Source organism: Erwinia sp. 198 (assembly GCF_003937915.1).
In the GTDB taxonomy this organism is placed as follows: Bacteria; Pseudomonadota; Gammaproteobacteria; order Enterobacterales; family Enterobacteriaceae; genus Erwinia; species Erwinia aeris.
Window position 1 is genome coordinate 1 of the sequence record NZ_RHUM01000017.1, and the last position, 57,671, is coordinate 57,671.

49 protein-coding genes (1 of these 49 running past the window's edge) are annotated in these 57,671 nt (G+C 56.4%); 10 read left to right on the plus strand and 39 right to left on the minus strand.

Translation table 11 applies throughout. The features are described 5' to 3' along the window. From EGK14_RS19490 to EGK14_RS19505, 4 genes are all read right to left on the minus strand, one after another. On the minus strand, positions 1-8,759 hold an 8,759-nt coding region (locus EGK14_RS19490; RefSeq protein ID WP_125290752.1), incomplete at its 3' end, for a hemagglutinin repeat-containing protein. A gap of 36 nt (positions 8,760-8,795) precedes the next feature. Then, a complete protein-coding gene (locus EGK14_RS19495) occupies positions 8,796-10,499 on the minus strand; it encodes a ShlB/FhaC/HecB family hemolysin secretion/activation protein (protein WP_125290753.1) in 1,704 nt (567 codons plus the stop codon). Between the two features lie 773 nt (positions 10,500-11,272). Further along, positions 11,273-11,818, minus strand: a complete 546-nt coding sequence (locus EGK14_RS19500; RefSeq protein WP_125290754.1) for a glycine zipper 2TM domain-containing protein — start codon at positions 11,816-11,818, stop codon at positions 11,273-11,275. A gap of 255 nt (positions 11,819-12,073) precedes the next feature. Further along, positions 12,074-13,378 (minus strand): NAD(P)/FAD-dependent oxidoreductase, encoded by a 1,305-nt coding sequence (locus EGK14_RS19505; protein ID WP_125290755.1) that lies wholly within the window; start codon positions 13,376-13,378, stop codon positions 12,074-12,076. A 541-nt stretch (positions 13,379-13,919) separates the two neighbouring features. Here EGK14_RS19505 and EGK14_RS19510 point away from each other — a divergent pair. Next, on the plus strand, positions 13,920-14,522 hold the full coding sequence (locus EGK14_RS19510) for a carbonic anhydrase (RefSeq protein WP_125290756.1): 603 nt from the start codon (positions 13,920-13,922) through the stop codon (positions 14,520-14,522). Between the two features lie 11 nt (positions 14,523-14,533). Continuing rightward, complete coding sequence (locus EGK14_RS19515) at positions 14,534-15,985, plus strand: SulP family inorganic anion transporter (protein WP_125290757.1); 1,452 nt, start codon at positions 14,534-14,536, stop codon at positions 15,983-15,985. Between the two features lie 47 nt (positions 15,986-16,032). Here EGK14_RS19515 and ycfP read toward each other — a convergent pair whose 3' ends face one another. The 6 genes from ycfP to hinT are packed head-to-tail and all read right to left on the minus strand — an operon-like array spanning position 16,033 to position 19,797. Beyond that, a complete protein-coding gene (gene ycfP, locus EGK14_RS21435) occupies positions 16,033-16,575 on the minus strand; it encodes an alpha/beta hydrolase YcfP (protein WP_199746489.1) in 543 nt (180 codons plus the stop codon). Positions 16,576-16,599: 24 nt separating this feature from the next. Beyond that, a complete protein-coding gene (gene nagZ / locus EGK14_RS21440; protein WP_199746491.1) occupies positions 16,600-17,619 on the minus strand; it encodes a beta-N-acetylhexosaminidase in 1,020 nt (339 codons plus the stop codon). Positions 17,620-17,629: 10 nt separating this feature from the next. Then, positions 17,630-18,472, minus strand: coding sequence for a thiamine kinase (gene thiK / locus EGK14_RS19525; protein WP_125290758.1), 843 nt, complete (start codon positions 18,470-18,472; stop codon positions 17,630-17,632). After that, positions 18,456-19,019, minus strand: coding sequence for a penicillin-binding protein activator LpoB (gene lpoB / locus EGK14_RS19530; protein ID WP_125290810.1), 564 nt, complete (start codon positions 19,017-19,019; stop codon positions 18,456-18,458). Before lpoB ends, thiK begins: the two co-directional genes overlap by 17 nt. 44 nt (positions 19,020-19,063) lie before the next feature. After that, positions 19,064-19,429 carry a YcfL family protein gene (locus EGK14_RS19535; protein WP_125290811.1) on the minus strand — a complete coding sequence of 122 codons (366 nt, stop codon included), beginning with the start codon at positions 19,427-19,429 and terminating at the stop codon, positions 19,064-19,066. Positions 19,430-19,446: 17 nt separating this feature from the next. Next, positions 19,447-19,797, minus strand: coding sequence for a purine nucleoside phosphoramidase (hinT, locus tag EGK14_RS19540; RefSeq protein ID WP_125290759.1), 351 nt, complete (start codon positions 19,795-19,797; stop codon positions 19,447-19,449). Between the two features lie 626 nt (positions 19,798-20,423). Here hinT and EGK14_RS19545 point away from each other — a divergent pair. After that, positions 20,424-22,046 (plus strand): hypothetical protein, encoded by a 1,623-nt coding sequence (locus tag EGK14_RS19545; protein ID WP_125290760.1) that lies wholly within the window; start codon positions 20,424-20,426, stop codon positions 22,044-22,046. 245 nt (positions 22,047-22,291) lie between these two features. Next, entirely contained in the window at positions 22,292-22,957 is a 666-nt protein-coding gene (locus tag EGK14_RS19550) for a hypothetical protein (RefSeq protein ID WP_125290761.1), read from the plus strand. A 65-nt stretch (positions 22,958-23,022) separates the two neighbouring features. Here the strand turns inward: EGK14_RS19550 and ptsG are convergent, their stop codons facing one another. From ptsG to yceD, 16 genes are all read right to left on the minus strand, one after another. Beyond that, the gene (gene ptsG / locus EGK14_RS19555; protein WP_125290762.1) at positions 23,023-24,456 is read right to left on the minus strand and encodes a PTS glucose transporter subunit IIBC; all 1,434 of its coding nucleotides are present in this window, start codon (positions 24,454-24,456) and stop codon (positions 23,023-23,025) included. 291 nt (positions 24,457-24,747) lie between these two features. Continuing rightward, the gene (locus EGK14_RS19560) at positions 24,748-25,539 is read right to left on the minus strand and encodes a metal-dependent hydrolase (RefSeq protein ID WP_125290763.1); all 792 of its coding nucleotides are present in this window, start codon (positions 25,537-25,539) and stop codon (positions 24,748-24,750) included. 17 nt (positions 25,540-25,556) lie between these two features. Then, complete coding sequence (holB, locus tag EGK14_RS19565) at positions 25,557-26,543, minus strand: DNA polymerase III subunit delta' (RefSeq protein ID WP_125290764.1); 987 nt, start codon at positions 26,541-26,543, stop codon at positions 25,557-25,559. Beyond that, positions 26,540-27,172: a dTMP kinase gene (gene tmk, locus EGK14_RS19570; protein WP_125290765.1), complete on the minus strand. Its 633-nt coding sequence runs from the start codon at positions 27,170-27,172 to the stop codon at positions 26,540-26,542. The genes holB and tmk overlap by 4 nt, the downstream gene beginning before the upstream one ends. Continuing rightward, a complete protein-coding gene (gene mltG, locus EGK14_RS19575) occupies positions 27,162-28,181 on the minus strand; it encodes an endolytic transglycosylase MltG (RefSeq protein WP_125290766.1) in 1,020 nt (339 codons plus the stop codon). The genes tmk and mltG overlap by 11 nt, the downstream gene beginning before the upstream one ends. Then, a complete protein-coding gene (gene pabC / locus EGK14_RS19580) occupies positions 28,178-28,990 on the minus strand; it encodes an aminodeoxychorismate lyase (RefSeq protein WP_125290767.1) in 813 nt (270 codons plus the stop codon). The genes mltG and pabC overlap by 4 nt, the downstream gene beginning before the upstream one ends. Before the next feature lie 208 nt (positions 28,991-29,198). Then, positions 29,199-29,624, minus strand: a complete 426-nt coding sequence (locus EGK14_RS19585) for a hypothetical protein (protein WP_125290768.1) — start codon at positions 29,622-29,624, stop codon at positions 29,199-29,201. Continuing rightward, positions 29,617-30,318 (minus strand): hypothetical protein, encoded by a 702-nt coding sequence (locus EGK14_RS19590; RefSeq protein WP_125290769.1) that lies wholly within the window; start codon positions 30,316-30,318, stop codon positions 29,617-29,619. The genes EGK14_RS19585 and EGK14_RS19590 overlap by 8 nt, the downstream gene beginning before the upstream one ends. A gap of 505 nt (positions 30,319-30,823) precedes the next feature. Next, positions 30,824-32,065, minus strand: a complete 1,242-nt coding sequence (gene fabF, locus EGK14_RS19595; RefSeq protein WP_125290770.1) for a beta-ketoacyl-ACP synthase II — start codon at positions 32,063-32,065, stop codon at positions 30,824-30,826. Positions 32,066-32,153: 88 nt separating this feature from the next. Beyond that, positions 32,154-32,390 carry an acyl carrier protein gene (gene acpP, locus EGK14_RS19600; RefSeq protein ID WP_004157115.1) on the minus strand — a complete coding sequence of 79 codons (237 nt, stop codon included), beginning with the start codon at positions 32,388-32,390 and terminating at the stop codon, positions 32,154-32,156. Positions 32,391-32,544: 154 nt separating this feature from the next. Continuing rightward, positions 32,545-33,279, minus strand: a complete 735-nt coding sequence (gene fabG, locus EGK14_RS19605; protein WP_125290771.1) for a 3-oxoacyl-ACP reductase FabG — start codon at positions 33,277-33,279, stop codon at positions 32,545-32,547. Positions 33,280-33,292: 13 nt separating this feature from the next. Next, complete coding sequence (gene fabD, locus EGK14_RS19610; protein ID WP_125290772.1) at positions 33,293-34,222, minus strand: ACP S-malonyltransferase; 930 nt, start codon at positions 34,220-34,222, stop codon at positions 33,293-33,295. Positions 34,223-34,238: 16 nt separating this feature from the next. After that, entirely contained in the window at positions 34,239-35,192 is a 954-nt protein-coding gene (locus EGK14_RS19615; protein WP_125290773.1) for a beta-ketoacyl-ACP synthase III, read from the minus strand. Between the two features lie 6 nt (positions 35,193-35,198). Next, the gene (gene plsX, locus EGK14_RS19620) at positions 35,199-36,230 is read right to left on the minus strand and encodes a phosphate acyltransferase PlsX (RefSeq protein ID WP_125290774.1); all 1,032 of its coding nucleotides are present in this window, start codon (positions 36,228-36,230) and stop codon (positions 35,199-35,201) included. 23 nt (positions 36,231-36,253) lie between these two features. Continuing rightward, positions 36,254-36,424, minus strand: coding sequence for a 50S ribosomal protein L32 (gene rpmF, locus EGK14_RS19625; RefSeq protein WP_013025362.1), 171 nt, complete (start codon positions 36,422-36,424; stop codon positions 36,254-36,256). Positions 36,425-36,438: 14 nt separating this feature from the next. Next, positions 36,439-36,960 (minus strand): 23S rRNA accumulation protein YceD, encoded by a 522-nt coding sequence (gene yceD, locus EGK14_RS19630; protein WP_125290775.1) that lies wholly within the window; start codon positions 36,958-36,960, stop codon positions 36,439-36,441. A gap of 142 nt (positions 36,961-37,102) precedes the next feature. Between yceD and EGK14_RS19635 the strand changes: the two genes are divergently transcribed. Next, the gene (locus EGK14_RS19635; protein ID WP_125290776.1) at positions 37,103-37,687 is read left to right on the plus strand and encodes a nucleoside triphosphate pyrophosphatase; all 585 of its coding nucleotides are present in this window, start codon (positions 37,103-37,105) and stop codon (positions 37,685-37,687) included. Between the two features lie 438 nt (positions 37,688-38,125). On the opposite strand, the gene rluC is transcribed toward EGK14_RS19635, so the two are convergent. After that, positions 38,126-39,088, minus strand: coding sequence for a 23S rRNA pseudouridine(955/2504/2580) synthase RluC (rluC, locus tag EGK14_RS19640; protein WP_125290812.1), 963 nt, complete (start codon positions 39,086-39,088; stop codon positions 38,126-38,128). Between the two features lie 569 nt (positions 39,089-39,657). On the opposite strand from rluC, the gene rne reads away from it, so the two are divergent. Further along, entirely contained in the window at positions 39,658-43,443 is a 3,786-nt protein-coding gene (gene rne / locus EGK14_RS19650) for a ribonuclease E (RefSeq protein ID WP_125290777.1), read from the plus strand. Positions 43,444-43,986: 543 nt separating this feature from the next. Next, positions 43,987-44,559 (plus strand): flavin reductase family protein, encoded by a 573-nt coding sequence (locus EGK14_RS19655; protein ID WP_125290778.1) that lies wholly within the window; start codon positions 43,987-43,989, stop codon positions 44,557-44,559. 97 nt (positions 44,560-44,656) lie between these two features. Here EGK14_RS19655 and flgL read toward each other — a convergent pair whose 3' ends face one another. The 11 genes from flgL to flgB form a co-directional block, all read right to left on the minus strand. Continuing rightward, positions 44,657-45,622, minus strand: a complete 966-nt coding sequence (flgL, locus tag EGK14_RS19660; protein WP_125290779.1) for a flagellar hook-associated protein FlgL — start codon at positions 45,620-45,622, stop codon at positions 44,657-44,659. 20 nt (positions 45,623-45,642) lie between these two features. Next, positions 45,643-47,295 carry a flagellar hook-associated protein FlgK gene (gene flgK, locus EGK14_RS19665; RefSeq protein WP_125290780.1) on the minus strand — a complete coding sequence of 551 codons (1,653 nt, stop codon included), beginning with the start codon at positions 47,293-47,295 and terminating at the stop codon, positions 45,643-45,645. Positions 47,296-47,411: 116 nt separating this feature from the next. Next, entirely contained in the window at positions 47,412-48,371 is a 960-nt protein-coding gene (gene flgJ / locus EGK14_RS19670; protein ID WP_125290781.1) for a flagellar assembly peptidoglycan hydrolase FlgJ, read from the minus strand. Next, complete coding sequence (locus tag EGK14_RS19675; protein ID WP_125290782.1) at positions 48,371-49,468, minus strand: flagellar basal body P-ring protein FlgI; 1,098 nt, start codon at positions 49,466-49,468, stop codon at positions 48,371-48,373. The genes flgJ and EGK14_RS19675 overlap by 1 nt, the downstream gene beginning before the upstream one ends. 9 nt (positions 49,469-49,477) lie before the next feature. Further along, complete coding sequence (locus tag EGK14_RS19680; protein ID WP_125290783.1) at positions 49,478-50,179, minus strand: flagellar basal body L-ring protein FlgH; 702 nt, start codon at positions 50,177-50,179, stop codon at positions 49,478-49,480. 66 nt (positions 50,180-50,245) lie between these two features. Next, the gene (gene flgG, locus EGK14_RS19685) at positions 50,246-51,028 is read right to left on the minus strand and encodes a flagellar basal-body rod protein FlgG (protein WP_125290784.1); all 783 of its coding nucleotides are present in this window, start codon (positions 51,026-51,028) and stop codon (positions 50,246-50,248) included. A 16-nt stretch (positions 51,029-51,044) separates the two neighbouring features. After that, on the minus strand, positions 51,045-51,785 hold the full coding sequence (locus tag EGK14_RS19690; protein ID WP_125290785.1) for a flagellar basal body rod protein FlgF: 741 nt from the start codon (positions 51,783-51,785) through the stop codon (positions 51,045-51,047). Positions 51,786-51,806: 21 nt separating this feature from the next. Further along, entirely contained in the window at positions 51,807-53,015 is a 1,209-nt protein-coding gene (flgE, locus tag EGK14_RS19695) for a flagellar hook protein FlgE (protein WP_125290786.1), read from the minus strand. A 26-nt stretch (positions 53,016-53,041) separates the two neighbouring features. After that, positions 53,042-53,713, minus strand: a complete 672-nt coding sequence (gene flgD / locus EGK14_RS19700) for a flagellar hook assembly protein FlgD (RefSeq protein WP_125290787.1) — start codon at positions 53,711-53,713, stop codon at positions 53,042-53,044. A gap of 11 nt (positions 53,714-53,724) precedes the next feature. Beyond that, a complete protein-coding gene (flgC, locus tag EGK14_RS19705) occupies positions 53,725-54,129 on the minus strand; it encodes a flagellar basal body rod protein FlgC (RefSeq protein ID WP_125290788.1) in 405 nt (134 codons plus the stop codon). A gap of 3 nt (positions 54,130-54,132) precedes the next feature. Next, on the minus strand, positions 54,133-54,546 hold the full coding sequence (flgB, locus tag EGK14_RS19710) for a flagellar basal body rod protein FlgB (RefSeq protein WP_125290789.1): 414 nt from the start codon (positions 54,544-54,546) through the stop codon (positions 54,133-54,135). A gap of 155 nt (positions 54,547-54,701) precedes the next feature. Between flgB and flgA the strand changes: the two genes are divergently transcribed. The 3 genes from flgA (at position 54,702) to flgN (ending at position 56,203) form a co-directional block, all read left to right on the plus strand. After that, positions 54,702-55,367 (plus strand): flagellar basal body P-ring formation chaperone FlgA, encoded by a 666-nt coding sequence (flgA, locus tag EGK14_RS19715; RefSeq protein ID WP_125290790.1) that lies wholly within the window; start codon positions 54,702-54,704, stop codon positions 55,365-55,367. Positions 55,368-55,469: 102 nt separating this feature from the next. Continuing rightward, positions 55,470-55,763 carry a flagellar biosynthesis anti-sigma factor FlgM gene (gene flgM, locus EGK14_RS19720; protein ID WP_125290791.1) on the plus strand — a complete coding sequence of 98 codons (294 nt, stop codon included), beginning with the start codon at positions 55,470-55,472 and terminating at the stop codon, positions 55,761-55,763. An 8-nt stretch (positions 55,764-55,771) separates the two neighbouring features. Next, positions 55,772-56,203: a flagellar export chaperone FlgN gene (gene flgN, locus EGK14_RS19725; RefSeq protein WP_125290792.1), complete on the plus strand. Its 432-nt coding sequence runs from the start codon at positions 55,772-55,774 to the stop codon at positions 56,201-56,203. A gap of 281 nt (positions 56,204-56,484) precedes the next feature. Here the strand turns inward: flgN and murJ are convergent, their stop codons facing one another. Beyond that, positions 56,485-57,671 carry the 3' portion of a murein biosynthesis integral membrane protein MurJ gene (gene murJ / locus EGK14_RS19730; protein ID WP_125290793.1) on the minus strand. 352 nt of this gene lie beyond the right edge of the window, so the window shows 1,187 of its 1,539 coding nt (coding positions 353-1,539); the start codon falls outside the window, past its right edge; its stop codon occupies positions 56,485-56,487.

Sequence of the window (57,671 nt, forward strand, 5' to 3'; positions counted from 1 at the left end):
ACCAGGTTGTCGAGCATCTGGCTGCCAATAGGGCCGCCGCTGCTCATGCCCACGCTCTGGTGTTCGACCTTATAGTCCGCGTGGTTTTCAATACTGCTGAAGCCCAGCGTGCCCGTATCCAGCCGGTTTTTGTCCGCCGTCGCCGTTGAGCCGATAACCGCGCCGTTCAGCTGCGTGTGGTCGCCCACCGTCACGTCAAAGCCGCCCTTGCCCGCAAAGATGCCGGTTTGTTCGGCCACGCTCTGCCAGTTGCTGTGCATCCTGTCCCGGCTCAGGTTCACGCTGGCCGAGCCACCGCCGCCGCCGAAGGTATAGCTGGCTCCGGCGCTGGCGCTCTGCTGCCTGCTGTCGTAGCGGTCGCTGTCCTGCTCCGAGGTCAGCGTCAGGTTGCGTCCGGTGTCCACCTTCACGCTGTTCCCGCTGACCTGCGCCCCCTGCAGCAGCGTGTCGCGTCCGGCGTTCAGGCTCAGGCCGTTGCCCGCGTTCAGCGTCGTCTCGCTGTGCGTCAGGCCGTTGCCGTTCGCGCGCCCTTTTGCCGCGTTGACGCTGGCCGAGACGTTGAGGCCGGTGCCGCCGGAACCGGCGGTCAGCCCCACGCCGACGCTGCCGCCCTTGCTGCTGTTGCTGCTGTCGGTTCGCTCGCTGTTCTGCGCGGAAAACAGACTGATATCGTTCTTCGCCGCCAGCGTCATGTCGCCGCCCGCCTGCAGCTGGCTGCCCTGCACGGTGATATCGCCCCGGCTGCCCGGTTGCGCGCCGGTGGCGGTTACCTGCACGTTGCCGCCCGCGCCCAGCGAGCTGCCCTGCGCCTGGTGGCTCTCCGTGCGGGTTTCGCTTTTAGACGACTGGCTGCCGTAAGAGAGGTTAACGCCTACGGTGTTGGTCGCGCCTTCCTGATAGCCCTCATCGCCCGGCTTCAGGCCCAGCGCATCATTATGTGCGGTTGCCGCAGCGGTCTGCGCGCCATCCAGTTCATACGCCTGCTCCGCCTGGGCGACGCTCAGCGCCGCTTTGGTGTTCTGCAACGCTTTCAGGCGGCCGTCGCCGGTATCCTGTGCCGTCTGCGCCACGCTGACTGCCGTGTTCAGCGCAGCGCCCACGGTGCCGGAAAGCGCCAGCGTCAGGCCGCTCTGCTTCTGCTCGGTTCTGGTCAGTGCGGTATGGCTGTTCTCCGCTGCCGTAATCGCCACGTCGCTGCCGCTGAGCGTCAGATCTTTACCGGCAATGACGTCACTGCCGTGGATGTTAAGCTGGTTACCGGCGCTGAGCGTCACGTTGCCGTTGCTGCTGCCAATCGTGCTGCCCTTATTGAGCGCGCCGTCCGCGTCAGTGGTGCTTTTCTGCATCGCCTGGCCGACGGTAAAGCCGATGCCGCCCGTGCCCATAAGGCCCGATTTTTTCTCTTCGCGCTGGTGATTTTCCTGGTGGGATTCAGCCGCAGTGGTGACTTTCAGATCCTGTCCTGCGCTCAGCGTCACATCCTGCGTGCCCGCCACGTTGCTGCCGGTGACGGTAAGATCGCGGCCTGCCTGAAGCTGTACGCTGTCGCCGCTGAACGTGGTGCTAATCCCCTGAAGATCGTGCACCTCGTCGTGCGTTTCCAGGCTGCTGGCGGACAGCAGCCCTTTGCTGCTCTGCTTGCTATGCTCGACCAGATCGGTGCTGCTGTTGCCGGTGCCTAAAGTGATATCGCGCCCGGCGCTGGCCGTCAGCGCACCGCCAGCCGTCACTTCTGCGGCGCGGGAATGAATATCCTGCCCCGCGCTGAGCTGCAAATCGCCTGCGGTAGTAATTCGTGTGCCGACATCGTTCTGCTGCGAAAGACGACGATAATTATCGCTGCCCCAGCTGTCGTTTTCACTGTGCTGCGTGGAGACGGTGCCCAGCGTCAGATCGTTGCCCGCGCGGATCTGCGTGGTGCCGTTTTCACCCGCATTAGCGATATCGCTACCCGCCAGCGTGATGTTATGCAGAGCGCTCAGCGACAGCTTGCCGTCGGAACCCTGCACGTAGATGCCCGCAGGCCGATCCACCCATCTGTCCGTGCCGTCGCCCCGCAGCGTCGCCTGGCTGGTAATATCGCGTCCCGCCAGCAGCGAAACAGATTTATCACCGCTGATGGTGCCGCCAGGGTTGGCGATATCCTGGCGAGCGCTGAGGCTGACCTGATTACCGTCGATATACCCGCTGTTGGTCAGCGTCTGCGCCGTCAGCTGCGTCACTTCACGCCCGTGGATAGTGCCGCTATTGGTAATATCCTTTTGAGCATTCAGCGCCACGCTACCGCCACCGAGCAACGCGCCGTCGCCGGTAAGATCGCCTTCTTTTACCTTCGCATAGACCTGCGGCACCAGCACCGTCTGCTGCGTCCCGTCCGGCAGCGTGACCGTCTGGTTAACCAGCCAGACGATATCGCTGGTCAACAGCGCCATCTGCGCGGGCGTCAGCGCCACGCCGAGCGTCAGTTGGTATGTTTTACCAAAAGCCACGCCATTATTCATCAATCCGCGGAACTGATCTTCATCATTGCTGTAGCCCGCGGTATAGCGACTGCCGGTCAGTTGCGTAATCTGATCGCGTACCAGGCGCTGTTCATAATAGCCGTCGCCCAGTCGCTTGAGGGTCTGGCTGCCGTCTGTCGACAGCGCGTTCTGCATATAGTCGCTGCCCAGCCACTGCTTCTGATTAACGAAGCGTGGATCGGTTTCCACCAGATAGTGGCTGTCGCTGGCAGGCTGAAGCGAAAACAGGCTGTTGTCCGGCAGACGCGTATCCGCCGAAACGGCGCGGATAACGGGCGTAATGCTTTGTCCGTTAACCACCGTGGCGGGCAGCGTCAGTGAGAATTGCTGCCCGGCTGGCAACAGCAGCGGACGATCCTTCTGCCCGGCCAGCTTGTCCAGCGTCAGGGTACTGTCGTAACGCGGTGCGATAACGGGTTGCGAAGCCGTATCGCCAGACGGCGTCAGCGCGACCGCCGTCGCCGCCTGCTGGCCGTTAATCGCGCCGACCGGCCCCGCCTGAATACTTACCGATTGCTGCTGTCGGTTGCCGGTCTGATAGCCGCTGCCCTGTGGCGCCGCGTTCGCCTGCCAGGCAAAGGTTTTCAGGTCGATGGTTTCCGTTACGGCAGCCGGACGATAGTTGCTGCTGCTTTTACCTTGAGAAGTCTTGGTGCCGCCCAGTTTCTTTTTCTTTTTCTTGGCGTACCAGCGCACCACTTTGCCGTTATCCGTCGTGACGCGCGTTCCCTTCGTGGCCTGGTTATCCAGATCGCCAATCTGCCCACCCAGCGTGGCGCCAGCCACAATCTGGCTGTCATGATTGAACAGGCGATCGGCGGTAAAGGTCATGTTGCCGCCGGACAGGATTTTGCCCGGATCGCTCGATTTGATCTGCGTTTCCTTTACCACCCGCTGATAGGTGTACTCATAAAACTCGCTGCCGCTGGTACCGTCCGGCATGCGCGCGCTGTGCACCTTATATTTATTTTTATGGCTGGTATCCACCTCGCTCCAGTCGAAGCGATCGGTATGGCCTTTCAGCACCGCATCATGATGCTGAGCGTTTTCCGTGGTGACCGTTTTGGTGGTGAGGTTACGGTTGGTATTGTTGACCTCGGCCATGGCGATCGCCGCATCCCGTCCGGCTTCAATAGTCGCCCCGTCGTTATTGAGCTGCCGCCCCTGCCCGATGGCCTGATAGTTGCTGTCCAGCTGGCGACCGATATGCATATCGCCAACGCTGTAGATCAGGGCATGATCGCGGTTGTTCACCGTATCCGCAGCCAGATCGAGGCGATCCCGTGCGGCAATCACAGCCGCTTTGCCGCCGTCGCTGAGGTTATTCAGCACCGTAGCGGCAATGGCTATACGATCGCCAAAAATGCGACCGGTGCCGGTATTGTTCAGCACGTTGGCTACAAGATGCGTCAGCGTGCCGTCTATCAGGCCGGTGTTATTTAGCGTATCCGCAGCGGTGACGTGCGTTTCCTGCGCGCTGATTTCCCCTTTTTTGCCGTTAGTAACGTTGCGGGCAGAGAGCCAGAGCGCCTGCTGCGCGCTGATGGTGCCGTCATTGGTGAGGCTGCCGCCCGTAGCCAGCCGCAGCGTGCCGTTGGCTTTAACCTGGGAAGCATTATGGAAGTCGCCCGCCAGCGTAATGCCCAAATCACCCTGTGACAGCACCTGCCCGTCGCCGCTCAGCGAGGCGGCACCGATCTGGGCCTGCTTATCGGCAATCAGCGTGCCCTTACGGTTATTAATACTCAGCGCCTGTCCCTGAGCGGCATCCTGAACAACCAGCGTACCGGCGGAGGAGATCAGCCCGTTGAGGTTTTCCAACGCCTGCCGCACGGTCAGCGAAAGCATGGCCGTTGCCTTCAGCGCGCCTTTGCTGTTGTCCAGCGTGTCTGCCTGTACCGTCAGCGTTCCGGCCTCAATGCCCTTACCACTCTTCTGCGTGTTTTGATTGAGCAGGCGTGGCGTGGTGATGGTCAACTCCTGCCCGCCCTGGAGCAGGCCGTCGCTATTATCAAGCTGCTGAGAAAGCGTTAACCGTCCGGCGTCCACACTTTGTAGCTGGCCGGACTGATTGGCAAGCTGCCCCGCGGTCAGCGTCAGCGTTCCGGCGGAAAACAGTTTGCCGCTCTGATTTTGTAGCGCATTCTGGCCCAGCGCCAGCGTCAGATCTTTTCCGCCCTGGATCTGTCCCTGCTGATTTTCCAGCGCGCCGCTGTCGATACGGGTCGCGCCAGAACCGGCAATCAGGCCGCGCTGATTGATCAGCGTCTGCCCTGTGGTATCAATCGCGATATCGCCCGCAGATTGCAGTTTGCCGTCGGTGTTATTCAGGGCTCCGCCGCTAAAGGTCAACCCGCCGTTGCCGGCCAGCTGCCCCTGAACGTTGTTCAAATCAGCGGCCTGCAGCGATGCCAGATTGCCCGCCGCGATAAAACCGGTCTGGTTGTTAACCCCGCCGCTGCGCAGATCCAGATTACCCAGGGCGACAATACCGTGCTGGTTGCCGCTGTCGGTATTGATCAGCGCCTGCCCCTGGGTGTCCAGCGTCAGATCGCTGCCTGCCTGTAACAGGCCGCCCTGGTTCTGTATTTCTCCTGCGGTCAGGGTCAGCTCCCCCTTACCGCCGCTCAGCGTACCTGCGCGGTTGTTGAGGTTTCCGCCGGTAAGCCGGGTCGCGTTTTTGCCAACGATCGTGCCCTGCTGATTATTTATCTCTCCAGCGTGAAGCGTTAACGTGCCGCCGCCGATCAGCTGGCCATTTTCATTAATAAAGGGATTGCCCTGGGTATCCAGCCGCAGATCCTGCCCTGATTCCAGCAATCCGGCGCGGTTGTTCAGCGTGCCGGTATCCAGCTGCAAAGCGCCCCGCGCGCCCAGTTCTCCCTGCTGATGGTCAAAGGCCTGCCGATGCGTGTCGACTGTAACATTCTGCCCAATCATCACGCCGTGGCTGCCGTTGATTTGCCCGGTGTTGAGCAGCAGATCGCCTGCGGAGACAATACCGCCTTTCTGGCCACTGTCGGTATTGGTCAGCGCTGCGCCCTGGGTATCGAGCGATAATGCCTGGCCCGCCTGGATCAGGCCACGCTGATTATCTACCGCGCCGCCAGTTAGCGTCAGCGACCCGTCTGAAGCCAGCGTGCCGTCAATATTGCTCAGCGCGCCACTGTGCAGCCGGATATTGCCCGCTGCCGCCAACACGCCAGCGTCGTTATTTGTATCGCCGCTGTTGAGGCTCAGCTCGCCGCCCGCGATGACGCCGCCCGACGCTCCGCTCTGCTGATTGGTAAGCGTACGGCCATGCGTATCAAGCTGCATATCACCGCCGGACTGAATACGTCCCGCGCGATTGTTCAGTTCGCCGCTGTTTAGCCGCAGGCTCTCCTTCGCGCTGAGGCTGCCGTCCTGATGGTCAAACGCCTGCTCATGGCTGTCGATAACAACGTCCCGCCCCTGGATCGTCCCCCGATCGCCCAGGATCCGCCCGGTTGCCAGATTGAGATCGCCACGAGAGACGATCCCGCCTCGTTCGCCGCTGTCGCGGTTATCAAGCGCTGCGCCCTGCGTATCAAGCCAGAGATCCTCACCCGCCTGCAACAAGCCCCGCTGATTATCTATCGCGCCGGTGGTAAGAGAGAGTGTGCGATCTGCCAGCACAGTACCGTCAGTATTCGTCAGCGCGCCGCTGGCGATACCAGCCGCCTGTGCGGCTATGATGCCGCCACGGTTATCAGTCTCGCCGCTGGTTAAGGTCAACGTGCCGCCACTCAGGATGCCGCCTTTACCGCTGTCGCTGTTGATCAGCTTTTGTCCGTGCGTATCAATCGTCAGATCGTGACCGGACTGGATAAGGCCCGCGTGATTATCTGTCGCGCCGCCCGACAGGCTGAGCGTGTCCTGCGCGACTACATTGCCGCTGGCGTTGATAAAATCGCCCTGCTGCGTAGCCACTACGATGCGATCGCCCAGCAGCGTGCCGCCGTGGTTATTCACTCCCTGACTTTGCGTCGTCAGCTGCTGGCTGGCTTCAATCCGCCCCCGATCGTTGTCGATAAGCAGATCCGTTTTTAGCTGCGCTTCGCCGCCCGTCGCGGAAATGCGTCCTTGCTGATTATCCAGACTTGCTGCGGCAAGGCGCAGATCCCGGTTGGCCAGCAGTTCGCCCTGATTATTGTTCAGCGCTTCGTCCGCGGTCAGAAGCAGATCGCCCTGAGCCGCCAGCAGCGTGCCGCGGCTGTTATCCAGACTGCCGGAAGCAATGCGCAGACTGCCGCCGCTTTCCATACGACCATCCTGATTGTCCGCCGCGCCAGAGAGCGACAGCGTCATTTCACCAGGGCCGCGCTGGGAAAGCAGGCCCTGACGGTGATCGAGCGTTTCCGCCGACAGCGTTACCGCCTGCGCCTGAGTATGCCCCTGTGAGAGATCGAGCCGCCCGCCTTTCAGATCCAGCGCCCCGGCCGACAGCAGCGCGCCCTGGTTGCCATTAAGCTGCGAGGCAGTCAGCGTCAGTGCGCCATCGCCAGCCAGCTGTATAGTCCCCTGCTGGTTATCAAGTTGCTGAGCATCCAGCGAAAGCGCATGACCGTTACCGGCAATCAGCCCGCTGCGGTTTTCAATTTGTTGCGCTTTAAGATGGGTATCGCCTGCGTTAACAATCGTGCCCTGATTGTTGTGGATTTGCCCGCTGTCCAGACTCAACGCCTCGCTGTTTTGCTGACGCAGCAGCCCGCGATTGTTGCTGATGTCCCGGGCAGCAACGACCAGCTCTCCGGCTGATATTTGACCGTCATCGTTATTCAGTCGGGTAGCGGCCTGTATCTGCACCGTTTTGCCAGTCACCGTTGCGCCTGCGGTACTGATGTCGCCCTGGGTAGCGCTTAGCACTACCCCATCCGCTGCAGTCTGGCTGCCACCCAAATCGACCCGGCTTCCGTGCGCCTGGATGCCATCGCGTGCCAGGTTTTTGCCCTGCGCTTTCAGCTCGCCCTGACTGGTTAAAACCAGGCTGCCGGGCTGCGTCAGCGCGCCGCTGTCATCAACCCCTGCTGCCAGCGCGCTTCCGCCATTGCTCTCGATCCCGTTGGCGGTCAGCGTCACGTTGCCTTTTGCGGCGATGGTGCCGTCATTATGCAGGGTGCCGTTAGAGGCCAGCGTGACCGCCTGCTTTGACAGGATCCTGCCGCTGTTGGTCTGGTCATCCTGAGTAGCGATTTGCAAAGCGGCCTGGCTTTGCAGCGTGCCGCTGTTTTCCAGCCGGCCATCTACGGTCAGGCGTAATTCGCCCGCGCCGGCGCCCAGTTCGCCGGCATTGCGTACGCCAACCCCTTTTTCGGTGCCGGTCAGGGTGATTTTGTTGGCATACATGCCGCCAAGCGCGGCGACGTCGAGCGCATAGGCTGGGCGAGCGGTCGCGTCGCTGTTTTTCACCGTGGTTACGCTACCTTCCGTAGCTACCTGATTTCGTCCGGTAACAACGTTCAGTTCTCGGGCGTGCAGCCTGGCATTTACCACTACTGACTGTGCGACGATCTGGGTGTAATCAGCATCGCTGTCGTTTAAGCCTTTGCCCTCGATATTGATCCGCCCGCCGTTCACGTCAAAGCCTTTCAGCTGGCCGTTTTCCATAATCGGCTGGCCCGTGGTCAGGGTATTACGGCTGGCATTGATAAAACCGCAGCCGTTGCAGGTTATCCCTGCGGGATTAGCAATAACCACCGCGGCCCGCTTTCCGGCCACTTCAATAAAGCCGTTGAGCTGGCTGGGATTACGGCTGTTGACCTCATTGAGGATGACGCTGGCTTCCTGCTTTGACAGCCAGGGATTAGCCGCCACCATGCCGCCCAGCTGGGTGCGCGTGTTTTGATGACTGTTGTTCAGAATGGCACCGCGCTCGCCGACATCGAGCTGGCTGTATTGATTGCGCGAGACGCCCTGGCCGTTCGGCGTCTGGATATTAATTTGCGGCAGCCCGTTGGCGGTGGACATCACCGTCGGCTGCTGGTTGCCGGGCGCGCTGCTGTCGGCAACGATATTGGCCTGCGCAGGCAGGCTAACCGCCCCAGCCGCCAGCCAAAGCGCGAAACTAAGTGGACTGATACGGATCGGCTTTTCCGTACGCGAGTTGCGCTGACGGCGACGGGCAAGATGGCCGTAGCCGCTACGGGCAATATCGGGCACCACCATCAGCATGCCGCGAACTTTATTGAAGATAATGCGGTAGCAAAGCTTGTTCATAATGCGCACAGTCCCTTGTCAGGCAAAAGAAACGGGTCAGTAGTTCCAGTTCAGGCTGAAGCCAAAGGTTGCCGGATCGGTTTTAAATCCCTCTGGTTTTGAGAGCGGGATACCGGCAAAAAGGTCATAGCTAAGGTTGGCGGGCGCGATGGCGCCGCGTAACCCCGTTACGCCTCCGGCCAGATGGCGTCCGGGCAAACCGCCCTGGATTGCGCTGTTACCGCTGACTTCGCCATAGTCGGCCCCAAGATAGAATTCCTGGGCAGGCAGCGGCGTCTGCCAGGCCAGCGTATTCTGTAGCGTCCAGCCACGGCTGGCGCTCAGGGTGCGCTCGCCATCAAAGCCGCGCACCGTCCAGCGGTTGCCGATAGCAAACTCATCCTGCGGCGTCAGCGGCGTGTTACTCATCTGCCGACGATATTGCATGTTGTAATTAAAATACTGAGTGCTCAGTGAGAATGGCACCGTCAGCGCCGCCTGCCAGGTCAGTATTTTTGCCAGCGCGGTCGCATAGGTGCTGTCGTGATAAGACTCTTCCCAGGCCGGTAAGGCCCCAAACCAGCGCGTGCCGCGCTGATAGCTGACTCCGGCATCAAGCGTGGCCGGACCAATATAGTGGCGATGCGACAGCCCTAACCGCCAGGCGCTGGTACGGCGCTGCTGGCTGACGACCTCGGTATCGTTGATAAAATTGCGTGACTCTTTTACCAGCACATCGTAGGTGGCGAGAGTTTTAGAAGAAGCGTTGCGGTGCAGCACCCGGCTGGCCTGCACATCGAGTGAACGGCTTTTCCCGGCATAGAGAAAATCGCGGCTGTAGCCAGCCACCGTTTGGTGGTAGTCGTAATCGCTGGCGGTCAGCCCAAACTGCCACCAGCCCACCGGCACCGAATAGTGTCCGGTCAGGCTTTTGCTGCTTTTTCTGCCGGCGAAACCCAAATCGCGGCTGGCGGTCAGGTAAAACAAATCGCTCAATGAAGTGGGATTATCCAGCGCCAGCATGATGCCGCTCTGATACCGTCCAGTGCTTTCCGTGCCGGAATCGTCCAGCCAGGCGCCAAGACGCCAGAAACGTCGCTGGGTGCGCTCGATAATAATATCGCTTTCGCCGGGTTTTTCTGCCGGACGTAGCGCCATCTTCGCCTCGACGCCCGGCAGGCGCTGCAGATTTTCCAGTCCCTGTTCGATATCGCGCAGATCCAGCAGGTCGCCGGAATGCGCCGGCATGGTGGGATAGAGGCTGACGTAACGCGAAGCGCCGGGAGCCAGCTCAACCCGACGGATTTTACCCGGCACAATCAGCAGCTTCAGCTCGCCCTGACGCAAATCCTGCGGCGGCGCGAGCACCCGGGTTGTCACCCAGCCATGATTAATAAGACGGTTTTGCAGCGTGCCCATAAGCTGATTGATGCCCTGCACGCCTACGCAATGACCGACGGCCTGGTTTGCCAGCCGCTGCAACGGCACCCAATGCGGCAGAGCCTGCTGGCCGGATAGCGAGACGCGCTGAAGCGTAAAACAGGGTTTTTCAGCCGGAAAAGTTATCCGCGAAGGTGCGGGGAGCGGTTCGGCAAGACGGATATCGGGCGCTTTTGGCGCTATCTGTGCCTGGCGAGCTTTTTGCTGCTCCTGCTGATGCTGAATTTGCTCATCGCCCGGCGCTGCGTAAACCGCACCGCAGCCGGTTAGCCCAATAACAGCCAGCGCCGACTTCAGGCGCTTTTCCATTTTTCCCTGCATGACTATCCCGCCCGTCAAATATGTAACAAAATGTGTATTACGTATTTTTTATGCGCACATTATGCACCTGCCGGGCAAAAGCTCAAGAAAAAAAAGAGAGAAACTTACAAAAAGCTTACATTAATAAGTGAGCGGAATTAATGAAATCAGTTAAGCGTCCCACTAATAGAAGGAGATTTCAGGGAAATTAAGACACGATTATTAAAAGGTTTAAAGGGGGAAATGAATCGGTTATTTATAATTTTTTCATTAAAAATCAAACAAAAAACAAGAAACCCTCGTATTATTTGATTTAAAAGCCCCGGACATAATGGATGGTTACAACCGCATTTCTGGCAATGATCGGAGGCTGGTATTTATGTAACGCCCCTCAACCACATAAATTTAGCTTAAGTCATGCAGTTGATAATGAATTGCCTTAACCAACCGTTATAACAAGGTCAATGTCTCTGCAGATCAATTCGGAAAGCACCTGGTATTTTTGTATAAGAATACGGTTGAGCGCTTGCAGGAGAGTCTTATAAAGGACGTTGCGGGTGAGCAAATTCAGGCATCGTGATAAAGGGCGCTACGGGTGAGCAAATTCAGGCATCTTGATAAAGGGCGCTGCGGGTGAGCAAATTCAGGCATCGTGATAAAGGGCGCTACGGGTGAGCAAATATGAGCACACTGCTAAAGGGCGCTGCAGATAAGCAAATTCCGGTATCCTGCCCAAAAAAACCCCCTCCGTTAAGAGGGGGCCGAGCGTCATACTTTAGCAGAGGCCGGGCAACTTACGCCTGGTTCTGGCTGTTCAGGATCAGCTGACCGTTGCTGTTTAAAGGGATGCGTGTCCCCGGGTCGTTATCCATACGGATTTTGCCCTGCTGGTCGCCAATTTTATAGGTGACGTCATAGCCCAGCGTTTTTTCCTGCTTATCATAAACGGTTTTGCAGCGCTGTTCGGTGGTCGTGTAGGTATCGCGATCCTGCAGGGCGCCCTGCACCTGATTACCGCCGTATCCGCCTGCCAGCGCGCCCGCTACGGTGGCCACGTCGCGTCCGCGCCCGCCGCCAAACTGATGGCCCAGCACACCGCCCGCCACCGCACCCAGCACGGAACCGGCGATACGGTTCTCATCCTGCACGGCACGACGGTGAGTCAGCGTAACGTTACGGCACTCCTGACGCGGATTTTTCGTCGTCTCTTTAATTGGCGTGGCGGAGAGCACCTGAGCAAACTGCGGCTCACGCTCGAATACATTCATGCCTGCCACAGCGGCAACACCCAGCGCGGCCGCTACGCCAATTCCGATACCTGCCAACATTGATTTATTCACAGGGCTGTCTCCTGAAACGGTTATTACGCATCGTCGCCAGCCACAGAGTCCGGGCCATACGCGACGCGCTTTGTCCGGTAAAGTGTGCTTATCAGGACCAGTTATGACAATAAGAATTCAGGACGAAATAAACGTTTAAAGTCAAATGCAAAAGCTTTTAAGAGAGTTCTTAGGAGGGATGCGCCAGAAGAAGGGCTTATAAAGACGGTATCGTTATAAGCCCCATTACTATAGATCGGGCGGTCCTGATTTTACTTAGTGCAGCTTAAGGCGCGGGCGGATAACCCGGTTAATACTGCCCACCAGCATCATCAGTCCGGTTTTAAAGTAGCCGTGCAGCGCCACCTGGTGCATACGATAAAGCGAAATATAGACAAAGCGCGCAATGCGTCCTTCAACCATCATGGAACCGCGCATCAGGTTGCCCATCAGGCTGCCGACCGTGCTGAAACGCGAGAGCGAAACCAGCGAGCCGTGATCCTTATAAACATAGGCTTTCTGCTCGCGTCCTTTCATCTGCGCCAGAATGTTATCCAGCACGCGCGACGCCATCTGATGCGCTGACTGCGCGCGAGGAGGCACAAAGCCACCGGACGGCAGCGCACACGAAGCGCAGTCGCCAATCGCGTAGATATCCGGATCTCGGGTCGTTTGCAGCGTTGGCTGTACCACCAGCTGGTTAATACGGTTGGTTTCCAGCCCGCCAATTTCTTTCATAAAGTCCGGCGCTTTGATACCCGCCGCCCAGACCATCAGATCGGCATTGATAAACTCGCCCGATTTGGTATGCAGGCCATTTTCATCGGCGCTGGTCACCATCGTCTGCGTCAGCACGCGTACGCCCAGCTTAGTCAGCTCCTGATGCGCAGCGGTGGAAATGCGCGGCGGCAGCGCAGGCAGAATACGCTCGCCCGCCTCTACCAGCGTGACGTTCAGCGCGCTGTTGTTGAGACCTTTATAGCCATAGCTGTGCAGCTGTTTCACCGCGTTATGCAGCTCGGCGGAAAGCTCAACGCCGGTCGCACCACCGCCGACGATAGCGATATTCACCTGCTCCTGGCGCCCTTCGCTGGCGGAAAATTTCAGGAACAGGTTCAGCATCTCATTATGGAAACGGCGCGCCTGGTGCGGGTTATCCAGAAAAATGCAGTGATCCTTAACGCCCGGCGTGCCGAAGTCGTTGGAGGTACTGCCCAGCGCCATGACCAGCGTGTCGTACGCCACTTCGCGTTCCGGTACCAGCAGCTCGCCCTGCTCGTTGCGGATTTCCGCCAGCTGTAATTTTTTGTTATCCCGATCGATTTCGGTCAGCGTACCAAGCTGGAACTGGAAGTGGTGATTGCGGGCGTGGGCCAGATAGCTCAGCGCGTCAATCCCTTCATCCAGCGATCCGGTCGCGACTTCGTGCAGCAGCGGCTTCCAGAGATGGCTGTGATTACGATCCACCAGGGTTATTTCCGCCTTTTTTTTCCGTCCCAGTTTCTGACCAAGCTGCGTCGCCAGCTCAAGCCCGCCGGCTCCTCCGCCGACAATAACAATCTTCTTCATTGGTGTAGTCAAACGACCCCCTTAAATTGTGAACCAGTCGTTAATTAAAGGTTAAATAATATCCTTAATTAACATAGGGTTGGCGATTTATTCGCTATCTGCAGGCAGAATAGCACGCGGGAAATCGGCCGTCCTGTAAAAATTGATACAGGTCAATTTTTTTCAACCATTTCTTATTAGCACGCTGTTTTTGCTAAATAATTTTCAGCGTTTCAGACAGGATAAAGCCTGTCTGTAAGGCGTTTATCTCGCTACGTTAGCTCTCTTTTATTCCTGATTATGTTACTTAGAGGGAATATTTTGTAGGCTACTCTCCAGCTCCGGTGAATTAACCAGGACAATCTTTATTTCCAGTTTATTTTATTACCCTGTAAATTGCCGGGCCAGTATTATTTAGATGTATATCGAAAATAACCAAATCAGGCTCCAATAATATCACCCGGTGTATTTAATGAGGATAGGACTATAAAATTTTAGCGGGCTTAGTTATTAAGATCCTCTTAAGATATTCTGGCTATCCTGCCGAATAAGGAAAAGGGAAAAAGGAAAAGGAATGAAAACACTGAACAGACTGTTGGCAAGAAACCGCAGCTGGGCGCAGCAGCAAAAAAACCGCGATCCGGATTACTTTTTAAATCTGGTGTCCGCCCAGCAGCCACAAGCGCTATGGATAGGCTGTTCGGACAGTCGGGTGCCTGCCGAAGTACTAACTAATGCCCATCCCGGCGAGCTTTTTGTTCACCGCAATATCGCCAACATGGTGCTGGAAGAGGATGAAAGCCTGATGAGCGTGTTGCAATACGCGCTCGGACACTTGCAAATTAACACCGTTATTTTGTGCGGCCATTACGGCTGCGGCGGCATCAGGGCCGCGCTGGAATTACAGCAGATCGACGCGCCGCTTTCTCCCGATCCGTTAACCCGGCATCTGCAAAGATTGTACGACTCGCTTAACGACTGGATGGCTATTTTCCAGCCCGAAAAGCAAATAGCCACAACGGAGAAAGAAAAGCTAACCGAATATCATCTTATGGCTCAGGCAGCGAATTTAATTAATGCCTGGCCGGTTAAAAAGGCAATTAAAGCGGGAAAAGAGATTGCTATTTACGGCTGCATATATGAACTGCACAGCGGCTATTTAAAAAAACTGGTTTAAAGGATGCTGATATGAACGGTAATTTTCGTAACGATATTCTGGCAGGCACGGTGGTATTTCTGGTGGCGCTGCCGCTCAGTCTGGGGATCGCGCAGGCCTGCGGCTTACCGCCTTTTGTCGGGTTATTGACCGGTGTAATCGGCGGGCTGGCGGTCACGCTGCTCAGCCCTTCCCGCTTTGCCGTCAGCGGCCCGGCAGCAGGTCTGGTGACGATCGTTGTTGCCGCGATGGACAGTCTGGGCAGCTTTCCTCTGCTGCTCACGGCGCTGGTACTGGCGGGCGTCCTGCAAATTATCGCCGGTTTTTTACGCCTTGGACGCTGGATAAGTTTGATCCCCGGCTCGGTGATCCAGGGCATGATGGCCGCTATCGGTCTGCTGCTTATTCGCCAGCAAACGCCCGCCGCGCTGGATGCCGAAGGGGAAACGCTGACCAAACTTTTTTCTCCTCTGTCCGTTTTCGTCGCGCTGGGCGCGCTGCTGATCCTGTTTGTATGGCAAAAGCTCCGCTTAAGGCACCGTTTTTTTGGCCTGGTGCCTGGCGAGCTGGTGGCGGTGCTCTGGGGCGGCCTGGCACTGCTGGTTAGCGAGCGGCTGATGCCAAAGGCGGCGGCCACGCTGGATCGCCTGAGCCTGCCTCAGGTGGATTCGCTCAGCTCGCTGGCGCAGCAGTTCAGCCATCCTGACTTTTCCCATGCCTGGGATAATCCCACCGTTTATCTCACGGCCCTGACGCTGGCATTGGTCGCCAGCCTGGAAACGCTGCTCAGCCAGCAGGCGTTAAAAAAGCTGATCGACCAGCAGCCGCCACCTTCGCCGGACAGAGAGTTGCTGGCCCAGGGCGCAGGCAATATGCTGAGCGGATTTTTAGGCGGCATCCCGGTAACGGCGGTGATTGTACGCAGCTCGGTCAACGTCAATGCTGGCGCGCGCGGCAAGCTGTCGATTCTGCTGCACGGCGTACTCTTGCTTTGCTGTGGGCTCTTTTTTGAAACGCTGCTCAACCGGATCCCGCTGGCAAGCCTGGCCGCCATCCTGATTTATACCGGCTACAAGCTGGCCGCGCCGTCGCTCTTTATCAGCCTGTGGCGTCAGGGCCTCGTGCAGTTTGTGCCTTTTCTGGCGACGGTAGCCGGTATTATTTTTATCGGTATGCTGCCCGGCCTGCTGGCGGGTGTGTTGATACAGCTGCTGTGCAGCTCTGTCGCCAGCCATCAAAGCGCTATTCAGCTCAGTCGCTATAACGATCATTTTGTGATCCGTTTTAATCAAAACCTGATTTTCTTACACAACGCCCGGCTACGGCAGCTGCTGGATAAAATTCCGGATAACAGCGTGGTGATCGTTGAACATGATAGCGCCGCGTATCTGGACAGGGATATCAAGGCGACGCTGGCAGAGTTCGGCCAGAGCGCCGCAACGCGCAATATTATGCTGGAGCGATGGCCGGCGATGGAGAAATAGTGAAAGCCTGTGCTGCCCGCCGGGATAAGGCGGGCGAGCATTTGCGGTTATCCCAGCGTTTTAAATGCTTTGATCCGCTGCAGGTGCGAGGAGATGTTTTTGAATTTATGCGGCTGATGATCGTCCCAGACGACTTCATAATAATCGCCCAACGTTAGCGCGCTGCGCTGGCTATCCAGCGCCTCGTCGCGTCGGGAGAGGATAACCAGGCAGCGGTCGCGATTTTTTTCCCGGAAGTTGCTCACGCACTTGGTGGCGATATCTACATACTCTTCGGGCCGGTCTATTTTGCCCGGCATATTCTCTTCCGGCCACAGGTTGGGATTGAACATCACCTGACGGATATCATTCAGGAAGCCGATACGCTCGGCCCAATAACCGCCCAGCCCTACGCCGCAAATCAGCACGCGTTCATCGTCGCTGCTGCGCAGAAGCTTGTGGGTTTCATTCAGCAAATACTGCATATCATGCTTAGGATGCAGCGTGCTGTAGCTCAGCAGCCGTACATCGGGATCGATAAACTGCAGCTGCAGCACCTTTTCATGATTGCCGGGACTGGTTGAATCGAAACCGTGCAGATAGATGATCATCGCCCTTCTCCTGTGGTATATGCGTCAGCCTTGCTGCTCCAGCCAGCGCGTTTGCAGCTTGCTTAACGCCTGGCTGCTCGCTTTCCAGCGCGGCGAAGCCAGCAGCTGCTGGCGGGTAAACGTGCCACGATGGTACAGCTGCGTAGCGCGTTCGGCATTGATCGGCGACAGATTATCCAGCACGCTGATGGCGCCGTGACGGTTGTTGCAGACCAGGATCATATCGCAGCCGGCGTCCAGCGAAGCCTGACCGCGCTCGGCATAGCTGCCCATAATCGCCGCGCCTTCCATCGACAGATCGTCGGAAAAAATCACGCCGTCAAAACCCAGCTCTTTGCGCAACACTTTTTTCAGCCAGTGTGAGGAACCGCTGGCCGGATGCGGGTCTACCTGAGTATAGATAACGTGCGCAGGCATCACCGCATCCAGTCTGTTTTCGTCAATCAGCTGCTTAAAGATCTGCATATCGTGCTGACGAATAATCGCTTCGGAACGATCGTCGTGCGGCGTTTCTTTGTGCGAGTCCGCGCTTACCGCGCCGTGACCGGGAAAATGCTTGCCGGTGGTTTTCATCCCCGCTTCATGCATACCATCAATAAAACGGCGCGCCATTGCCAGCGCCACGGCAGGATCGTCATGGAAACTGCGTTCGCCGATTGCCGCGCTGCCGTGTCCTATATCCAGTACGGGCGCGAAGCTGATATCAATATCCATAGCGATCGTTTCGGCAGCCATCAGCCAGCCTGCTTCCTGCGCCAGCCTTGCCGCTTCGGCTTCGCTGTTCAGCGCTGCAAAAGATTGCATCGCAGGCAGGCGCGTAAAGCCTTCGCGGAAGCGCTGCACACGCCCGCCTTCCTGATCGACCGCGATCGCCAGGCGGTGACGCGAGGCCGCACGGATCTGCCTGATCAGCTCCTGAAGCTGCTCAGGATCGTGATAGTTGCGGGTAAACAGGATTAGCCCACCCACCAGCGGATGCTGTAAAATTTCCCGCTCTTCCGCGTCCAGCTCGTAACCGAGCACATCTAACATTACCGGTCCCACAGATTACCTCTTATGATCGAACTCGCTGCCAGGCCTGTGCCGCCAGCGTATAAAACGTCTGTTCACCGCTCTGCTGCCAGCGCAGCTCGTACCAGCTTGCCGCCAGCAGCGTCAGCCAGGGTTGCCAGCGCGCCATCTGCTGCCGTAGCCTTGCCGCATCCAGCCGTTGCAGCGCGGCATAGCGCTCGGTTAGCGCCAGCTGCTGCTCAGCATCCAGCGCGTTTCCCGCAACCAGCGCGGCCAGCTCCAGCGCGATATCGCCATCGCTGGCGTACTCCCAGTCAATCAGCCGCAGGCTATTTTGCTGACGGATCAGGTTGCCCGGATGCACATCCATATGCAGCAGCGCCCGCCGCAGCGGTTTTGGCTCGCCGCGCCGCTGTAGCCGCTGCAATGCCCGCAGCCAGCCGCAGTGCCGCCGTGCAGGCCGGCTGAGCTGCCAGTAGCGCTCCAGCAGCTTTTGCAGCTGCAAAGGATAGCCGCTGAGCGGCTGTTGGTGCAGCCTTGCCAGCTCGCTGACAACCGCGTCCAGCGCGCCGGGAAAGGCCTCCTCGCTCAGCGCCTCGCCCGGCTGCCAGCCCAGCAGCAGCCAGTTATCACCATAGCCGCAGGCGGCAGGCGCAAGCTCGCAGCCGGAAAGCTTACGTAAAATACGATACTCACGCTGGCGATCCACGCCCGGCACGGGATTATCCTGTCGTTGATGGCGGGCCAGCAGCGTCGCTGTTTCCAGTTCCACCTTTGCCGTCAGCCCCGTCAGGCCGTGCAGCGGAAAAAAAGAACCGGCGGATCGCTCCGCCGGAAATCGTTGTTTAATCAGCCTGCTCAGTACGGGATCAATGCTGTACGACACCGTTACCCGACCAGATGATTTCGCCGGTCTGCACCAGCATCAGCTGCATTTGCAGCTCCGGCGATTTTACGTCGCCCTTCGCGTTGGTATAGAGCACATACTGCGCGCCGACGTAGCGAGCCAGGCCGACGGCTTTGCTGCGCGAGCTCAGGCTGTCTTCGGCTGACAGTCCCAGCGTCTGTTTAGCGGTGGCAAGCTGTTCAGGCGTCACCAGCCTGAACCGGGTGTTATTTTGCAGTGCGCTTTGCAGCGAAGCGGTGGCTTTGGCGCGTTGCAGGCTGCCGTTGGTGCTGTTTTTCACGCCGTCGATCAGCAACACGCTGCCGGGCGTGACGCCGTCCGCTTTCAGCATTTGCGCCACCAGCGGCGTCACGCTGGCATCCCAGTTAATCGACTGCATTTTAGGCGGCTGCGGCACCGTTTCCGGCGGCGGCGGCTGTGTCGGCACGGGCTGCGGCTGCTCGGGAACCGGCTGCACCGGCTCGACGGGCGCAGGCTGTTGCTGTTGCTGAACCACACAGCCGCTAAGAATAAGCGCCAGCAACATGACGCCCGAGAGTTTAGCTATCTTCCTTTCCACGCAATAATCTCCTACAGATACAGGTAAAGGCGAACCTTATTGGCCGTCAGGTTACCCGTTTGCGACGATATTTCAACACTGCTATGCGGCGCGACCGTAATCTTGCGAGGCGCCTCGAAGGGCAGAATTTCCAGCCCTTTGTCGTCATACCAGTAAAAGCGATAGTAGAGCGTAACGGGTTTTTCCTGCTGGTTATAGAGCTGCGAAGAGCCTCGCTGCTGCCCTTCATGCTCCGAGATCGCCGGCTCGCCGGTAAGGATCCCCGCCGACAGTACCGATGATTCCATAACCAGCGACTGCGAAGTATCAATGGTCGTGCGATCGCTGGTGCAGCCGCTCAGCAACGCCAGCATGGCGCCCAGGACGATAATCCGCATCATATGCCTCCGGCATGTTATTCAGCCAGCATCGGGCCCAGCGGACGACCGCCAACCAGATGCAAATGGATATGATAGACTTCCTGTCCGCCATGCTGATTGCAGTTCATGATCAGACGATAGCCGTCCTCGGCGATCCCTTCCTCTTTAGCGATTTTCGCGGCCACCACAATCATCCGGCCCAGCGCGGCTTCATGCCCGGCCACCGCATCGTTGGCGGTAGGGATCAGGATATTCGGCACGACCAGAATGTGCGTCGGCGCTTTTGGCGAGATATCGCGAAAAGCCGTGACCAGCTCGTCCTGATAAACAATATCAGCCGGGATTTCGCGGCGGATAATTTTACTGAAAATCGTTTCTTCAGCCATGGTGCATGTCCTTAAGCTATGAGATGAGTTACGGCAGTATGAGCGAGATATTTGTTTTCTTTCAACCTTCCGCTGGCTTTTCTTTACTGTCTGCCGCTTTTCGCGGCGCTGACCGCAGATTTGCCGCCTCAGGTGACGCTTTGCGCGAGTAACGTTTGCCTGTTTGGGTGTTACAGAGAGGGGGTCACTTTTCCTGACGGATTGCTGTTAATGAAAATGTGCGAAGTGGTACTTTGTATCTGGCAGCGAATATCGACTGTGGCAGATATAAACCGGGTAACCTACTCCGTCACCTTTATGGTTTACTGTTTTTGATCTACTGATCTATTTGCCACGAGAAGCAACGGCGTGCCCCCTCTTTCTATTGCACACTGGGCTAAATTTCAAACCACCTTAAGTTGGCAACAATATCGGTATACGTATTATCGGCAGCAGATACCGACCCTTTAAAAAAATAAATAAGTTTTATTGATAAATTAAGTTAACAGCAGAGATAATACTTGTGGAATAAGCACCTGAATTAAGGAAGAAGTTATGACTCTCTGTCATAACATAGTTTCAGCAATACCCATCTGGCCTACATTTATCCACGAAAAATGAACAAGGCCTTGATAAAGGATATTTACATGTCTACTTTTCCAGCTGCTGAGGCTGAGAGTAATCAGAGCGGTAACACCAGACCCGCTTTACGTGAGCAGCGCCTGCAGGAGCTGCTGGAAAGCTGTCAAAACCATATATTGCAGCAGCTAATTGGTCCATTTGGACTGAATACTGCGATGTTTGCTGACAGCGATGGCGGCAACGTAACAACTACCCATAATTTCGAAAAAGGCGTAGTGGCGACGGACAGCGATAAAGCACGTTACGAGGCCTGGTCCGAGACAAACAGCGGTGGCTACAACCGCAAGCCTTACGACAAAGAGCTGCCTGGCAAACGCAAAGACATGTTCATGAAAGACGAACCCGTTATTTCTGCTTATACCGGCAATGAACTCAAACGAGATGGCACAACTCATCTCGACCATGTCGTTTCCGCCAATCGCATTGAAATAGATAGCCGTAACAATTTATTTATGACGCAGGCGCAACGGGTAGCAATGGCTAACGATCCTAAAAACCTCGTTGCGGCAGAAAGCAATATCAATCAGTCCATGCAGGAAATAGAGAAAAATAAATGGGCTGATAAGGTACGTAAAAATAATAAAGGACAAGGCCTGAGTAATACAGAATATTTTGGCATAGACAGGGAAAAGCTCGCACAGACGGCCAGTACGGCAGAGGCACATGTCAAAAAAGATGTACTGATAGCTCAGGTAAAAAAACAGGGTGCGGAATTGGCTAAAGCTGGAGCGCAACAGGCGATGACATCTGCACTCCGTCAGGCGCTGGGCGTAGCCTTGCACACGCTTGTTAACCATACCTTTATCGAGCTTAAACGGCTGTTTAACGACCCTGATAAAAGCAATCTAATCGACAGACTGACAGCGGCGCTCAAACGCGTGGTCAATCAAGTCTTATCTAAACTGCGCGCCATGTGGGATGCGGCTGTAAACGGCCTACTGCAGGGATTTATCAGCAACCTGCTGACCTTTCTGATCAATAATTTTATTACCACAGCAGCAAAAGTTGTCTCTGTGATCCGTGAAGGGATGACCGGCCTGTGGAAAGCGATAAAAATGTTGATTAATCCGCCGCCCGGCCAGACCGGTATTGAAACGGCGCGCGCCGTGACAAAAATTTTAGCCGGGGTGGTAACAACCTCTTTGGGGCTCATGTTTGAAGAAGCTATCAAAGGCTTTCTGTCTGGCATTCCGCTGCTGCTGCCAATGGTAGGGATCCTTTCTCCCGCTATCACCGCTATCCTCACAGGGATTGTTTCGTCACTTGTTGTCTACGGCCTGGATCGTTTTTTCGACTGGCTTTCTCAAACCGGCACTGAACGCCTGAAGGCGATGGAAGTCGGTCTGGATGCGAATAAAGAGAACATGGGGAAAATGGCACAGTGGCTGGAACTCCAGTTTCAGAATTCTGCAAGCTATCGCATGATAGGTGCAGACTACCAGCTTATCGAATCCCATCTGAAAAGCGCTAGCAACAGCCAAAACGACGCCGCAGCGAGTCAACGCACAAGAATACAGGCGAATCAGCAATTCAATCAACAACTGGACACTAACATCGACTCGCTCGGCGCTGCAGAGGCTGATGTCATGCTGCTCCTGGAAAATTATCTGGCAAAGGATCCTTTGTAATGGATGTCATTAAAGATTTGGCGCAGGTTCGCGTATCAGAAGCCATGCTCCAACAGGTAGACGTGCCTGGTCTGTTGAAGAGCTTCAAGGAAGATTACGACAAGCTGGATAATTTTAAAAAAGACAGGGAAAAACATGAGGCTCGTCATGCGGTCTCTCGCTGGTGGAATTCTGACGAACTGGAAACGGCGCAGCTGAACGCCGCTCAACTGCAAGCCAGCTTTGCTAAAAAGCTGGGCCAGCTGATGATGATTTCCATCGCCCAGGCCCAGATGCTGAATGAACAACAGCAGCAGCTGCAAAATCAACAAACCCGCATCAAAAGACAGACCAGTGAGATAGCTGAAACAAATGAGGTCATTAAAGGACAGCAGGAGACGCTGGCAGTACAGCAGCAATCGTTGGAAAAGCTGATTAATGACTATTTTGAATTAAAAGGCTTAACGGCCGAGGGCGCTAAACAGCTTATCCTTATTGCTCATGAAGTTAAGCAGACTAAAGAGCAATTGCTGGAAGCCTTTGACGAAAAGCTTTTGGAAGCACAAAGGCTTCATCAACAAACTGAACTAAGCTTGCAACATTATGACATCGCCTGGCAGCGCCAGCGTAAGCAGATACAGGATGAATCGCAGGCGTTGGCTCGTTGCGTGGAAGATCAGCTTGCCAGTCAGCAAAAAGATGTAAGCGAGGCGCTTAAGGTAGTGCAACAGCAAACGGAAGTCTTTTGCCAGAAGCTCCACCAACAGTTTGAGCAGCAAACTATAGCTTTAAAACAATGGAGCGAGGATGCGTTTTCCGTGCAGCAGCGCAGGCTGGCGCGTCTGCAAATGCTGGTTGTCGGTAGCCTGTCAGCTGCTGCTGGCGCGCTTGTCTGGGTTGGATGGATGAATCGCGCCCTGTTTGGCGGCTGAAATTTACGCCGCATAAAAAAAGCCCCACTTGGAGGTGGGGCTTTTTGTTTTATCTTACCGACGGATTACTGCTTACGAATGTACTCATCCATCTCGGTTTTCAGGTTATCGGATTTGGTGCCGAAAATAGCCTGAACGCCGGAGCCCGCCACGACCACACCCGCTGCGCCCAGCTGTTTCAGGCCGGACTGATCAACTTTGGATACGTCCGCCACGCTGACGCGTAAACGCGTGATACAGGCATCAAGGTTAGTGATGTTCTCTTTACCGCCGAAAGCGGCCACCAGATTAGCAGCCATTTCACTGGAATTACCTGCCGTTTGCGCCGTTGAGGTTTCTTCACGGCCCGGCGTTTTCAGATTCAGTTTAGCAATCAGCACGCGGAACACGGTGTAGTAAACCAGACCGTACAGGATACCGATGATCGGGAACAGCCAGATACGGCTGCTGTTGCCGCTCAACACTACAAAGTCAATCAGGCCGTGCGAGAAGCTGGTGCCGTCGCGCATCCCCAGCAGGATACAGATAGGGAAAGCCAGACCGGCCAGGATAGCGTGGATCGCATACAGGATTGGCGCCACGAACATAAAGGAGAATTCAATGGGTTCGGTGATGCCGGTCAGGAACGAGGTCAGCGCGGCGGAAATCATGATGCCGCCCACTTTCGCACGGTTTTCTGGTTTAGCGGAGTGCCAGATAGCAATCGCTGCCGCAGGCAGGCCGTACATTTTAAACAGGAAGCCACCGGAAAGTTTGCCTGCGGTCGGATCGCCCGCCATATAGCGTGGGATATCGCCGTGGAAAACCTGACCTGCCGCATTGGTGAACTCGCCGATCTGCATCTGGAAAGGCACGTTCCAGATATGGTGCAGACCAAACGGCACCAGAGAACGCTCAATTACGCCGTAGATACCGAAAGCGACTACCGGGTTCTGATAGGCGGCCCACTGTGAGAATTCCTGAATGGCAGTACCGACTGGTGGCCAGATAAAGGAAAGCAGGATGCCGATAAAGATTGCCGTGAAACCGGAGATAATGGGTACAAAGCGCTTGCCCGCAAAGAAACCAAGATATTCCGGTAGCTTAATGCGATAGAAGCGATTGAACATATAGGCTGCTATCGACCCGGCGATAATCCCGCCCAGCACACCCGTATCGGCGAGATGCCGGGCTTCGATCTCCCCGGCTGGCATATGCAGCACCAGCGGTGCTACGACCGCCATCGTTTTTACCATGATGCCGTAGGCTACTACCGCCGCCAGCGCAGAAACGCCGTCATTGTTGGTAAAGCCCAGCGCCACGCCGATGGCGAAAATCAGCGGCATATTGGCAAAGACGGATCCACCGGCTTCCGCCATAACGTGAGAGACAACGGCGGGCAGCCAGCTGAAGTTGGCGGAGCCTACGCCAAGGAGAATACCGGCAATCGGCAGCACCGATACCGGCAACATCAGCGATTTACCGACCTTTTGCAGGTTTGCAAATGCGTTTTTGAACATAGTGTGAAACTCCTGAGTATGGGTGCTTTACGCGCTTTTCAGCGCGATATAACGGGGGGAGGACCCGCTATGGGTGGAGCGCTTTGCGCCCTCGTGATTTATTACGAACTGTAAAATAATTCCGAAATCATTTGTTTGACGGTTATCACGTTTCACTGAACAACCGCCTGCTATGTAGTTTAATTCGCGGAAATTTGCCAGTTTTTGCCCATTCAAAAGCCGTATCGCCCGCAAAGAGGCGATACGAACTGCTTTTTTTACAAATTTATTACGAGCAATAAAATAAAGCGGTTAGTCGGTAAGGCGGCTCATCGGCACGTGGAAAAGGCGGGAGAAATTTGCGGTGGTAGCTTCTGCCAGCGTTTCAATACTGACGCCCTTCACTACGGCCATATAGTCCGCTACATCGCGCGTGTAAGCAGGCTGGTTCTCTTTGCCACGGAACGGCACTGGCGCCAGATAAGGCGAATCGGTTTCCACCAGCATGCGATCGAGCGGAACATAGCGTGCCGCCTCGCGGATCGTTTCCGCATTGCGGAAAGTGGCAATGCCGGAAAACGAAATATAAAAGCCCATATCCAGCAGCTTTTCCGCCGTTTCCCGATCTTCCGTGAAGCAGTGCAGTACGCCGCCGCACCCTTCCACTTTCTCTTCTTTCAGGATCGCCAGCGTATCCTCGCGCGCATCGCGCGTATGCACAATAACCGGTTTATTCAGATCGCGGCCGATACGAATATGCTCGCGGAAAGAGGCCTGCTGCTGCGCCATGGTTTCTTTCTGATAATAGTAGTCCAGCCCGGTTTCGCCCATGGCGATAACACGCTCGTCGGCGGCCAGCTGGCGCAGCTCGGCAAAATCATAAGGCTCATCCTGATTGAGCGGATGCACGCCGCAGGAGTACGCCACGTTGGGACGATCGCCAATCAAGTCGGTCATCGCTTTATAGCCGGGCAGCGTGGTCGCTACCGCCAGCATAAACTTCACGTCACGTGCGGCGGCTTTTGCCAGCACGTCATCCACATCGCGGTGCAGGCTTTCATAATTCAGACCGTCAAGATGACAGTGGGAATCTACTAAAAACATAATTATTCTCTGGTTCGTTAGCCGACCACGGAAGCGTGGAGCATTTGCTCCCATGCCAGTAGCTGGTCGGTCAATAAGAGTTCACGGTTTACGGCCACCACGTTCAGCAGACGATCGCGGCACAGAAACCATTGCCGAACGCTTTCATCCAGCGCGCTGGCCGGTAGCTGACGGGCAATCTCCGCTACCAGCGTCTGGCTGTCGGCGTTGGAGATAAAGCGTCCGCCGCCCTGCTGCCATTTCAGCGCGTCCACCAGCAGGGCGCAGAGCCAGCCGGTTCGCGCCGCCGCGTCGTCGTGGTTCAGAACGGGCAGCAAGGATAGCATATCTTTTTGCAGCGCCCCCGGCAGCGCCTCGCACAGCGCCTGCCGCGCCGCCCAGCTTTTTTCCAGCAGCGTTTGCGCTGCTGCTGGCGCGCCGCCGCTTAGCCGCAGCGCGGTCAGGCAATCCTGCGGTGATGCGCCAGCCTGCTTTTGCAGCCAGCTCAGGCTTTGCGCCTCGTCCGGCGCGGCCAGGTGAACGCTTTGACAGCGGCTGCGCAGCGTGGCGAGCAGCTGTGACGGCTGCTGGCAACAGAGCAAAAACCAGGTGTTAACCGGCGGCTCTTCCAGCGTTTTCAGCAGAGCGTTAGCGGCGGCCTCCGTCAGCTGAGCCGCATCGGGCAGCCAGACCACTTTTGCCCCGCCCTGCTGGGCATGATGGAAGAGCTTCTCCGTGACCCCGCGCACCGCATCAATACCCAGCGAGCTTTTGCCCTTTTCCGCCGTCAGTTCATACCAGTCCGGGTGCGTATGAGCCTGCATCAAACGACAGGCGTGGCACTCGCCGCAGCTTTTCAGCCCGTCTCTGCGCTGGCACATCAGCCAGCGGCTGATCCCCCAGACCAGCGAGGCATCGCCCATGCCCGGCAACGCCTGGAGCAGCAGTGCGTGGTGTCCGCGTCCGGCCTGATGCTGGCCAACGATCTGCCGGTAAGGCTGATTAAGCCACGGATACCAGATCATGACCGTACCTGTAACCACTGCGCCAGCGTCTGTCGGATAGCGGCGGAGACGCCCTCTATATCCTGCGTGGCGTCGATGGTTTTAATGCTTTCGTCCGCGGCGGCCAGCGTCAGATAGCGTTCACGCGTGCGGGTAAAGAAGTTCAGCGACTCCTGTTCGATACGATCTAATGCGCCTCGCGAGCGGGCGCGTTGCAGGCCGATTTCTGGCGTCACGTCAAGATAGAGGGTCAAATCAGGCGCGAAGTCACCCAGCACACTCTGTTTCAGCTGCTCCATCAGACGGATGTCCATGCCTCGCCCGCCGCCCTGATAGGCCTGAGAAGAGAGATCGTGGCGATCGCCGACCACCCAGGCACCGCGCGCCAGCGCCGGTTTAATGACATTCTCCACCAGCTGTACTCGCGCCGCGTAAAGCATCAATAGCTCCGCGCGGTCGGTAATCTGCTCGCCTTCAATTCCCTGCTTGATCAACTCGCGGAGTTTTTCCGCCAGCGGCGTGCCGCCCGGTTCGCGGGTAAAGACGATATCCTCAATGCCGTGCTGTTTAAGCGTCGCAACGATGGTATCCCGAGCGGTCGTTTTGCCCGCGCCTTCCAGCCCTTCGATAACGATAAAATTACTTTTCATTTTTTTCCTTGAGCAGCAGGCGCCACGCCTGGACCGCACGATTGTGGCTCGCCAGGTTAGTGGTAAAAGCGTGTCCGCCTTTGCCGTCCGCAACAAAATAAAGGAAGTCCGTTTTTTCCGGATGCGCCGCGGCTTCCAGCGAGGCTTTGCCCGGCGTGGCAATCGGTCCCGGAGGCATTCCGGCAATGACATAGGTGTTATAGGCCGTCGGCGTTTCCAGATCCTTGCGCGTCAGCGTGCCTTTATAGCTGTCGCCCATGCCGTAAATCACCGTCGGATCGGTCTGCAAACGCATTCCCAGCCGCAGACGATTGATAAATACCGAAGCGACCTTGCTGCGCTCCTCGCCCAACGCCGTCTCTTTTTCCACAATCGACGCCATGGTTAACAAATCGTTCTTGTCTTTATAGGGCAGCCCGTCGGCTTTGTTCTGCCACAGCGTATCGACGATTTTTACCATCTGGCCGTGAGCCCGCTCCAGGATCGCCACGTCCGTGGTATTGGCGGTATAGGAATAGGTGTCGGGATAGAACCAGCCTTCGACGTTTTGCGGCGACATTTTCAGCGCCTGACCCAGCGTGGTCAGTTTATCGTCAGCCAGCGTGTGTTTGATATAGGGCGCTGCGCGCAGCTGCGCCAGCCACTCCTGCATCCGCGACCCTTCGATAAACCGGATCGGAAACTGCGCCTCTTTACCGCTGGAGAGCAGCGCCAGCATCTGCCGTACCGTCATACCCTGCGTAAAGCGATAGGTACCGGCTTTAAAATTGGCCAGCTCCGGCTCCAGCTTGAGCAGCCAGCCAAACCAGATGGAATGCGGAATAATTTTTTGCCTGTTCAGCTCGGCTTCCAGCACCACGCGGCCCGATCCGGCCGGAAGCGTGAAAATCGTCTCGTGGTTAATCGAGAGCGGCGAACCGGCCAGCTGCTTAATTTGCCAGTAGCTGAAAGCCAAACCGGCGATAACAAGCGCGACGATCCCGCCGACTAGTTTGCGTTTTACTGTCATAAATTTCCCTGAAAATCGTGCTCATTGATTCGATTAAACAACGTTCTTGAGCGATAAAACCGGTTGTCTATCTCCACTACCGGCAGCACTGGCATCAGCGCATTGGTGATAAAAATTTCGTCCGCTTCTTCGAGGATCTGTGGCGGTACGCTGACTTCACTGACTCTGACACCCTGTGCGGCCAGCAGCCGCATCACCCGCTGACGCTGGATACCGTTTACGCCGGCCTGCGTCATGTCGGGGGTAAACACTTCCTCGCCTTTACGCCAGAATAAATTTGCCGCACAGCATTCCACCAGCAGCCCCTGAGTGTCAAGAACCAGCGCTTCGTCAGCGCCGGTCTGCTCAAGCTCTGTGCGAATGAGTACCTGTTCCAGGCGATTAAGATGCTTGATACCGGCTAACTGCGGATTGCGGCCCAAACGGATGGTGCTTAGCGCCAGCCTTACGCCCGTCTGACGCAGCTGATGATAATGCGTCGGATAGTCCGACAGCATAATGATGCGTGTAGCCTGCTGGCAGCCGCTGATGCTGTAGCCACGGCCGCCGACACCACGGGAAATAATAACTTTAAGCACGCCGGTTGTACGCGTCGCGGCGGCTATCTTTATCTCCTGCCGCAGGGCTTGCCAGTCAACATCACGGATTAGCAGGCGCTCGCAGGCCTGCTGTAATCGTTCAAGATGCGCGCGCAGGTCGAAGACTTCACCCTGCTCTATACGGGCCGTAGTAAAACAGCCGTCACCAAACTGTACGGCGCGGTCCCTGACGGACAAATGCTCCTGAGGCTGACCGTTTATCCAGATCATCTGCTCTCCTTATTTGCTACGCGCAAGCTTACCTGCATCCTCGCGTAGATTCACGTCCCTTTAAACGGCTAAAGTAACATGGGGATAAAACAAAAAAGGCCCGCATTTGCGGGCCTGCAAATAAAAATAACCTTTTGCAACATAAGTAATTTAACTTCACAGCCTTTGCTTTATGTTCATGCTCATTTTCAGGCCAGGCAGGCTAACATTATGTAAAATTGTAAACAACCTGCACAATGACGGTTTTTTCTCCCCTCAATACCCCGACATAAATTATTTCCAGAGGATCTGAGCCACGCCAGCACACTGACTCTGCATCACATTCATTTTGTTGCTTATAACCGGCTGAAGCCAGATAATTATTAACTCTGTGAGTATCCGCAGTATCATAAAATTTTATTGCATAGACGTGCGTTGCCGGGCCAGTAATGTTGGCAAAATCGAAGTCATAGCGACAGGAAATACGCGGCATTTTTTTGAGGATATCAGGCGTATAAAAATTGTATTCACGCTTATCCTGTTCGGTATAGTGTGCGCTACCAGCAAACTCCATCCTTATGTAAGGCCAGGTACTGGCAAGTGCGGCAACAGCCACTATAAAAACAGGACAAAGTATCTTCAACGATTTATGCATAGGGCAATGTGCCTCCCTTTGCTTTATCAATGTACGAACCATCAGCGGAAGCGATACTGACCTTCCCGGAATGAAAGTCATCCCACGGCCTGACCCGGTTCATAAAATCAGGTAATACACCTTTATGCGGCCTGGCATTAGGGGATTTTTCAGGATCGGGGAAAAGAAGCGGTAAAAAGGAATCGTTTTTAAAGGATCCTATTGGGCCGTAATGATCCCAACGCCTGAGCGCCTCTTTCTTACTTACAGGTCGTAATGCTGGAAAAACATCGTGGCTGGAAATGACGCGGTAGAACCCCAGTAGATCTGAAACCAAATCTTCCCCGCTAAATCCACTATCCGTCATAAGATTAACCGGGAACGAGGCCTGCAAACCTTCAAATTTCCGTGCCAGCGACATCATCATTGCCAGTGCAATACTTTGCCGTTCAGAATTAGAACGCCCTTTCTTAATGCGCCAGGTTATAAATTTACCTGTCCTGTAAGAGTGAGTCGGGTCAACCATAGCCTGTGAATAAGAAACGTCATAATACGCCTGACCTGAGTGCTCTCCGTTATCGATTTTTCTCAACAGGCTTTTAATATCGCTACCCTGCGCATGACCGAGATCGACCCATCCAGGTACTTCCGTATAAATCAAACCATATCTTAAATGACTTTGGCGACCGTCAATTATATTTTGCCGTTTACTCATTTATGGCGCTCCTTTCCATCAAAGTAGCCCAAATAATAACCAGGTAGTCACATCCCTTCCATCGACTATTTTCCCTTTCAGAATCAAGCCCACTGTAGAAAATTTTGGCTGGAATTACGCAAGCACACCCGGCGCGGTGCTGGTTTGTCTGCAAACTATTTATTTTGTCAAATTACAGGGCTGCGTACGCTGCAATGGCGGCCAGGCCTGAATGACTCAGTAAGCTACAGGCGACACTTTGATAAGCGTATAAAACCCCGCGCGAGTGACAATTTAGCCGATTCGAAGACTGTACTTCTGTTTAAGTGTACTTGCCTGCTGCCGGCCGGGTTAATACAGAGTGCATCGGACGCCGCATCAACAAACGAATGCAGAGGGCCACATTTGCGGATTCCAGAGTAACCGTGATGTACCAAAAACATCTAAAATGCTGAATGAATTAAAACAGGCGTGGAATCCAGACAAAAAAGGCCCGCATTTGCGGGCCTTTTATCACAACAGGCAATCAGATTTTACGGAAGATCAGCGAGCCGTTAGTGCCGCCGAACCCGAAGGAGTTACACAGAGCGTACTCCAGTCCTTTAACCTGACGCGCCGTATGCGGCACAAAATCCAGATCGCAACCTTCATCCGGGTTATCCAGATTGATGGTTGGCGGAATGACCTGATCGCGCAGTGCAAGGATAGAGTAGATGGATTCTACTGCTCCCGCCGCGCCTAACAGATGACCGGTCATGGATTTTGTGGAGCTGACCATTACGTCATACGCCGCAGCGCCAAATACGGATTTCACAGCCTGCGCTTCTGCCACATCGCCCGCAGACGTCGAGGTGCCGTGTGCGTTGATATAGCCGATTTTTTCCGGCGACAGCTGTGCATCGCGCAGGGCGTTTTCCATTGCCAACGCCGCGCCCGCGCCGTTTTCCGGCGGCGAGGTCATGTGGTAAGCATCACTGCTCATGCCGAAGCCAACCAGCTCGGCGTAAATCTTCGCGCCGCGTTTTTTAGCATGTTCGTATTCTTCCAGCACGACGATACCTGCCCCGTCGCCCAGCACGAAGCCGTCACGGTCTTTATCCCACGGACGGCTTGCCGCCTGAGGATTGTCGTTGCGGGTAGAAAGCGCACGTGCCGCGCCGAAGCCGCCAATGCCCAGCGGCGTACTGCCTTTCTCTGCGCCGCCGGCAATCATGACGTCAGCGTCGTTGTAGGCAATCATACGCGCAGCCTGACCAATGTTATGCACACCGGTAGTACAGGCGGTAGAAATGGCAATGCTCGGCCCTTTCATGCCGTACATGATAGTCAGATGACCGGCAATCATGTTCACAATAGTGGAAGGCACAAAGAAAGGACTGATTTTACGCGGACCACCGTTCACCAGCGAGGTATGGTTTTCTTCTATCAGACCAAGGCCGCCGATGCCGGAGCCGATAGCGGCGCCGATACGGTGCGCGTTCTCGTCAGTAATGACCAGACCGGCATCCTGCATAGCCTGCATACCAGCAACAACGCCGTATTGAATGAAGGCGTCCATCTTGCGCTGATCTTTACGCGAGATAAACTCCTCGCAGTTGAAATCCTTTACTAAGCCAGCAAAACGCGTTGCGTAGGCACTGGTTTCAAAATGGTCGATCGGGCTGATGCCACTCTGACCGGCAACAAGAGCATTCCAGGTAGACTCTACGGTATTGCCGACAGGAGACAACATGCCAAGACCGGTCACAACTACACGACGCTTAGACACGTTCGTCCTCCAGGGAGGGGATAAAAGAAAATCAGTGGGGACTACAGATAAAACTCAGGCGGTCGAGCGACCGCCTGGAGATGCTCACTTACGCCTGGTGACCATTGATGTAATCAATAGCAGCCTGAACGGTAGTGATTTTCTCAGCTTCTTCGTCCGGAATCTCGGTATCAAACTCTTCTTCCAGAGCCATTACCAGCTCAACGGTATCAAGAGAATCAGCGCCCAGATCTTCTACAAAAGAGGCAGTGTTAACAACTTCTTCCTGCTTAACGCCAAGCTGCTCGCCAATGATTTTCTTAACGCGTTCTTCGATAGTGCTCATACTATTAAATTTCCTATCAAAACTCGCTTTCGCGATGGTTTTCGTAGTGTATAAAATGTTGAAAAAGATGCAACTAAATCCCGGCTGGTCAAACCACGAATTTACGCTATTTTGCGGGCATTACCGCAAATAACGCAAATAGTTTTCGCGATTATCAGACCATATACATTCCGCCGTTGACGTGCAGCGTCTCACCGGTGATGTACGCCGCCTCGTCAGAGGCTAAAAATGCAACGGCACTGGCGATTTCCTGCGCGCCGCCTAAGCGACCCGCCGGCACTTCCGCCAGGATGCCCGCACGCTGCTCTTCAGTCAGCGCACGCGTCATGTCGGTTTCAATGAAACCGGGAGCCACAACGTTAACGGTAATACCACGTGACGCGACTTCACGCGCCAGTGACTTGCTGAAGCCGATCAAACCCGCTTTTGCTGCCGCGTAGTTTGCCTGACCCGCATTACCCATTGTTCCAACAACGGAGCCAATGGTAATAATTCGGCCCACGCGTTTTTTCATCATAGCGCGCATTACCGCTTTTGACAGGCGGAATACGGAAGTCAGATTAGTATCCAGGATATCCTGCCACTCGTCGTCCTTCATACGCATCAGAAGATTATCACGCGTAATGCCAGCATTATTGACTAAAATGTCCACTTCGCCAAATTCTGCACGAATATTTCCCAACACTTCGTCAATAGACGCGCTGTCGGTAACATTCAGCAGCAGGCCTTTGCCATTGCTGCCCAGATAAGCGCTGATTGCATCCGCACCGCTCTGGCTGGTGGCGGTACCAATTACCTTCGCGCCACGCGCGACCAGGGTTTCTGCAATCGCACGGCCAATGCCGCGGCTCGCGCCGGTCACCAGCGCAATTTTTCCTTCGAAGCTCATCTTCATCCTCTTTTTACTGCTCGACCGCCGCTGACAGGCTGGCCGGATCGCCGATCGCCGTTGCCGTCAGGGTGTCTACAATTCGTTTCGTCAGGCCGGTCAGCACTTTGCCTGGCCCTACTTCCAGCAGCGACGTAACGCCCTGCTGCGCCATGAACTCTACGCATTCGGTCCAGCGAACCGGGCTATAGAGCTGGCGGATCAGCGCGCTGCGGATTGCTTCAGGCGACGTTTCGCACTTAACATCCACGTTGTTGACCACCGGCACGGTTGGCGCGCTAAAGGCAATCGCCTCCAGCGCAACGGCCAGCTTGTCCGCGGCGGGCTTCATCAGCGCGCAGTGCGACGGGACGCTGACCGGCAGCGGCAGCGCACGTTTTGCGCCAGCGGCTTTACAGGCTGCGCCAGCGCGTTCTACGGCCGCTTTGTTGCCCGCGATAACAACCTGACCCGGCGAGTTAAAGTTCACCGGAGAAACAACTTCGCCCTGCGCCGACTCTTCGCAGGCTTTAGCGATAGCCGCGTCGTCCAGACCGATAATGGCCTGCATGGCGCCCGTGCCTGCCGGCACCGCTTCCTGCATCAGTTTGCCGCGCAGTTCGACAAGCTTGATCGCTTCTTTGAAGTCGATTACGCCTGCGCAAACCAGCGCACTATACTCGCCCAGGCTGTGTCCTGCCAGCATTGCAGGCTGAGATCCGCCTTTTTCCTGCCAAACGCGGAAAATAGCAACAGATGCGGCCAGCAAAGCGGGCTGCGTCTGCCAGGTTTTGTTCAGTTCTTCAGCAGGGCCATTTTGCACCAGCGCCCACAGATCGTAACCCAGCGCGTCGGAAGCTTCGCGAAACGTCTGTTCTACCAGCGCGTTTTCTGCCGCCAGTTCGGCCAGCATACCCACGGTCTGCGACCCCTGACCTGGAAAAACCATAGCAAATTGCGTCATTGTTATATCCTGTTAATCAAAAACGAACCAGCGCCGAGCCCCAGGTGAAACCGCCGCCAAAGGCTTCCAGCAGAATAAGCTGGCCTGGCTTGATGCGGCCATCGCGCACCGCTTCATCCAGCGCGGTCGGCACAGAGGCGGCAGAGGTGTTGCCGTGACGATCGAGCGTGACCACGACCTTATCCATTTCCATGCCCAGCTTGCGCGCGGTAGCGCTGATAATACGCAGGTTGGCCTGGTGCGGCACCAGCCAGTCAATCGCTTCACGCTCGAGGTTATTGGCCTGCAGCGTTTCTTCAACGATATGCGCCAGCTCGGTCACGGCAACTTTGAAGACTTCGTTGCCGGCCATGGTGACGTAAGAAGGCTGTGCCTGATTCTCGCGATCCTGGTTAGCCAGCGTCAACAGCTGGCCGTAGCGGCCGTCGGCGTGCAGATGGGTGGAAATGATGCCCTGCTCTTCGCTGGCGCCAAGCACCACGGCGCCCGCGCCGTCGCCGAACAGAATGATCGTGCCGCGATCCTCAGGATCGAGCATACGCGCCAGCACGTCAGAACCAATCACCAGCGCATTTTTTACCGCACCGTTTTTAATGTACTGGTCAGCGACGCTCAGGCCGTAGGTGAAGCCGGCACAGGCCGCCGCCAGATCGAAAGAGGCGGCATCTTTGATATCCAGCATTTGCTGGATCATACAGGCGGAGCTTGGGAAGGCGTGGCTGGAGGAGGTCGTCGCCACCACAATCAGGCCGATATCGTCTTTATCGATACCCGCCATTTCCAGCGCGCGCTCGGCGGCATGAAAACCCATCGTCGCCACGGTCTCGTCGGGCGCAGCGATGCGGCGCTCACGGATACCGGTACGGGTGACAATCCACTCGTCCGACGTATCCACCATTTTTTCCAGATCGGCGTTAGTCCGCACCTGTTCAGGCAAATAGCTGCCCGTACCGATAATCTTTGTATACATGTCCGCTCAGTCACTCTTAGGTAATACAGTTTCAAGGCGGGCGGCAATCCTTTCCGGAAGTTGCCGCCGCACCGCCTGCTCTGCCTGTTCTATCGCCGCAACAAATGCGCGCTGGCTGGCGCCGCCGTGGCTTTTTACCACGGTTTTGCGTAGCCCTAACAGGCAGGCGCCATTGTACTGGTCGGGATTAAGATGACCGAAGCGCTTAGCCAGGCGTTTTTTCAGCAAACGCCCCAGCAGCGACAGCCACCAGGCCCTTTTTTTACCTTCTTGCGATTGCAACAGCGAAAGAAACACTCTGACCACGCCTTCCATTGTCTTTAACGTGACGTTGCCGATAAAGCCATCGCACACAAGGACGTCCGTTTTCCCGGTAAGGAGTTCGTTGCCTTCGAGGTATCCAATATAGTTAATTTCCGGCGCGTCACGCAGAATACCTGCGGCGTCCCGAATCGTTTCCAGGCCTTTGGTTTCTTCCTGCCCAATATTCAGCAGCGCAACGCGTGGTCGGCTGATGGCCAGCACTTCTTCCGCCATGACCGCGCCCATTATGGCGAATTGCACCAGCATCGCGCTATCGGAATTCACGTTAGCGCCTAAATCCAGCAGCACCGTTTTGCCGGCCTGTACGTTGGGCAGCACGGTCATTAGCGCCGGACGCTCGATACCGTTTAACGATCCGAGCATGAGCTTAGCCAGCCCCATCAGCGCGCCGGTATTGCCTGCGCTGACGCAGGCGTCGGCCTGGCCTTCTTTTACCAGCTCAAGCGCCACGCGCATTGAGGAACCCCGGCTATGGCGAATAGCCTGTGCCGGTCTGGCATCACTGGCAATAACCGACTCGGCAGGAATAATTTGTAGACGTTCCCGGAGCGCGGAATCAGCTTTTGCGAGTAATGACGTGAGTGTGTCGGGATCGCCGACCAGAAGAAGATGTAGCTGCGGATCGGACGCCAGTGCCTGCATTGCCGCAGGCACTGTCACGCAGGGACCGAAGTCCCCGCCCATGGCATCAATCGCCAGGGTCAAACGTGTCAAAGTATCGCCGGCTGGGCCGTGAATTACTTAACGATGACCTTGCGACCGCGGTAGTAACCATCCGCAGTGATGTGGTGACGCAGATGCGTTTCGCCAGAAACTTTATCTACGGAAAGAGTGGCAGTGGTCAGCGCATCGTGTGAACGACGCATGCCACGTTTGGAACGGGTTGGTTTATTCTGTTGTACGGCCATGGACCTTACTCCTATTACTTACGCTTTAAACTGGCTAATACGGCAAATGGGTTTGGTTTTTCCGCCTCTGCAGGCAACTTGCCAAAGACCATGTCCGCCTCGGACACTTCACAGTGTTCAGAATCATGCACCGGAACGACCGGCAGGGCGAGGATAACTTCATCTTCCACCACCGCCAGCAGGTCGATTTCGCCAAACTCGTTGACTTCGACCGGCTCGTACGCTTCCGGCAGTGCCTCCGCCTGCTCGTCATTAACGATTGGGCTGAAGCAATACGTTACGTGGACAGAATGCGGAAAGTTCTGGCCGCAGCGTTGACAACACAGCGTAACGGAGACCGCCGCAGTGCCTTTCAGCACGGCTAAACGCTGATTGTCGATTGCGAACGACATCGAACATTCTACATCGCTATCCACACTCACTACCGATTCGGCAAGACGCTCCACCTGTTCAGGGGTGTAAACGCCCTGGTAATCCAGGCGTTTCTGAGCGGTGCGAACCGGATCGAGAGTCAGGGGTAATTTTACCTTTTGCATAGGGCGCGCATATTAACTTTGTAACGAGATAGAGTCAAAGAAAAAGGCCGTTTAACAGCATCTTTCACCCATTATTCGCAACCAGTGCGGCGCATAGTTTAAAATGTCCTGCACTCCTGCGCTATCTATTCCGGAAAAAATTATGACACAGCTGGTTCTGGCTTCAACCTCCCCTTTCAGAAAAGCCTTGCTTGAGAAACTGGGCCTCGCTTTTATTACCGCGGCGCCGGAGGTGGATGAAACGCCGCAGCCCGGCGAATCTGCGATAGATTTGGTACAGCGCCTTGCCGTCCAGAAGGCTCGCGCGCTGGCGGAAAGCTATCCTGACCATTTGATTATAGGCTCCGACCAGGTTTGCGTAATAGACGGTAAAATAACCGGAAAACCGCATACGGAAGAGAAAGCCTGCGAGCAGCTACGCCAGGCCAGCGGTCATAGCGTGATTTTTTATACCGGCCTTGCGCTTTTTAATAGCCGAGTCAATCGCATAAAGGCGATCTGCGAACCTTTCAGCGTGGATTTCAGATTATTAACGGAGCAGGAGATTATTAATTATGTTCGCAAAGAGCAGCCCTTGGGCTGTGCGGGCAGCTTTAAGAGCGAAGGATTAGGCATTACGCTGTTCGACAGATTAACGGGCCGCGATCCTAATACGCTGATCGGGCTGCCGCTAATCGCGCTTTGCGAAATGCTGCGCGAGGCGGGAATGGATCCGCTGGCAGGTTAGCTCCATGTCGGCACGGCTGCTTCAGGCGGGGCAGAAATTTTGAGGCTATGGAAGCGGGTACGTCGTTCAGCCCAGGCCAGAAGGTTTAAGGCTATGCATAATTCCCCATGGGCTAAGTCGCTTCAGCCTGGTAAGGAAGCGAAGGGGCTATCCGGATCCGGGACTCGCAAAAACGTCATCCCTGATACGCTCGGTTCGCTTATCTGCATAGCGCCTCCCGCCATTAGCCTTAGCGTAGCGCCAGGGAGGAATCGCTTAAAAACAGGGCCTGCAATTTATCACTAATTTATTGAAGGTATAGTATTCAGGACATACGATCGTCCGTTGTCTCTCACTGGCGAACCGTCCTTACCGCTGACGATCGCCAGAACTGGCTATGACCTGCCTTTACTGATGCCGTTCGTCCATGCCCAATGTCGAACAATACGGCATTCAAGATCACTTCGCCGGAGAGGTTTTTCGCAATACGGCCAGGCAGTGCTTAAGCTCATCATCCAGCGGCGCCTCCACGCGCATCACTTCTCCGCTGTTCGGATGGGTGAACCGGAGCGCAGCAGCGTGCAAAAACAGCCTTTTCAGACCCGTTCCCGCCAGCTGCGCATCGAAATCTCTTTCGCCGTAGCGATCGTCAAAGGCAATCGGATGCCCCGCATGCAGCGTGTGTACGCGGATCTGGTGCGTTCGCCCGGTAATGGGGCTGGCTTTGACCAGCGTCGCCTTTTCATAGCGCTCTTCAACTTTGAAACGCGTTTCAGAAGGCTTGCCTTCGCTGCTTACCCGCACTACTCGCTCGCCGCTTTGCAAAATGTTTTTCAGCAGCGGCGCCTGTACCGCCTTTACATGGGAAGGCCACGAGCCGCGCACCAGCGCCAGGTAATCTTTCTGCATCCCCTTTTCACGCAGCTGTTCATGCAGCGAACGCAGCGCGGAACGTTTTTTTGCGACCAGCAGGATACCAGAGGTATCGCGATCCAGACGGTGCACCAGCTCCAGGAAGCGTGCCTCCGGACGCAGCGCCCGCAGGCCCTCGATTACGCCGAAGCTTAGCCCGCTGCCGCCGTGAACGGCGGTGCCTGAGGGCTTATTCATCACCAGGATATAATCGTCTTCATAAACGATAGCGTTCGCCAGCGCGGCCACTTTATCCAGCTTTGGCGAAACGGCCGCTTCTTCGCGTTCTGCGACCCGAACCGGTGGAATACGCACTTCATCCCCGGCTTCCAGCTTGTATTCCGGCTTAATGCGTCCTTTATTTACCCGCACTTCGCCCTTGCGCAAAATGCGATAAATCATGCTTTTCGGCACGCCTTTTAGCTGCGTGCGTAAAAAATTATCGATGCGCTGCCCCGCGTCATCGGCGGCGATAGTCACAATTTGAACTGCAGGAGTATTGGTTTTCATGGTTGGCGATTCTAAATAGAGCGTCAGCATAGCGCCACTTCTTTTTCTGTGCTTAACTGACAGGGACCTCTGCCGCAGAAGGTTTATGCCTGTTTTTTCGGCAATTTGCTGAAAAGCGCTGCAAATCGTTTTAAAAGCTGGAATAAACTTCGCAGAGCGGGAAAAGTCACCTTGCTATCACAAGCTTAGCAGTGGAATAATGATTCCGTTTTACTGGCTCAACGCATGTGAAACAAGAGAATAGCGTTATAAGAATTTTGCCGGATCGTACATACACGCAGCAATGGCGTAAGACGTATTGTGCAATCAGGCATTTAGCGGGCTGCGGGTTGCAGCCTGGACGACAAGACGGGACAGGTTCACTCTGGTACCACTGGTGGTTATCCCTCTTTATAAACGCGCTGTTTTTCCAGTTGAAAAGCAGGCTACCGAGATTTGCGCCCCTTGAGCTGGCGACAACCGGGAGGTTGACGGCTTTGCGATGAGACACGGGGCCATCGGTTTAGACGCGTCCAGCGTTACTATGCCCGTAGCTTTGTCACTAATGTAAGAATAATGAGTAAGTTACGATGAAAAGAATGTTGATCAACGCAACTCAACAGGAGGAGTTGCGTGTCGCCCTTGTAGACGGACAGCGTCTGTACGATCTGGATATCGAAAGCCCAGGACACGAACAGAAGAAAGCCAACATCTATAAAGGTAAAATTACCCGCATCGAACCCAGCCTTGAAGCCGCCTTCGTTGACTACGGCGCTGAGAGACACGGTTTTCTCCCTCTGAAAGAAATCTCCCGCGAAAACTTTCCTGCCAACTATTCCTCTCATGGCCGTCCTAATATCAAAGACGTGCTGCGTGAAGGTCAGGAAGTGATTGTTCAGATCGATAAAGAAGAGCGCGGCAATAAAGGCGCGGCGTTGACCACCTTTATTAGTCTGGCCGGCAGCTACCTGGTGCTGATGCCGAACAATCCGCGCGCGGGCGGGATTTCCCGCCGTATCGAAGGCGATGACCGTACCGAGCTGAAAGAAGCGCTTTCCGCGCTGGATCTCCCGGAAGGCATGGGTCTGATCGTGCGTACCGCAGGCGTTGGCAAATCCGCCGAAGCGCTGCAGTGGGATTTAAGCTTCCGCATGAAGCACTGGGAGGCGATTAAAAAGGCTGCCGACAGCCGCCCTGCCCCCTTCCTGATCCATCAGGAAAGCAACGTTATCGTTCGCGCCTTCCGCGACTATCTGCGCCAGGATATCGGCGAAATCCTTATTGATAACCCGAAAGTGCTGGAGCTGGCTCGCCAGCATATCGCCGCGCTGGGTCGTCCCGATTTCAGCAGCAAAATCAAGCTGTACACCGGCGAAATCCCGCTGTTCAGCCATTACCAAATCGAATCGCAAATCGAGTCGGCCTTCCAGCGTGAAGTGCGTCTGCCTTCCGGCGGCTCTATCGTTATCGATTCCACCGAAGCGCTGACCGCTATCGATATCAACTCCGCGCGCGCTACCCGCGGCGGCGATATCGAAGAAACCGCCTTTAATACCAATCTGGAAGCGGCGGATGAAATTGCCCGCCAGCTGCGCCTGCGCGACCTTGGCGGCCTGATTGTTATCGACTTTATCGATATGACGCCGGTTCGCCACCAGCGCGCGGTAGAAAATCGCCTGCGTGAAGCCGTGCGCCAGGATCGCGCTCGTATCCAGATTAGCCATATCTCGCGTTTCGGCCTGCTGGAGATGTCGCGTCAGCGCCTTAGCCCGTCGCTGGGCGAATCCAGTCATCACGTTTGCCCTCGCTGTAGCGGCACCGGCACCATCCGTGATAACGAATCGCTGTCGCTTTCTATTCTGCGTTTGATTGAAGAAGAAGCGCTGAAAGAGAACACTAAAGAAGTCCACGCTATTGTCCCGGTACAGATCGCGTCCTATCTGCTTAATGAAAAACGTGAAGCGGTAAGCGCTATTGAAAAACGCCAGGGCGGCGTGCGCGCGATTATCGTGCCTAACGATCAGATGCAGACACCGCACTACTCCGTGCTGCGCGTGCGTAGCGGCGAAGAGACGCAGACCCTCAGCTATCATCTGCCTAAGCTGCATGAAGCCGAAATGGCGCTGCCTTCGGAAGAGGAGCACGCCGAGCGCAAACGCCCTGAGCAACCGGCTCTGGCCGCGTTTGTAATGCCGGATGCGCCGCCTGTGCCGCACGAGCCGGAACCAGAAGCGCCAGTCGAGCCTGCTGCCGTCGCTCAGCCTGCTGCCGCGCCTGCGGCTAACGAGCCGGGCCTGGTCGGCCGCTTCCTGCGTGGCCTGAAGAAGATGTTCGCTGCCGAAGAGAAGCCAGCCGAACAGCCTCAGCCTGCCGCCGTGGTGGTGGAAGAAGAGAAAGCGCCGGAAGCGACCCCGCCGCGCAGCGAGCGTCGTAACAACCGCCGTCAGAATAACCGTCGTGACCGCAACAATGGCGATCGTTACGGTGATCGTAGCGAACGCAATGGCGAACGCAACGAACGTAACGACCGCAACGGCGAACGCAACGACCGCAGCGGCGACCGCAGCGGCGAACGTAACGACCGCAACGGCGAGCGTAACGACCGCAACGGCGACCGCAATGACCGCAACGGCGAGCGTAACAATCGCAACAGCAACCGTAACGAGCGCATGGTGCGCGACAGCGATCCGCAGGCGGAAGCCCGCGAAGAGAATCGTCGCAACAAACGCAACGTTGCGCCGCAGGAAGATGCGCCAGTCAGTGAAGAAGTTCGCAACCAGCAGCGTGAAGAGCAGCAGCAGCAACGCCGTGAACAGCGCGCCGAGCGCAAACGCCGTCAGGAAGAAAAACGCCTGGCCGCTCAGGAAGAAAAAGTTGAAAGCGCACAGCCAGAAGAAGCTGCTGTCGCTGCTGAACAGGGTGAAGAGCAGGTTCAGGTAATGCCGCGTCGTAAGCCGCGCCAGCTGAGCCAGAAAGTGCGTATCGAGACGGCTGAGCAGACCGCAGCCCGCTCTTTCGCGCCGGAAGAAGCCGCGCCAGCTGAAGAACAGCAGCCAGCCCTGACCGAAGCGGTGGATATCGTGGAAGCCGACGAGGAGGAGCGCGACACCAACAGCATGCCGCGTCGTTCACGTCGTTCACCGCGTCATCTGCGCGTTAGCGGCCAGCGTCGCCGTCGCTATCGTGACGAGCGTTATCCAAACCAGTCGCCGATGCCGCTGACCTTTGCCGCCGCTTCCCCGGAAATGGCTTCAGGCAAAGTATGGGTCTCCTATCCGGTAGCCCATATCTCTGATAACCATGAGATTGAGCAGTCGGTAGTACCGGATTACGGCCACGAAGAGACGGCCGCAGCCGTTGCCGTAGCGGCCGCTGAAAGCCTGCCGCAGGACGTACAGGACGAAGCGCAGCCGGTACATATCGCTGAGCCACAGTCTGTTGAGCCAACAACACCGGCTGAAATCGCTGCTGCCGTAGCGCCGACAGCCGTAACCGATAACGCTGCGATTGCTGCGCCGGTGAATGAAGAACCTGCCGTTATCTCCGCCGCTGACGAAGAAGTCGCGAAAGAGGTTGCACAGGCCGCCTTCCCGACGGCGGAACCAGCGGAAAGCGAAGCTGTCGATCGGGCTTTCGCCGCTGATGTCAGCGAGCAGACAGAGCAGCAGGTAGCTGAGGTGCTTAACGCGCCAGAGGTCAAAGCCGACGTAGTGGCTTCCGAGCCGCATGCGCCGGTTGCCGGTCGCGACGAGCCTGCTTCTGCATCCGCACAGGCTGAAGCCGCAGCGCCAGCAGCGCAGACCGAGGCTCCGGCCCAGGCTGAAGCCGCAGCGCCAGCAGCGCAGACCGAGGCTCCGGCCCAGGCTGAAGCCGCAGCGCCGGCAGCGCAGACCGAGGATCCGGCCCAGGCTGAAGCCGCAGCGCCAGCAGCGCAGACTGAAGCTCCGGTTCAGGCTGAAGCCGCAGCGCCAGCAGCGCAGACTGAAGCTCCGGTTCAGGCTGAAGCAGCGCCAGTTGCTCAGTCAGAGGCTCCGGTTCAGGCTGAAGCCGCAGCGCCAGCAGCACAGGCTGAAGCACCGCGTGTTGCTTCCGCCGCGCCAGCGCGCCCTCAGGCACCTGCTGAAGCAGCTCCACAGGCTGCAGCACCGGCGTCAACAGCAGCCGTTGCTGAAAAAGCGCAGCCTGAAGTTGCCGCGCCGGCCTTTAAACATCATGCCACGGCACCGATGACCAAAGCGCCAGCGCCTGAGTACCAGGCAGAACCTGCTCGCAACAGCGACTGGGTGCGTCCTTCCTTCAACTTTGAAGGCAAAGGTGCCGCAGGTGGTCATGCCGCTACGCATCAGGCGACGGCTCCGGCTACCCGCCCTGAGTAAGCAGCAATGCTGATAAAAAGCCCCGGTCAGTGACCGGGGCTTTTTTTTGCCTGCGCTGACGCAAAACGATCCCGGCCGTGCGATATGCGCCGCTTCTCCGCCATCAATCACTATTTTTGACAGTAATTCTCCGCGCCAAACGCTCGGTTTTCGGCCCCGGTCGGGATCAGGCCAGCCGGACGGCTGCGCGATGGCTTTGCCGATTTTTTACGCTATGACGTGCTGATAGCGTAAGTGCTGCCCTTTCCTGCTCATAAACATGGCGTTGAACAGTTTATTATTGCGGGGCAAAGCGTTGACGCAGCCTGCCTGCAGGAGGGCGACGGTGTCGCTTAACGTCCCGGCGTGTCGCTTCCTTTTGGTACGGACAGCGAAGGGATGCCTGTTAACAGGCAGATTGTCGGCAAATGGCATGTAGAAGCGACTGTTTTACATGTGGCTTTGTTACCGGAAGCCGTTAGTGCGCCGACGGGACGCCATCCGGCATTATAATACCCCGCCGCCACGCTCAGCTTTATTTACCCATTTCAAAGGAGACTATTTATGGATGCTTTTTTTCAACCTGTTGAACTCGAAAAGGCTTATCGGCTGATCAATCACGGCCCAACAATCCTGGTGTCGGCAACACATGAAGGCGTCGAAAACGTGATGTCCGCCGCCTGGGCGTGTGGGCTGGATTTCAAACCGGCAAAATTAACGGTGGTGCTTGATAAAAGCGCCTTTACCCGCCGCCTGATTGAAGCCAGCGGTCAGTTTGTTATCCAGGTTCCCACCGCAGCGCAGGCCGACCTTGTGCATTATTTGGGCACCCATTCACGCCATCACGAGCAGGATAAGCTGTTAAAATCGGGCGTGGATCTTTTCTCCATGCCGGAAGTTGCGCCGCCGCTGGTAGCAGGCTGTGCCGCCTGGCTTTTTTGTCATCTTATTCCGCTTGAACAAAATCAGCAGGATCATGATTTATTTATCGGAGAAATTAAAAGCGCCTGGGCTGACAGCCGGGTGTTCAGAGAAGGTCACTGGCACTTTGAAGAAACGGGCGATGAGTGGCGTAGCCTGCACTATATTGCCGGCAAACATTTCTATACTACCGGCAGGTCGCTGGTGGTGGAATAAGCTAAAAACGGGCAAAAAAAACCCGTCGTCAGGAGGTTAATCTGAAGACGGGGAAAAAACGGACGCACCCGGTTTAAGCGCGTCCAAATGGGTAAACCTAAGAATTCATTTTAAACAGCGACATCTGTGACATGGAGCTGAACACTTTATAAGACGCCTGCAGCGCAGCCTGCTTCATGGTGTAAGACGAAATCGTGCTGGTGTAATCGGCATCTACCAGATTACTCATCTGGGTCGCCTGGCTCAGCGCGGTATCGTCAGATTTCGCTTCGATGCTGTCCAGCTCGCTCAGCTGCGTACCCACTTCGGACTGAACTTTCAGCACGTTGTTCATGGAGTTACGCAGGCCGCGGTTGGCCTTAGCCATATCCGCTGCCGCCGCATCTTTGGTCGCGCCGTCCGCATTCGCCAGCGGCTGCTTCAGCGAGTTAATCGCCGTGTTCAGCGTGGTGAAAATATTGCTTTCACTGGCGCTGCCGTCCGGCTCCGCCACCGCATTGCTGGTCAGCGAGGTAAAGACCTGGCTGCCGGTATGGCTGGTGGTCATGGTGCGGCTGGCATCCACTTTCTGGCTGATAGCGGTATCGCCGCCGCTGTAGGCGACGTTGCCGCTGGCATCCTGCGTGAAAGGCGCCGTATCGGACTTGTAACCGGCAAAAATATAGCGGCCGTTACCGTCCGTAGAGTTCGCCAGGTTCATCAGCTGATCGCGCAGGCTGGTGAGCGTGGTGGCATAAGTCGAGCGGTCTTCGTCCGACAGCGTGCCGGTTGAAGCGGCCACTACCGCCGTTTGCGCCTGGGTGATCACGCTGGTCACCTGCGACAGACTGGTGGCTTCCTGCGACAGGCTGCTGGTGGCGAAGTTACGCGCCGTTTTGTACTGGCTGGTCTCGGCCTGAGCCTGAGACAGCACAACGGCCTGGGCCGCCGCGACCGGATCGTCCGAGGGCCTGACCACGCGTTTGCCGGTCGATAACTGTTCGCCTGACTTCAGCCAGCTGGCCTGCGAATCAGAAATGCCGCGCATTTGCTGGTCATAAATCATTGTGGTGCTTAAACGCATGATTTTATCCTTCTGAGGAATCAGCTTACGGCGCCAATCAGCGCGTTAAATATGGTCGTGGCGGTCTGCAAAATTTGCGCGTTGGCCGTGTAATACTGCTGATAGCGCGTCAGGTTGCCGTACTCTTCGTCCAGGTTCACGCCGGAAACGGACTGCTGCTGATTGGTCAGCTGCGTCACCACGTTGCCCTGCGTAGTGCTGGTCGTTTGCAGGTTGCTGGTTTTGTTACCGATAGAGGCAACCATGCTGGCGTAGCCCTGCGTTACCGTGCTGCTGCCGCCGATCACTTTTTTGGTTTGCAAATCCAGCAGCGACTGAGCATTTTTGTTGTTGCTCACTCCATTATCGGCATCGCCAGCGGCGACTTTAGCTTCGTCGGTGATATTGACGCTCATATTGGTGATAACGTTGGCGACCGGCTTCACCAGGAAGCTGTCCTTCGCCGTTGGCGTACCGGATACCGTCAGCTGCAGGCCATCAAAGTTCAGCGTGGTATTGCCGCTGGCGTCCGTAGACGGGTTCGCGGAGACGCTGGCGTTGTCGGAAAGACGCTTTACGCTCCAGCCGTTGGTGTCGTAGCTCACCTTATAATCAGACGCTTTTACCGCGCTGGTATCGGTCCAGGCCGCCGAAAGCGAAGCCGTTTTGCTGTTATTGGTGTTGGACGTCACCGACGGGCCGCCGAGGTTAAAGAAGGCCTCGCCCGCGTCGCCGTTGCTGTCATAGCCCGCTTTATGCTGGGTATTGAAGCTGTCGCCCAGCGCCATCGCCATCTGGCCAAGCTGGTTACGGGTATTATCCAGATCGGTGCGGAAAGCCAGCAGGCCGCCCAGCGAGCCGGTGGTCACCAGGCTTTCCGGGATTTCCGTCGCCTTACCGCTGGTGTTATCCACCATAGCGATAGTTTTACGGCTCGGATCGCTGCTGGCAGAAACGGAAGCCAGCTTGCTGTAGCTGTCGCCCTGCACCAGCGAAATACCGTTGCCGATGCTGATGTTATAGCTGCCGCCGTCCTGCTGACTGACGGTTACGCCGACGATTTTGTTCAGATCGCTGACCAGCTGATCGCGCTGATCCATCAGATCGTTAGGCTCGTTGCCTGCACCCGCGCCTTTCAGCTTGGTGATCTGCTGGTTAATATTGGCGATCTGCTTAGCGAAACCGTTGATCTGATCGACGCTGGAGGTGATCGAGGTGCTCAGGCTGCTGTCTACGTTACGTAAATAGGTATCCGTAACCCTGAACTGGTTAACCAGACCGTCAGCCTTACCCAATACCGCCTGACGCGAAGACGAGTCGGAGGCGTTGCTGACCAGCGTTTGCAGCGATGAGAAGAAATCCTGCACGGTGGTCGACAGCGTATTGGTGGTGCTGGAAAACATATCGTCAATGTTGGACAGCTGGCTGTACTGCGTGCTCAGCGCGCTGGACTGCGTGCTGGCACTGCGCAGCTGGTTGGTAATAAAGGCATCGTATTCGCGGTTGACGCTGGCCACCGCCACGCCGTTGCCATAATACTGCGTGCCGTTCAGCGTGCTGCTTGCCTGGGCAAGAACCGTAGTCTGACGTGAATAGCCAGCAACGTTGTAATTGCTGATGTTGTTACTGGTGGTGCTCAGCGCGGCCGAAGCGGCGTTGATACCGGTCATAGCGGTGTTAATTAAGTTAGACATGTCGGTTCCTTATTGCTCCAGCACGGGCCGGCATTACAATCGGTTGCCGGCATGCGCTGATGCGGAACCGGCTTTTAAACGTTATCGGCAAAAATAAGGCAAACTTGAGCGGAAAATCAGAACAAATCGCCAATATCCTGGCTATAGGCTTTCACTACTTTCTCGCCCATGTTCTTGAATTGTTGGATCATTCCCACCAGCTTCTGCGCATACTTCGGATCGGTGGCGTAGCCCGCCGCCTGCAGCGCCTGCGCGCCCTGCTCCGGCGTTGCCGCCGTGGTTACCGCCTGGTAACGCGGGTTGTTGGCAATCAGCTTCACGTAGTCGCTCAACGCGTCGAAATAGGAGTCATAAACGCGGAATTTGGCTTTCACCTTTTTCGCTTCGCCGTGCTCATATTCGGTGGTGGTGATTTCGGTGGTTTTGCCCTGCCAGCTGCCCGTCGCCTTAATGCCGAAAAGGTTAAAGCTTGGCTTGCCTTCTGCGGTCATGATCTGCCGCTGGCCCCAGCCAGACTCCAGCGCGGCCTGCGCCAGGATCAGGTGATGAGGAATACCGGTGCCGGCGCTGACTTCTTTCGCCGGCTGCGACAGTTTGGCGATAAAGTCAGCGCTGTCGCCGCTGAGCGGCCTGTCCGGCGAAGCAGGCAGGCGCGGTACGGCCTGACGAACGATCCGCTCCTGCTCTGTTTGCATCGCCATCGCCAGCGGCGGCAGCGTGTTGATAAAGTCTTTATCCAGCCTCATCGGCACGGTGCCCGCTTTCTCATCGGGCGCCTGCGCCTGTTCCATCTGCTTGACCATCATGTCGGCCAGGCCAAGGCCTTTTGAGGCGATTTCCTGCCCAATCTGCTGGTCGTACATTGAGGTATAAAGCCGCGTCTGTTCGGTGCTCAGCAGGCCATCCTGCGGCAGCGCCTGGCGCATACTTTTCAACATCATTTGCACAAACATCCCTTCTACCTGTTTAGCGACTTCCCGCGCATGCGCTTTCGGGTCATTGCTGGCCTGGCGTTTCAGGTTGTTCAGTGAGCCGCTGTCGTAGGCGGCTCCCATCAGAGACTGGGCGTTGCTCATCAGATAATTTCCAGTTTGGCGTGCAGGCAGCCCGCACTCTGCATTGATTGCAGGATGGACATCAGGTCGATCGGCGTAGCGCCTAAGGCGTTCAGGGCACGAACAACGCTGTTCAGATTGGCGCTGGCGTTTACGCTTTGCAGCGCGCCGCCGCTCTGGCGCAGGTCAATCTGCGTTTGCGGCGTGACCGTGGTCTGGCCGCCCGCGAACGGCGTGTTCGGCTGGCTGACGTTCTGCTGCTGGTTAACCGTGACCGACAGGTTGCCCTGAGCGATAGCGCAGGAGCTGAGCATCACTTCACGGTTCATCACCACCGAGCCGGTGCGCGAGTTGATAATCACTTTTGCATCCTGAATCGGCACGGAAATATCGATGTTCTGAATATCGGCCAGCAGGCGAACCTGAGAGGTGCCATTAGCAGAAACCTGCACCTGCACGGTACGACCATCCAGCGCCTGGGCCGAGCCGTAACGGCCGTTAATTGCGTCAGCGATACGTTGTGCCATGCTGAAGTCTTCTTCATTCAGGAACAGGTTGATCACGTTAGACGCGCCGAAGCTGTTCGGCAGTTCGCGTTCGATAGTCGCGCCGCCGGTGATGCGGCCGCCGTTCACCTGGTTAACCGTGACGCTGCTGCCGCCGGCAGAAGCGCCCGCGCCGCCCACCAGGATATTGCCCTGTGCCAGCGCATAAACCTGATTATCCACGCCTTTCAGCGGGGTCATCAGCAGCGTGCCGCCGCGCAGGCTTTTGGCGTTACCCATAGAAGACACCACCACGTCGATCACCTGGCCCTGACGGCCAAAGGCAGGCAGCTTGCCCGTGACCATAACCGCCGCGACGTTTTTCAGCTGCATGTTGGTGCCGCTGGGCACGGTAATGCCCAGCTGCGACAGCATGTTGTTCAGACTTTGCGTGGTAAACGGCGTCTGGGTAGTCTGGTCACCGGATCCATCCAGCCCGACAACCAGACCGTACCCGATCAGGGAGTTGTCGCGTACGCCGCCAACCGTGGTCAAATCGCGAATGCGATCGGCGTGGGCAAATGCGCTGACCGCAGTCAGCAGCAGCAGGGTGAATCGAATAATCTTACGCATTTTAACCTCTTAGAATGGTGACAGGTTCAGGAAGAACCGTTGCAGCCAGCCCATCGTCTGTGCCTCATTGATATAGCCGTTGCCGACGTACTCAATGCGGGCATCCGCCACCTGGGTCGAAACTACGCTGTTGCTGCCGCTGATGGTGCGTGGGTTGACCACGCCCGAGAAGCGGATAAATTCCGTACCCTGGTTAATCTCAATCTGTTTTTCACCGACCACTTTCAGGTTGCCGTTCGGCAGCACCTGATTCACGGTCACGGTGATAACGCCGATAAAGGTGTTGTTCGCCGTTGCGCCGCCTTTACCTGCAAAGTCGCTCTTGCCGTTGGCGTCGATATTGGTTTTCTCGCCGCCCAGCAGGCCGGTCAGCGCAGAAGGCAGCGCCGTCAGACCAAGAGATGCGCTACCGTCACGTCCTGCGGAGGCCGTGGAGCTTTTGCTCGCACTGACGTTTTCCTGCAGGGTAATGGTCAGCGTATCGCCGATATTACGTGGGCGACGATCTTCGAACAGCGGCTGGTAGCCGTAGTTCATCGGCATCACGCCCTGAAAAATGGAGCCGTTAACCACAGGCGGCGAAGCGGCCAGCGGCTGGGCCGTTGTCGAACCTTCAACCAGGGGCTGACGTGGAACTAAAGCACAACCGTTAAGCGTCAGGAGCGTCAGGGCTACTAACAAGCGTCCAGGCACTGAAATTTGCTTCGCCATGGAATTAACCTTTAATCATTAGAGAAAGCTTTTATTAAGCGCCGGGCGAACCCGGCACTGTCATACTTACAGCTGAGTCAGCTTGGCCAGCATCTGATCGGACGTGCTGATTGCCTTACTGTTGATCTCATAGGCGCGCTGAGTCTGGATCATGCTGACCAGCTCCTCGGCAACGTTTACGTTGGAGGTTTCAACGTAGCCCTGATAGAGCAGGCCCGCGCCGTTGTTGCCCGGCGTGCTGTCGGTCGGCGCACCCGATGACTGCGTTTCCTGGTACAGGTTTTCACCTTTGCTTTCCAGGCCAGCATCGTTAATAAAGGTGCTCAGCGTCAGCTGACCGACCTGCGTAGGCTGGGTCTGGCCCTGCACCGTCACGCTGACCACGCCGTCACGGCCGATAGTCATGTTCAGGGCGTTAGCCGGGATAGTGATCGCCGGCTGCACCGGGAAACCGGCGTTGGTCACCAGCTGGCCGTTCTGGTCAGTCTGGAAAGAGCCGTCGCGGGTATAGGCCAGCGTGCCGTCCGGCATCTGTACCTGGAAATAACCCTGCCCGCTGATCGCCACATCTTTCGATGAGTCGGTTTTGTTCAGGTTGCCCTGAGTGTGCAGACGCTCGGTCGCTACCGGACGAGTACCGGTACCCAACTGCATCCCGGAAGGCAGCGAAGTCTGTTCTGAAGACTGCGCGCCGGGCTGACGAATGGTCTGGTACATCAAATCTTCAAACACGGCACGCTGGCGTTTAAAGCCGTTGGTGCTGACGTTCGCCAGGTTGTTCGAGATAACGTCCATATTGGTCTGCTGAGCATCAAGACCGGTTTTGGCAATCCATAAAGAGTTAATCATGTTAGTTCCTCTGCTCTTAGCTCATTGACAGCAGCTGGTTAGCGCGTTGTTCGTTTTCATCGACGCTGGAGATGACTTTCATTTGCATCTCAAAGCGGCGTGCGTTGGCGATCATGTCGACCATGGTCTGGCTGGAGCTGACGTTGCTGCCCTCCAGCACGCCAGGCATCACCTGAATGGTCGGATCGGCCTGCAGGGTTTGCGCTGCGCCGGTCGGACGGAACAGGCCGTCGTCGCCGCGAGTGACTTCCGAGCTGGTGGCTTTCACCAGCTTCAGACGTCCCAGCTGGACAGTGGCGTTCGGCGGATCGCCAGGGTTCAGCGCGGTAATAGTCCCGTCAGCGGCAATGGTGATTTCCGAGCCTTGCGGTACCGCAATCGGTCCGCCGTCGCCCATCACCAGCTTGCCCTGAATGGTCAGCTGGCCGGCCGGGTTCAGCTCCATATTGCCGTTGCGGGTGTAGGCTTCAGCGCCATCCTGAGCCTGCACGGCCAGCCAGCCATCCTGACGTACGGCGACGTCCAGCGAACGTCCGGTGTAGTCCATGGCGCCGGGAGTCATATCTGAGCCCGGCGTCGAAGCCGTCACCAGCGTACGGGTCGGCAGTGAGTCGCCCTGCACCGGCACGGCGCGCAGCGCGTTCAGCTGCGCACGGAAACCAGGCGTTGAGGCGTTTGCCAGGTTGTTCGCCGTTACTGCCTGCTGTTGGAGGGTCTGACTGGCAGCCCCCATTGCGGTATATATCGCGTGATCCATAAGACGATCCTGTTAGCCGAATTAACGCAGGTTGACCAGGGTATTGAGGATCTGGTCCTGTGTTTTAATGGTCTGGGCGTTAGACTGATAGTTACGCTGTGCCACAATCATGTTGACCAGTTCTTTACTCAGGTCGACGTTGGAAGATTCCAGCGCGCCTGCGGTCAGCGTACCCAGGTTACCGGTGCCCGCCAGGCCAACCAGCGCCTGACCGGAAGAAGCCGTTGCTGACCACACGTTGTTGCCTTCAGACTTCAGGCCTTCCGGGTTAGCAAAGTTAGCCAGCGCGATCTGACCCAGAGTCTGGGTTTTCTCGTTAGAGTAGTTACCTACTACCGTGCCGTCGTTGTTGATCTGATAGCTGGTCAGTTCGCCCGGCTTGTAACCATCCTGCGTTGGGTTACCGAAGGTGCTGGTGCCGGTGTTCTGCTGCTGGCTGCCCGCCATGTTCAGCGTGAAGTTAGTGGCAGCAGAACCGTTCAGGCCCCCCAGCGTAATCGCCTGCGTCGCGGTGGACGTCATCTGGCCGCTGGTGTCAAAAGTCATGTTGAACGTGCCCACGTCAGCGGTAGGATCCGCCGCGCTGCCGTCCTTCACGTTAACCTTCCACGCATTGTCACCGGTTTTAGTGAAATACAGGTTCAGGTTGTGCTCGTTACCCAGCGAGTCATAGGTGGTCATTGACGCTTTGCTGTTGTAGGAGCTGGTGTTGTTAATATCCAGCGGCGTGGTGGTTGGCACGCTGTCGGTTGAGTTCAGGTTAGCTACCAGTGCCGCTGCGCTGGTGGATTTCGCCGCCATCGCCGTGGTTGGTACGCTCAGCGCTACCGGGTTAGCACCGGTCTGCACGGTTGGCGGCGTGCCGGTTGCCGGATAGCCGGTCAGCTGCAGGCCGTTGGCGTTAACGATGTTGCGGTTAGCGTCCAGCGTGAACTGGCCGTTACGGCTGTAGTAAACCGCGCCGCTGGCGTCAGCCATACGGAAGAAGCCGGCCTGGCTGATCGCCACGTCCAGGCCACGGCTGGTAGAAGTGGTGGTACCGTCGTTAAAGTCCTGGGTTACCGCAGCTACTTTTACGCCCAGACCGACTTTAGAATCGGCGAACATATCGGCAAAGGAAACGGTAGCGGATTTAAAACCCACCGTTGCGGAGTTGGCGATGTTGTTGCCGATAACGTCCAGGTTGCTGGATGCTGCGTTTAAACCGCTGACTGCCTGAGAAAATGCCATGTGTGTATTCCTGAATCGGGGTTAAGTTAAATAATCTGACGAACATTCGCGATGGTGGTCTTACCCATCGTGCCGAGGTCGAGAACGGCACCGCTGGTGTCGTTAGTAACCCCGTTGACTAATGCATAATTCAGCGGCTGCGCGACCAGCTGTCCGGTAGCGTTGCTGGCGCTGATGGCCACGTTATATTTACCGTCGCCTGCGGTGGTGCCGTCTGCTGACGAACCATCCCAGGAGAAGGTATGGACGCCGGCGCTCAGCGCGCCCAGGTTAATGGTTTGCACTACCTTGCCGGAGGGATCGGTAATGGTGGCGGTGGTCGCTGTCGAAGCCTGTTCCAGGCTCACGCCAAACGGCGTGGTCTTACCGCTGCCCACCAGCACCTGCGAACCGTTAACCATCACGCCTTTGCCGATCAGGGTGGAAGCCTGCAAAGACTGTCCGCTGTTGATCTGGCCGGAAATCGAACCCAGCGTGGTGTTCAGTTTTTCAATGCCGCTCAGGGTATTGATCTGTGCCAGCTGCGTGGTCAGCTGGCTGTTATCCATCGGGTTCGTCGGATCCTGGTTTTTTAACTGCGTGACCAGCAGGGTCAGGAAGTTATTTTGCAGGTCAGCTGCCGATTTATCGGTGGTCGACGACGAAGAACTAATAGCTGTGTTGTCAAGTGACTCATTAACGCCAACGGTAATGCCCATCTGTCTGTTCCTTATTGACCCATCGTCAGGGTTTTCATCATCATTTGTTTAACGGTGTTCAGAACTTCAACGTTGGCCTGGTAACTGCGCGACGCCGACATGGTGTTAACCGTTTCCCCGACCACATCCACGTTTGGCATCTTGACGTAACCTTTCGCGTCGGCCATCGGGTTACCCGGTTCGTAAACCAGCTTCGCTGGCGTAGGATCGTCCACTACCTGCGCGACGCGTACGCCGCCGGTCGCTGAGCCTGGTGCCGCATCGGTCTGGAAAACCACCTGCTTCGCCACGTAAGGCTGACCGTCCGGCCCGGTTACGCTGTCGGCGTTGGCCAGGTTGCTGGCGCTGACGTTCAGGCGCTGCGACTGGGCAGCCATTGCCGATCCGGCGATATTAAAAATGTTCAGTAAAGCCATTTATTATTGCCCCTGTAATACGGACATCATGCCTTTGATCTGGCCGCTGATAAGAGTCAGATCCGTTTGATACTTCAGGCTGTTATCCGCAAATTCGGTACGTTCGCGGTCCATATCCACCGTGTTGCCATCCAGCGAGGGCTGGGACGGCACGCGGTACATCAGATCCATCGATGCTGGTGCAGAAGACTGCGCAGCAATATGACGTGACGAGGTGACCGCCAGCGACATGCCCGTTCCCTGCGCTCGCCCCTGCTCCATCACTTTGCTCAGCTGGCTGGCGAAATCGATATCGCGCGCCTGATAGCCCGGCGTGTCCGCGTTGGCGATATTGGATGCCAGGATTTCCTGCCGCTGTGCACGCAGGTTTAGTGCTTCAGTGTTAAACCGTAGGGCTGCGTCGAGTTTGTCGAGCATGTTTCCTCCGCAATTGAAAATTCAGTGGGGAGAGAATAAGCGGGTTAGGATTAATCCGATCGGCAGAATAGCGCTAAAAAGCGTCGTTAATTTGCGCCTTGACTTTGCGGCCCCATGCGTAGAATCGTCGCCATGTTGCAGCGAGGATGAAAAAGATGCGTGTGTTGACTCTCTTCCTGATGAGCCTGAGTCTGGCGACGGTTAGCGCCAGTGCCGCCGACCTGACGGCCCAGCTCAATCAATTTTTTAAAGCCCGCTATGGGGAAACCGGCCAGGGTGCCGATACCCTGAGCGTGGTAGTGAAAACGCCGCAGGGGCAGTGGCCCGCCTGTGATGCACCGCAATTTTCCTTACCGGGCAATAGCCGGATGTGGGGCAACATGAGCGTGGCCGCCAACTGTGGCCAGAACCGGCGCTATCTCCAGGTGCAGGTGCAGGTTGAAGGCGATTATCTGGTGGCGGCTCGTCAGGTCGTGCGTGGTACCGCGCTGACCGCGGACGATTTAAAAGTGGTGCATGGCCGTCTGGATACGCTGCCGGCGCGTGCGGTGATCAATATTGCCGACGTGGCCGACGCTGTCGCGCTGCGGGACATCGTGCCCGGCCAGCCGCTGACGATGATGATGGTGCGCCAGCCGTGGCGCGTGAAGGCTGGCGACAACGTCAATGTTATCGCCAGCGGAGACGGTTTTAACGTCGCCAGCGAGGGCCGCGCCATGAACAACGCCACGGCGGCGCAGCCGGTCAGAGTACGCATGAATTCAGGGCAGATTGTGAGCGGGAAAGTCGGCTCCGATGGGAATATTCTTATATCGTTGTAAAGCGTTAAAGATGGCTTCATCTCTGCCGATAGTGTAAATAACAGACGTAATACACTTGAGCAATTCAGGCCGCTATTTGCCTGAGCAAACTGGAGCCAGATTATGAGCATTGACAGAACTCAACCTATGAAGCCGGCCAGTACCGTGCAGCCTCGCGATCTTCCTGAAATGGCTACGCCGAAGGCGCAGAAGGTAGAGACAAAAACAACCGAATCAGGTACCCAGGTGGTACTGAGCGGCGCACAGTCACAGCTGACCAAATCCAGCTCGCAGGATATTAATACCGCGCGCGTTGAGCAGCTGAAGACCGCCATCCGTAACGGCGAACTGAAAATGGACACCGGCAAAATCGCCGACGCCCTGATCCAGCAAGCCAAAGACTCTTTAAAAGGTTAATCAGGTAAATGACTAAACTGTTGAACGCGCTTGATAAAATGCTGGAAGTCCTGAAAAGTCTGTCTGACGTAATGGCGGCAGAGCAACAACAGCTCTCGAGCGGTCAGATCAACAGCAGCCTGCTGCAACGCATTACGGAAGATAAAAGTTCGCTGCTGGCCACGCTCAATTTCCTTGAGCAGCTGCGCCGCGACGCGGAGAAAGAAGCGGGCTTCCATGCGCCCTACAGCGGTCAGCCGGAAATGGCTCGTCGCTGGGCTGCCCTACAGGAGCAGACGGTAAAACTGCGCGATACTAATTTGCATAACGGGATGTTGCTTAATCATCAAATCACCTTTACGGAAAAGGCGATTGAGGTATTAAAGCCCTATCAGACCCAGAAGTTTTACGGCCCGAACGGCCAGGCGACTTCAAGCGGCTTTATCAGCCGTAAGGTATAAAGCGCCGTTACTACCCCGGCCTGCGCCGGGGCTGCTGTTTCAGACTGTTGACAAGGCGGTTATCGGTTCGCCAGCGGCCTGGTGAATAGCGACCGAGGCAGAGCGGAACACGGACGCGCGCATCCCTGTAGGCTCGTTTCCCGCGTTCATGCGCGAAAACGGCCTGCTTATCCACCCCTGTCGCTGTAAGGCACTGGCGTCGCGATAAGAAACAACAGGATATCTGCAGGCGTTCAAATTTGTTATCAATCTCAGGCCCCGTTTTGCAACGGGGTTTTGCTTTATATGGCCGTAGTGCGGGCGAAATCCCTAACGCGGAAGCCCAGCAGCGCCAGCACCGCAAAGTAGACGCCGCCGCCAACGGCGCAGACCGCCGCCAGGCGCAGCAAACGCATCAGCATATTGCCCTGCGCCCATTCCGGCATGACCCACATCATTCCTGCCAGCGCGGCCGCCATAGCGATAACCGCGATAACCAAACGCAGCAAAAAGCTGAACCAGCCAGGCTGGGGCAGAAAAATTTTCTGTTTGCGCAGCTGCCAGTAAAGCAGCGCGGCGTTCAGACAGGCCGCCAGACCAATCGACAGCGACAGACCGGCATGTTTCAGCGGGCCGATAAAGGCCAGGTTCATTACCTGCGTCATGATCAGCGTCACAATGGCGATTTTGACCGGCGTTTTGATGTCCTGCCGCGAATAAAAGCCCGGCGCCAGGATTTTCACCACGATCAGCCCCATCAGTCCGACCGAATAGGCGACCAGCGCGCGCTGGGTCATGGCCGCGTCAAACGCGGAGAATTTCCCATACTGAAACAGCGCCACGGTCAGCGGCTTAGCGAGGATCCCCAGCGCGACCGCGCTTGGCAGCGCCAGCACGAAGCAGAGGCGCAGCCCCCAGTCCATCAGGCGGTTATATTCATCGTGATTATTACTGGCGAAGCTTTTAGCCAGCGAAGGCAGCAAAATAGTGCCCAGCGCCACGCCCAGCACCCCGGAGGGAAACTCCATCAGGCGGTCGGCGTAGTACATCCACGAGACGGAGCCGGACACCAGAAACGAAGCGAAAATAGTGTTGATAATCAAAGAAATCTGGCTGACGGATACGCCCAGGATGGCTGGTCCCATCTGGCGCATCACCCGCCAGACGCCCGCATCCTTCAGGTTAAGGCGCGGCAGCACCAGCATGCCAATTTTCTTTAAATGCGGCAGCTGATAGCCCAGCTGTAAGACGCCGCCGGCCACCACGGCCCAGGCCAGCGCCATTACCGGCGGATGGAAATGCGGGGCCGCGAACAGCGCAAACCCGATCATACTGATATTCAGCAACGTCGGCGCAAAGGCCGGCACGGAAAAGCGGTTCCAGGTGTTCAGGATCGCGCCTGTGAGCGAGGCCAGCGAAATCAGCATAATATAGGGAAAGGTGACGCGGAGTAGCGCCGAGGTCAGCGCAAACTTGTCGGCCGTATCGG

Coding starts and splice junctions, on each gene's coding strand:
- EGK14_RS19495 (WP_125290753.1), bottom strand. CDS start 10,499: ATGCAGGGAAAAATGGAAAAGCGCCTGAAGTCGGCGCTGGCTGTTATT.
- EGK14_RS19510 (WP_125290756.1), top strand. CDS start 13,920: ATGAAAACACTGAACAGACTGTTGGCAAGAAACCGCAGCTGGGCGCAG.
- EGK14_RS19515 (WP_125290757.1), top strand. CDS start 14,534: ATGAACGGTAATTTTCGTAACGATATTCTGGCAGGCACGGTGGTATTT.
- ycfP (WP_199746489.1), bottom strand. CDS start 16,575: ATGATCATCTATCTGCACGGTTTCGATTCAACCAGTCCCGGCAATCAT.
- lpoB (WP_125290810.1), bottom strand. CDS start 19,019: ATGTTGCTGGCGCTTATTCTTAGCGGCTGTGTGGTTCAGCAACAGCAA.
- EGK14_RS19535 (WP_125290811.1), bottom strand. CDS start 19,429: ATGCGGATTATCGTCCTGGGCGCCATGCTGGCGTTGCTGAGCGGCTGC.
- hinT (WP_125290759.1), bottom strand. CDS start 19,797: ATGGCTGAAGAAACGATTTTCAGTAAAATTATCCGCCGCGAAATCCCG.
- EGK14_RS19545 (WP_125290760.1), top strand. CDS start 20,424: ATGTCTACTTTTCCAGCTGCTGAGGCTGAGAGTAATCAGAGCGGTAAC.
- EGK14_RS19550 (WP_125290761.1), top strand. CDS start 22,292: ATGATGATTTCCATCGCCCAGGCCCAGATGCTGAATGAACAACAGCAG.
- ptsG (WP_125290762.1), bottom strand. CDS start 24,456: ATGTTCAAAAACGCATTTGCAAACCTGCAAAAGGTCGGTAAATCGCTG.
- EGK14_RS19560 (WP_125290763.1), bottom strand. CDS start 25,539: ATGTTTTTAGTAGATTCCCACTGTCATCTTGACGGTCTGAATTATGAA.
- holB (WP_125290764.1), bottom strand. CDS start 26,543: ATGATCTGGTATCCGTGGCTTAATCAGCCTTACCGGCAGATCGTTGGC.
- tmk (WP_125290765.1), bottom strand. CDS start 27,172: ATGAAAAGTAATTTTATCGTTATCGAAGGGCTGGAAGGCGCGGGCAAA.
- mltG (WP_125290766.1), bottom strand. CDS start 28,181: ATGACAGTAAAACGCAAACTAGTCGGCGGGATCGTCGCGCTTGTTATC.
- pabC (WP_125290767.1), bottom strand. CDS start 28,990: ATGATCTGGATAAACGGTCAGCCTCAGGAGCATTTGTCCGTCAGGGAC.
- EGK14_RS19585 (WP_125290768.1), bottom strand. CDS start 29,624: ATGCATAAATCGTTGAAGATACTTTGTCCTGTTTTTATAGTGGCTGTT.
- EGK14_RS19590 (WP_125290769.1), bottom strand. CDS start 30,318: ATGAGTAAACGGCAAAATATAATTGACGGTCGCCAAAGTCATTTAAGA.
- acpP (WP_004157115.1), bottom strand. CDS start 32,390: ATGAGCACTATCGAAGAACGCGTTAAGAAAATCATTGGCGAGCAGCTT.
- fabG (WP_125290771.1), bottom strand. CDS start 33,279: ATGAGCTTCGAAGGAAAAATTGCGCTGGTGACCGGCGCGAGCCGCGGC.
- fabD (WP_125290772.1), bottom strand. CDS start 34,222: ATGACGCAATTTGCTATGGTTTTTCCAGGTCAGGGGTCGCAGACCGTG.
- EGK14_RS19615 (WP_125290773.1), bottom strand. CDS start 35,192: ATGTATACAAAGATTATCGGTACGGGCAGCTATTTGCCTGAACAGGTG.
- rpmF (WP_013025362.1), bottom strand. CDS start 36,424: ATGGCCGTACAACAGAATAAACCAACCCGTTCCAAACGTGGCATGCGT.
- yceD (WP_125290775.1), bottom strand. CDS start 36,960: ATGCAAAAGGTAAAATTACCCCTGACTCTCGATCCGGTTCGCACCGCT.
- EGK14_RS19635 (WP_125290776.1), top strand. CDS start 37,103: ATGACACAGCTGGTTCTGGCTTCAACCTCCCCTTTCAGAAAAGCCTTG.
- rluC (WP_125290812.1), bottom strand. CDS start 39,088: ATGAAAACCAATACTCCTGCAGTTCAAATTGTGACTATCGCCGCCGAT.
- rne (WP_125290777.1), top strand. CDS start 39,658: ATGAAAAGAATGTTGATCAACGCAACTCAACAGGAGGAGTTGCGTGTC.
- EGK14_RS19655 (WP_125290778.1), top strand. CDS start 43,987: ATGGATGCTTTTTTTCAACCTGTTGAACTCGAAAAGGCTTATCGGCTG.
- flgL (WP_125290779.1), bottom strand. CDS start 45,622: ATGCGTTTAAGCACCACAATGATTTATGACCAGCAAATGCGCGGCATT.
- flgK (WP_125290780.1), bottom strand. CDS start 47,295: ATGTCTAACTTAATTAACACCGCTATGACCGGTATCAACGCCGCTTCG.
- flgJ (WP_125290781.1), bottom strand. CDS start 48,371: ATGAGCAACGCCCAGTCTCTGATGGGAGCCGCCTACGACAGCGGCTCA.
- EGK14_RS19675 (WP_125290782.1), bottom strand. CDS start 49,468: ATGCGTAAGATTATTCGATTCACCCTGCTGCTGCTGACTGCGGTCAGC.
- EGK14_RS19680 (WP_125290783.1), bottom strand. CDS start 50,179: ATGGCGAAGCAAATTTCAGTGCCTGGACGCTTGTTAGTAGCCCTGACG.
- flgG (WP_125290784.1), bottom strand. CDS start 51,028: ATGATTAACTCTTTATGGATTGCCAAAACCGGTCTTGATGCTCAGCAG.
- EGK14_RS19690 (WP_125290785.1), bottom strand. CDS start 51,785: ATGGATCACGCGATATATACCGCAATGGGGGCTGCCAGTCAGACCCTC.
- flgE (WP_125290786.1), bottom strand. CDS start 53,015: ATGGCATTTTCTCAGGCAGTCAGCGGTTTAAACGCAGCATCCAGCAAC.
- flgD (WP_125290787.1), bottom strand. CDS start 53,713: ATGGGCATTACCGTTGGCGTTAATGAGTCACTTGACAACACAGCTATT.
- flgC (WP_125290788.1), bottom strand. CDS start 54,129: ATGGCTTTACTGAACATTTTTAATATCGCCGGATCGGCAATGGCTGCC.
- flgB (WP_125290789.1), bottom strand. CDS start 54,546: ATGCTCGACAAACTCGACGCAGCCCTACGGTTTAACACTGAAGCACTA.
- flgA (WP_125290790.1), top strand. CDS start 54,702: ATGCGTGTGTTGACTCTCTTCCTGATGAGCCTGAGTCTGGCGACGGTT.
- flgM (WP_125290791.1), top strand. CDS start 55,470: ATGAGCATTGACAGAACTCAACCTATGAAGCCGGCCAGTACCGTGCAG.
- flgN (WP_125290792.1), top strand. CDS start 55,772: ATGACTAAACTGTTGAACGCGCTTGATAAAATGCTGGAAGTCCTGAAA.